This window comes from Pseudonocardia kujensis (assembly GCF_021283305.1).
GTDB classification, from domain to species: domain Bacteria; phylum Actinomycetota; class Actinomycetes; order Mycobacteriales; family Pseudonocardiaceae; genus Pseudonocardia; species Pseudonocardia kujensis.
In genome coordinates, this window is sequence record NZ_JAJSOK010000060.1 from 1 (window position 1) to 48,468 (window position 48,468).

A 48,468-nucleotide genomic window follows, 5' to 3' on the forward strand; every position below is an offset into this window, starting at 1 on the left:
TCCCCCTCGCTGCCGACCACCTCGTCCGGCGTGGTCCGGGCGGGTCGCGGCGTGCCCAGGAGCACCCCGCCGACGATGACGACGGCGGCGACCAGCTCGGTCGCGCCGGGCCGCTCCCCCAGCACCGCGGCGGCGAGCGCGATCCCCACGACGGGCACCAGCAGCGAGTACGGCGCGACGACCCCGGCCGGGTACCGCCGCATCAGCCAGGTCCAGATCCCCGACCCGACGACCGTCGCCATCAGCGACAGGTAGACCACGGCGGCGAGCCCGGGCAGTCCGTCGACCGTGAAGGCCGCGCCGAGCGCCGACCAGCCGGCCCCAGGTCCTTCGGTCAGCACGGACGCGGCGAACAGCGGGATCGGCGGGATCACGCACATCCACAGCGTCAGGTGCATCGGCTTCGGCGGGGCGGCGAGCCGGCTGCAGAGGTTGCCGAACGCCCAGCCCAGGGCTCCGCACAGCGTGAGCAGCACGGGGACCAGCGCCGCCGACTGGGCCCGCGACACCGCGATCGCCGCCAGCCCCAGCACCGCCAGCCCGATCCCGACGGCCTGCCGCGCCGAGAGCCGTTCGCGCAGGAACAGCGCGCCGAGCAGCACCGTGAACGGCGCCGAGGCCTGCAGCACGAGCGACGCGAGCCCGGTCGGCATCCCGACGTCCATCGCCACGAACAGGAAGAGGAACTGGATCGTGCCGAACCCGAGGCCGTAGCCCACCAGCCAGCGCAGCGGGACCTGCGGGCGCGGCACGAACAGCACCGCCGGCACCGCGATGACGAGCATCCGGAGGCCCGCCAGGAACAGCGGCGGGAAGTGGTCGAGACCGACGTGGATCGCCAGGAAGTTCCCGCCCCACAGGGCGGCGACGAGGACGGCGAGCAGGCGGTGTCGTGCGGTCACGGTTCGAGCCTGCGCTCCGGGGAACCGAAAGACCAGCGACATGTTCTGAAGGGACCTTGTAGCGTGGCTTCATGGACGTGCAGCGGCTCCGGGTGCTGCGCGAGCTCGCCGACCGGGGCTCGGTCACGGCCGTCGCCCAGGCGCTGCGGTTCACCCCGTCGGCCATCTCGCAGCAGCTCAAGGCGCTGGCCGACGAGGTCGGCGTCCCGCTGACCGAACCCGCGGGGCGGGGGCTGCGGCTCACGGCGGCCGGGAACGCGCTGGTGGCCGAGGCCGAGAACGTCCTCGCCGCGCTCGCCCGCGCCGAGGCCGCGGTGGCGGCGCTGCGCGCCACACCGCACGGCGTGGTCCGGATGGCGATGTTCCCCTCCGGGGCGCGGATGATGCTGGCCGGGCTGCTGCGCCGGGTCGCGGGCACCGGCATCGACCTGCAGGTCCGGGACCTCGACATGACCCCGCCCGAGGTGCCCGTCCTCGCCGCGGACCACGATCTCGTCGTCGCGCACCGGGACGAGCACGCCGACCCGCTGGCCAGCGTCCGGCACCGCGTGGTGCCGCTGGTCCGCGAGCCCCTCGACGTCGTGCTGCCCCCGGGGCACCCGCTCGGGCGACACCGCCGGCTCCGGCTCGAGCAGCTGGCCGGCGAGCCGTGGATCAGCGTCAACATCGGCTGGCCGCTCGACGACGTGCTGCGTTCGCTCACCACCCGCACCGGCACCCGGCCCCGGGTCGTCCAGCGGATCAACGACTTCGCCGTGACCGAGGAGCTCGTCGCGGCCGGCGTCGGGGTCGCCCTGCTCCCCCGCTGGTCGACCGACGACCGGGGCGGCCGGCGGTTCCTGCGCCGTCCGCTCGCCGGGGTGCGCGCGGCCCGGCTGGTGGAGGTCGTGATGCGGGAGAGCGTGGCCGAGCGCCCGGCCGTGCGGGCCGTGGTCGACGCGCTGCACGCCACGATCGCCGAGACCACGGGCGCGGGGAGACCCTAGGGCCGTTTGCTCCTCGGCAGCCTGGCAACGATCGCGTCGTACGACTCGTCCACCAGCTCACGGAGCTCCGCGGCCGGGACGGTGCCGTCGAGGGCGAAGATCTTGCCGCCGACCTCCGCCACGAGATCGCCCTCCCACGGCTCGTCGGCCACCGCGCCGGGCTTGCCGAGCGCGTAGGCCGCGATCTCGTCGTGGTTCACGCGGGGCGGACCTCCGCGGGGCGGCGCGCGTAGTACCGCCAGGCGACGGCGAGCAGAGCGATCGCGACGATCACGTACGTGGCCCCGACGAGCTGCTGCCCGGCGTTCCACCCCAGCTCGATCTGGTTGTTGCCGGGCAGCCAGCGGAACGGGGCGAGGTAGAAGGTCAGCAGGAGCACGAACTCCACGGCGATCCAGCCGGGCCGCCGGCTGCGCACGGCGTGCGCCCCGACCGCGACGACGGCCGGTGCGACCCACACCCAGTGGTGCGACCAGGAGGTCGGGGAGACCAGCAGCATGAAGGCGGCCATGGCGGACATCGCGATCGCCGGATCGGCCCGCCGCACGGTCGGGACCAGCAGGACGAGGAGGACCAGCGAGACGACGACCCAGATGCCGGTCAGCAGGGGCCCGTCGACGCCCCAGCGCGCGACGACCGCCTGGACGGTCTCGTTGGTGTAGAACACCGAGCCGCTGACGCCGGCCGCGGGGCCGCCGAACCAGTAGGCGGCCGAGGCGTGCGCGTCGACCAGGAAGCCCAGCGCGGTCGCCGCAGCGGCGGTGACCACCGTGACGACGCCCGCCCGCACGTCCCGGCGCAGCAGGAAGAACAGCACGAACGCGGCCGGCGTGAGCTTGATCGCCGCGGCCAGGCCGACGAGCAGGCCGCGGGGCCAGGGGGTGCGCGGGGCCAGGCAGTCGATCGCCACCAGCGCCATCAGGATGATGTTGACCTGGCCGAACTCGAAGGTCTGCAGCACCGGCTCGATCCACAGCAGCGCCGGCAGCGCGAGGAACGCGACCGACACGGCGCCGCTCGGGCCGCCCGCGGGCCACGCGCGCCGCGCCGCCACGTACAGCGTGACCGCCAGCGAGGCCAGCGAGAGCACGAACAGCAGCACCCAGGCCGCCGTCCACGGCAGCAGCGCGAACGGGGTGAGCACCATGGCCGCGAAGACCGGGTAGATGAACGGCAGTGCCAGCCCGGAGATCGTGGGCGGGAGCGGGCCGTACATGTCGCCGCCGTGCAGCCAGGTGTCCACGCCGAGCCGGTAGACCTCGAGGTCGATGTGGTAGCCGTGCGTGTGCAGCAGCAGGGCCGCGACCGAGATCGCCAGCAGCGGGAGGCTGATCACCAGCGAGCGCCGCGACGCGACCCGGAGGCGGACCCGCCGGACCATCTCGGCGGCGCCCGGGCGGGTGCTGGAGAGGGTCACGCGGTCCTCCGGCTCGTGCGTCGAAAACGGCGCCCACCGTAGCAACGCGCCCGGCCACGGCAGTACGCGCCGGGGTCAGCTGATCCCGGCCGCGTCCATCCCCCGCAGCTCCTTCTTCAGGTCCTGGATCTCGTCCCGCAGCCGGGCGGCCAGCTCGAACTGCAGGTCGCGCGCCGCCGCGAGCATCTGGTCGTTCATCTGCTGGATGAGGTCGGCCAGCTCCGCGCGCGGCATCGCCTTCGTGTCGCGGCCCGCCACGATCCCCGAGCTGCCCCCGGACGCGCGGCCGGGCTCGCCCGCGGCCCGCTTGCCGCGGGAGGCGTTGCGGCCCGAGCCGCCGACCGGCACCTCGGAGTCCTCCGCCTCGCGGTACACCTGGTCGAGGATGTCGGCGATCTTCTTCCGCAGCGGCTGCGGGTCGATCCCCTTCTCCGTGTTGTAGGCGATCTGCTTGGCCCGGCGGCGCTCGGTCTCGTCGATGGCGTGCTGCATCGACTCGGTGATCGTGTCCGCGTACATGTGCACCTGGCCGGACACGTTGCGCGCCGCGCGGCCGATGGTCTGGATCAGCGACGTGCCGGACCGGAGGAAGCCTTCCTTGTCCGCGTCGAGGATCGCGACCAGCGACACCTCGGGCAGGTCCAGGCCCTCACGGAGCAGGTTGATGCCGACCAGCACGTCGTACTCCCCGAGCCGGAGCTGGCGCAGGAGCTCCACCCGACGCAGCGTGTCGACCTCCGAGTGCAGGTAGCGCACCCGGATGCCCAGCTCGAGCAGGTAGTCGGTGAGGTCCTCGGCCATCTTCTTGGTCAGCGTGGTGACCAGGACCCGCTCGTCCCGCTCGGCGCGCTCGCGGATCTCGCCCACCAGGTCGTCGATCTGGCCCTTGGTCGGCTTCACGACGATCTCGGGGTCGACCAGGCCCGTCGGACGGATGACCTGCTCGACGAACTCACCGCCGGTGCGCGAGAGCTCGTAGGGGCCCGGGGTGGCCGACAGGTACACCGTCTGCCCGATGCGGTCGGCGAACTCCTCCCAGGTCAGCGGCCGGTTGTCGACCGCGGACGGGAGCCGGAAGCCGAACTCCACCAGGTTCCGCTTGCGGGACATGTCGCCCTCGTACATGCCGCCGATCTGCGGCACGGTGACGTGCGACTCGTCGATGACGAGCAGGAAGTCGTCCGGGAAGTAGTCGATCAGCGTCGCCGGCGCCGTGCCCGGGCCGCGGCCGTCGATGTGCCGCGAGTAGTTCTCGATGCCGGAGCAGAACCCGACCTGCCGGATCATCTCCAGGTCGTACTGGGTGCGCATGCGCAGCCGCTGGGCCTCGAGCAGCTTGCCCTGGTTCTCCAGCTCGGCCAGCCGCTCCTCGAGCTCCTTCTCGATGTCCCGGACCGCGCGCTCCATCCGCTCGGGACCCGCGACGTAGTGCGTGGCCGGGAAGATCCGCACCGTGTCGACCTGCCTGATCACGTCCCCGGTCAGCGGGTGCAGGTAGTACAGCGCCTCGATCTCGTCGCCGAAGAACTCGATCCGGATCGCGAGCTCCTCGTACGCCGGGATGATCTCCACGGTGTCGCCGCGCACCCGGAAGGTGCCCCGGGCGAAGCTCACGTCGTTGCGCGTGTACTGCACGTCGACCAGGAGGCGCAGGAACGCGTCCCGGTCGATCTCGCCGCCGACGTCGAGCTTCACCGAGCGGTCGAGGTAGGACTGGGGGGTACCGAGACCGTAGATGCAGGAGACCGACGCGACGACCACGACGTCCCTGCGCGACAACAGGTTCTGCGTCGCGGAGTGCCGCAGGCGCTCGACGTCGTCGTTGATCGAGGAGTCCTTCTCGATGTACGTGTCCGTCTGCGCGATGTACGCCTCGGGCTGGTAGTAGTCGTAGTACGAGACGAAGTACTCGACCGCGTTGTTCGGGAGCATCTCGCGCAGCTCGTTGGCCAGCTGGGCCGCGAGCGTCTTGTTCGGGGCCATCACCAGGGTGGGCCGCTGCAGGCGCTCGATCAGCCACGCGGTGGTGGCGGACTTCCCCGTTCCGGTGGCGCCGAGGAGCACCACGTCCTGCTCGCCGCGCTTGAGCCGCTTCTCCAGCTCATCGATGGCGGCGGGCTGGTCGCCCGCGGGCTCGTAGTCGCTGACGACCTCGAAGTGCCCGCCGGTGCGCTCGATCTCGCCCACGGGGCGGTACTCCGAGTGCGCGAGCGGGACCTCCGCCTCGCCGCCCTCGCGTGCGCTGCTGTCACGAGCGCTGCCGGGAACCTCTGTCGCGAATGCCACGATCCCAGGGTACGAGCGACCCCCGACAGTTTCCTGCCGCCGAACCCCCCGCGCGGACCGTTCGTCGGGCAGGATCGGCCGCGTGCACCCGCCGAAGATCCAGACCTTCGACGTGCCCGCCGGGGTCAACCTCGACACCAAGGGCGTCCGGCGCGAGGTGACCGAGTACCGCCGCACCCCGTTCGGGCTCTACATGAGCAGGCCGGTGGTGGGCCGGGCGTCGGCGTACTGGATCGAGTCGTGGCTGCTGCCCGAGCTCGGGCTCGTCGTGACCGACTGGCAGTGGAACCCGGGGCACGAACGCGAGCAGGACTTCTACCTCGACGTCGCCCGCATCGAGCCGGGCGAGACCACGTGGCGGGCCACCGACCTCTACCTGGACCTGGTGGTCAAGCGGGACCGGTGGACCGAGGTGCTCGACGTCGACGAGTTCGTCGAGGCCGTGGCGGGCGGGCTGATCGACGCGCCGACGGCGGAGTGGGCACTGCACCGCTGCCACGAGACCGTGGCCGCCCTGGCGGCCCACGGCCACGACCTCGACGCCTGGCTCGCCGAGCGGGGCATCGCCCTGACCTGGCAGGGGCCGGGCGAGGAGGTCCGGCCCGCGGGGTGAGGCCGCGCGGGCGCGCTCAGGCGATCAGCGCGGCCAGCAGGCTCTGCCGCTCCGCCGAGGTGGAGGTCGGCGTCGTCGTCCCCGGGGTGGTGGTCGTGCTGGTCGGGGACGCCGTGGCCGTGGTCGTGGACGTCGGGTCCGGGTCGCCCTCCTCGGTCGGGGTGGGCTTCGTGGTCGTCGGCCGCGTCCTCGTGGTCGTCGGCGTGGGCGTGGGGGTGACCGGGGGCGGGTCGACGACGGGCGGCGGCGCGGGGGCGACCGGCTTCGGCTGCGTGGTCGTGGTGCGGGCGCGCTGGGTGACGCGCTTCTTCGACGTGGTGGGGTCCGGCTCCGCGGCCGCGACGGGCGGGGCGACGGCCGGCGGCGGGGCCACGGTGGTGGTGAGCGGCGGCGACGTGGTGGGCACCTGCGCCACCGGCGCCACGACGACCGGTGTCGGCGCGGCGGCGGCCGTCCCGATCGCGGTGACCCCGCCGAGGGCGCCGACGGTCAGCACCGCGGCCGCGGCGGCGCCGCTCGCGCGGTTGGCCGCACCGGCCCGCCGGATCACGTCGTCGACGGCGGGCAGGGAGACGCCCGCGGCCAGTTCGTCGTCCAGCCTGCGGAGCTCGTCCGCACCGCGGCCCTCCGGGCGGGTGCCGTACTGCACCGGGTTGGTCACCGGGTCTCCTCCTGGTCCGTGCCCTCGCTCGTGCTCGTGCCCTCGGTCGTGCTCGTGCCCTCGGTCGTGCTCGTGCCCTCGGTCGTGCTCGTGCGCGTGGTGTCGTCCCGTACCGCGCCGGCGGGGCGCTCCTCGCCGGCCTCGCGGTCCCCGGCCGTCCTCGGCCCGGCGACCACGGACCCGACGGACCCGACCGACCCGACGGACTCCGCCCGCTCGACGGGTTCGTCCGCCAGCAGCGCGACGCCCCCCAGCCCGGCGACGCCCTCCTCGATCAGGCTCCCGACCCGGTTGAGCCGCGCCTGCACGGTCCCCGGCGAGACGCGCTCCAGGGCGGCGACGTCGCGCACGCCCATGCCGGCCATGTGCACCAGGACTGCCGTGCGCCGCTCCTCGACCGGGATCCGGGCGAGGGTGCGCAGTACGGCCGCCGTGCGCGGGTCGAGGCCCGCCTGCTCCTGCACCGGCCCGCCGCGCAGCCCGAGGCGCGCGGCCACGCGCCGCCAGGTGCTCGCCGACGACCGCACCGCGACCCGCCGGACCCACGCCTCGGCGTCGCCCGTGCGGATCTCCGACCACCGGCGCCAGGCCCGCGAGTACGCGTCCTGCACGAGATCGTGCGCGGCCCCGGAGTCGAGGGTGATGGCGAAGAGCTGGCCGACCAGCCGCGGGTAGTGCGCCTCGAGGTGAGCGCCGAAGTCCGCGCGCAGCCCGCTCGGCGCGGCGGCACCGGCGGTGAGGTCCCGCTCGACGACGGAGCCGTCGGTGGAGCCGTCGGGGGACGTGCCCACCGCGGCGTCCTCCGGCTCGGCCGGAGCGGGCTCCTGGTCGACCTGTGCGCTCACCCTCCGCCCCTTCGTCGCCCGGCTTCCTCCCGGCCGGGCCCGTCGGGTCCGGCCACGTGCTCCGTCCGCGGGCGTCACCCGCCGTCACGGTCCTGTCCGCGTATCGCGCGGCTCCGGTCCCCCGTTACAGCGAACCCCGGTGCGAAATACGCCCGATCAGCCTAGTACGGCGCGGACCATCCGGTGGACGCGGCCCACTGCTCGGCCCGGGGCAGGGCGGCGTCGAACCACGACTCCTTGCGCCCGACGTACCGCGCCGCGTCCGGGTCACCGGCGAACTCGGCCGCGGCCGCCCGCTTGACCTGCAGGTACTCCGCGCGTGCCGGCTCGTCGGCGCGCAGCCAGTCCCGGAACAGCAGGGCGTAGCACCATCCGGGCGAGCCGTGCACGCGCACGTGCAGGTGCACCCGCTGCTCCGGGTCGGCGCCGGCGAAGTACCGCTTCCGCCAGTGCGCCGGATCGGGGTCGGCGGGCTTCGGGCTGTCCTGGGTGATCTCCGGGATGCGGATCAGCCCGATCGCGCGCAGGGGCTCGTCGAGGGCGTCGGCGTCGTCGAGCGACGCGACCGCGAGCTGCAGGTCCGTGACGTCCTTGGCGGGCAGCCCGGGCACGGCGGTGGAGCCGATGTGCTCCGCGCCCCGGCCGCGCTCCCCCGCCGCCCGGGCGACCCGTGCGGCGAGCCGCGCACCCCGGCCGGCCCAGCCCGGCTCGGGGTCGGTCAGGACCGGGGCTCCCCCGCGAACCGGGTGCCCGCGCCGCAGGTTCTCCTCGAGGGGGACGAGCCGGTCGTGCCATAGCCGGTCGACGCGGGCCCGCAGGTCCTCCTCGGTCCCGTCGTTGTCCAGGACCGCGTCGGCCACGGCCAGCCGCTCGGCGTCGGACGACTGCTTCGCGATCCGCGCCCGGGCGTCCTCCTCGCTCATCCCGCGGCTCTCCACGAGCCGGCGCACCCGCACCTCCGCGTCCGTGTGCACGACCACGACCAGCGGGAACCGGCTCGCGTTGCCCATCTCGACCAGCAGGGCCGCGTCGTGGACCACGACGGCCTCCGGACCGGCCGCCGCGACCAGCTCGGCCTGCCGGCGGGCGATGAGAGGGTGGGTGATGCCGTTGAGCACGGCCAGCTTCGCGTCGTCGCCGAACACGAGGGAGGCGACCCGCGGCCGGTCCATCTCGCCGTCCGGCCCCACCACCTCGGGCCCGAACGCCTCGGCGATGCGCGCCAGCCCCTCGGAGCCCTTCGCGACGACCTCGCGGGCGATGAGGTCGGCGTCGACCAGCACCGCCCCCAGCTCCACCAGCCGCCGCGAGACCGTCGACTTGCCCGCCCCGATCCCGCCCGTCAGCCCGATCTGCAGCACGCGGTCAACGTACGCGAAGGACGATCACCGGGCGGCGGCCACCGGCGGCACGGACCTCGGGGCCGTGGTGGTCGACGGCGCGCTCGCCGGCGCCGGCGGCGCGCTCGTCTCCGGCGGGGCCGGCTGGGTGGCGCCGTCCTTCGGCAGGACGCGCAGCGCGAGGTCGACGAGCCGGTCGACGGGCGCACCCGGCGCCCGGGCGGACGCCGGGAGCACGAAGGTCAACTTGTCCACCCCGTAGACGACGGCGAGCACGGTCTCGGTCGGGCGTTCGACCGCGACCGCCGGCGCCGCTCCGATCGAGAGGTCGCGGGACTGCCCGTCGGACCGCTCGGCGTTGGTGTTGAGCTGCCACTGCCGCTTGGCCGCCGCGGGGTCGCCGTAGCGCCCGATGTTGATGTCCAGCAACGTGTTCCCGCCGCCCGGGCCGCTGGCCGAGTACCGGCAGCCGACGCGCTCGGTGCGGCCGACCGACGGCTCCGGGACGCCGCGGATGGTGCGCAGTGCGGTGGAACCGAGGGGGCGTGCGAAGAGCGCACCGAGGTCGTCCGGCGAGAGCAGCGAGGTGCAGTCGTCCGGCAGGGCGATCTTCGTCGGAGCCGCCCCGGACCCCGCCGCCGCCGACTCGCTGAAGGTCGGGACGGGCAGCGCCTCCTGCCCGGTCGCCGTCGAACAGGCGGTCAGCACGCCCAGCCCGACGGCCAGCATCCCCACCACACGCCCCCCGACACGCATGGATCAAACTTAGATCCCCCTGCATGATCGACACACGTGGCGCGCCCGGGCCGTCACGGAACGCAGCCCGATCGTGATCCGCGCGACACCCGGTGGAGTACCCCCGGACGCCGAACGGCCCCGGTCCGCGAGGACCGGGGCCGTTCGTTCGACCGAGCGTCAGGCGCTCAGCCAGGGATCACGCACCGCCGGAGAGCTTCTCCCGCAGGGCCGCGAGCTGCTGGTCGCTGGCCAGCGACCCGCCGCTCTGCGCCTCCTGCGGGGCAGCGCCACCGGACGAGTAGTTGGCGGCGCCGGTGTCGGCACTCGCCTCCTCCTCGGCCTCGGCGGCCTTGCGGATCTGCGCCATGTGCTGCTCGTAGCGCTCGTGGGCCTCGGCGTACTGCTTCTCCCAGGTGGCCCGGGCCTCGTCGTAGCCTTCCTTCCACTCGCCCGTGTCGACGTCGAAGCCCTCGGGGTAGATGTAGTTCCCCTGGTCGTCGTACTCCGCCGCCATGCCGTAGCGGGTGGGGTCGAACTCGGTGTCGACCGTGATGCCCTCGTTGGCCTGCTTGAGCGAGAGCGAGATCCGGCGCCGGTCGAGGTCGATGTCGATGACCTTGACCATCGCGTCGTCGCCCACCTGGACGACCTGCTCCGGGACCTCCACGTGGCGCTCGGCCAGCTCGGAGATGTGGACCAGGCCCTCGATGCCCTCCTCGACGCGGACGAACGCGCCGAACGGCACCAGCTTGGTGACCTTGCCCGGGACGATCTGGCCGATCGCGTGGGTCCGGGCGTACAGGCGCCACGGGTCCTCCTGCGTCGCCTTCAGCGACAGGGAGACGCGCTCGCGGTCCAGGTCGACGTCGAGGACCTCGACCGTGACCTCCTGGCCCACCTCGACGACCTCGGACGGGTGGTCGATGTGCTTCCAGGACAGCTCGGACACGTGCACCAGACCGTCGACCCCGCCGAGGTCGACGAACGCACCGAAGTTGACCACCGAGGAGACGACGCCCTTGCGCACCTGGCCGCGGGCCAGCTGGTTGAGGAACTCGCTGCGGACCTCGGACTGGGTCTGCTCCAGCCAGGCACGGCGGGACAGGACCACGTTGTTGCGGTTCTTGTCCAGCTCGATGATCTTGGCCTCGATCTTGCGGCCGACGTACGGCTGCAGATCGCGGACGCGGCGCATCTCGACCAGCGAGGCCGGGAGGAAGCCGCGGAGCCCGATGTCCAGGATCAGGCCGCCCTTGACGACCTCGATGACGGTGCCCTCGACGGGCTCGTCCGCCTCCTTGAGGGCCTCGATCGTGCCCCAGGCGCGCTCGTACTGGGCGCGCTTCTTGGAGAGGATCAGGCGACCCTCCTTGTCCTCCTTCTGGAGGACGAGGGCCTCGACGAACTCGCCGACCTCGACGACCTCTGCGGGGTCGACGTCGTGCTTGATCGACAGCTCCCGCGAGGGGATGACGCCCTCGGTCTTGTAGCCGATGTCGAGCAGGACCTCGTCACGGTCGACCTTGACGATGGTCCCCTCGACGATGTCGCCATCGTTGAAGTACTTGATCGTCTGGTCGATGGCGGCGAGGAAGTCCTCCTCCGACCCGATGTCGTTGACGGCGACCTGCGGGGTCGTGTGGGTCGGGGCGGCGGTGGTGTCGGTGGACATGTAGTGGGGTGCTCCGGTGGATGTCTTCGGTTGTGGCCGCGTCACGGGCGGCCGGTCGGTGGATGTAGCCGTGACTGGATGATGCGTGTAACAGTCACCTTCGATCGTCGATTCCCCGCGGGTGACCGAGCGCCGCGAGCCCCTCGTGCACCAGCTCGAGTCGGCCCCGCACACGTTGACCACGGGTACGGACAATGCTACGCGGCACCCGATCAGCGGGGCAATGCGGGTCCCCGGTGCGGAACTGGGACGATCCGGGGCGTGAGCTGCACGTGTGCGGGTGAATCGATCATGAGCGCGCGGACGTCCCGCCGGGACCGGCGATGAGCGCCGAGGAGGTGCTCGGAACGGCCGGGGTCGCCCGCCGGACGGTGGGTGCCGCGGAGTCCGAACGGGCCAGCCGGGCCTGGTGGGACGCCGACGCCGCGGACTACCTCGCCGAGCACGGCCCGGACATCGGCGAGGCCGAGTTCGTGTGGTGCCCGGAGGGGCTGCGCGAGGGCGAGGCCGGGCTGCTCGGCGAGGTCGCCGGGCGCCGCGTGCTCGAGGTCGGGTGCGGGTCGGCGCCGTGCGCGCGCTGGCTCCGCGCCCACGGCGCCGAGCCGGTCGCGCTGGACCTGTCGCGCGGGATGCTGCGCGCCGCCGCCGAGCTCAACGCCCGCACCGGGATCGACGTCCCCCTGGTCCAGGCGGGCGCCGAGCACCTCCCGTTCGCCGACGGCTCCTTCGACCTGGCCTGCTCGGCGTTCGGCGCGGTGCCGTTCGTGGCCGAGCCGGTGCAGGTGATGCGCGAGGTGCGCCGGGTGCTGCGGCCCGGCGGCCGCTGGGTGTTCGCGGTCAACCACCCCATGCGCTGGATGTTCTCCGACGACCCGGGGCCGGACGGGCTCACGGTTACCCAGTCGTACTTCGACCGGACCCCCTACCTGGAGGTCGACGGCGAGGGCCGGGCGACCTACGTCGAGCACCACCGGACGCTCGGGGACCGGGTGCGTGACGTGGTCGCGGCCGGCCTGGTGCTCGACGACCTCGTCGAGCCGGAGTGGCCCGACGGCTTCGACCGCGTCTGGGGGCAGTGGTCGCCGCTGCGGGGCGAGCTCTTCCCGGGCACCGCGATCTTCGTGACCCACCGGCCCGCCTGACCGCCCTGGGTGGCGGACCGGATCCGAGCGTTGATCGGCTCTCGTGGACGCACGCAGTCGGATCTCGACCGCCCGCGTCCACGACCGGTGACCAGCGCCCGGCGTCGTGCACGTCGCTCGACGTGGCCGGGTTAAGGTCCGTCAGGTGCCGATCGACGCCTCCCAGCTCCGCTCCCTGCACGCCCCCGCCACCGCCGGCCAGCTGAACGACCGGATGGGCATCGAGATCCTCTCCGCGTCGCTCGAGGAGGTGCGCGGCCGGATGCCGGTGGAGGGCAACCGGCAGCCCTACGGCCTGCTGCACGGCGGGGCGAGCGGGGTGCTGGCCGAGACGCTGGGCTCGGTGCTCGCCGCGATGCACGCCCTCCGGTCGCGGGTCCGGGGCGGGCTCGAGCTCGCGTGCACCCACCACCGGGCGGCCACCGAGGGCTACGTGACGGGCGTGGCCCGGCCCCTGCACGTCGGCCGCAGCACCTCGACCCACGAGATCGTGCTGACCGACGAGCAGGGCAGGCGCACCTGCACGGCCAAGCTCACCTGCCTCCACCGGGACACCGAGCCGAAGGTCTGAGCGGCGCGAACGGCAGCCCCCGTGCCGGGGGCACCGTGCGTGCCGGGCTGCTCAGGTGCCGACGTTCTCGCCGAGGTACGCCTCCTGCACCCGCGGGTCGGCGAGGAGCTCGGCCCCGGTGCCGGACAGCGTGGTGCGGCCGAGGTCGATCACGTAGGCCTTGTCGGACAGGGCGAGCGCCACCAGCGCGTTCTGCTCGACCAGGAGCACGGTGGTGCCCTCGTCGCGCAGCTCCTTGACGGTGTCGAAGATGCGCTGGGTCATGATCGGCGAGAGTCCCATGGAGGGCTCGTCGAGCATGAGCAGCTTCGGCCGGGACATCAGCGCGCGGCCGATGGCCAGCATCTGCTGCTCGCCGCCGGAGAACAGGCCGGCCTTGTTGGTGCGCCGCTCCCCCAGCACCGGGAACAGGTCGTACACGCGCTGCATGTCCTGCGCGATGCCGGCCTCGTCCTTGCGGGTGTAGGCGCCGAGCCGCAGGTTCTCCTCGACCGACATGCGGGCGAACAGCCGGCGGCCCTCCGGGCTGTGCGCCACGCCCCGGGAGAGGATCTCGTGCGCCGGCATCTTCTGGATCGGCGTGCCGTCGAACTCGATCGTCCCGGAGACCGGCCGGAGCAGCCCGGACAGCGTGCGGAGCGTGGTCGTCTTGCCGGCACCGTTCGAGCCGATCAGGGAGACGATCTGGCCCTGCTCGACGTCGAACGTCACGCCGCGGACGGCCTGGATGGCGCCGTAGGCGACCACCAGGTCGCGGACGGACAGGAACGCCATTACTCGGACTTCCCCTCTGCCGTGCCGGCCCCGTCCACCGCACCGCCGGTCTGCAGCTGCGCCGAGACCTCCTCGGGCGGGGCGCCCAGGTAGGCCTCCACCACCCGGGGATCGCCGCGCACCTCGTCCGGCGAGCCCTCGACCAGCAGCTCGCCCTGGACCAGCACCAGCACCCGGTCGCACAGCGTGAAGATGAACTTGGTGTCGTGCTCGATCACGACCACCGACACGCCCAGGTCGCGGATCGCGAAGATCAGCTGCCGGGTGGCCTCGGTCTCCTGCGCGTTCATGCCCGCCGTGGGCTCGTCGAGCAGCAGTACCGACGGGTCGGTGGCGAGCGCGCGGGCGATCTCGAGCCGCCGCTGGTCGCCGTAGGGCAGGTTGCGCGCCAGCTCCTCGGAGAACCGGGTCAGCCCGACGAACGCGAGCAGCTTCTCCGCCCGCTCCGCCGCCTCCGCCTCGCTGCGCCGGAACCGCGGCCCGTGCAGCAGCGACGAGATCGGCCCCTGCTTCATCCGCACGTGCCGCCCGACCAGGACGTTCTCCGTGGCGGTCATGGACGGGAAGAGCCGGATGTTCTGGAAGGTGCGGGCGACGCCCGCCTCCGTGACCCGGGCCGGGTCCTGCGGCATCGGCTTGCCACGGAGCACGACCTGGCCCGATGTCGGCGTGTAGAGCCCCGTGAGGCAGTTGAAGAAGGTCGTCTTCCCCGCCCCGTTGGGCCCGATCAGACCGATGATCTCGCCCTCGTGCAGCGACAGGTTCACGTCGTTGAGCGCGCGCAGGCCGCCGAACTGCATGGTCACGCCGGAGGACACCAGGATCGGCTCCCGGGTGCCGGTGGCGATGTGCATGTCCTCGGCGAGCTCGGCGGTGACCTCCTCCGGCGGGGCCTCGGCCTCCACCACGACCTCCGCCGCGGAGGTGGTGGTGGCGCCGTCGGTGGTCTCGGGGTTCTCGCTCACGGCTCCACCCTCGTCGGCAGGGGCCCGGGGCCCTCCTTGGCGACGTCCTCGACGTCCGGGTCGGTCAGCTCCGCCTTGCGGTGCCGGTCCGGCACGATGCCCTGCGGCCGGAACCGCATGATCAGCACCAGGGCCAGGCCGAACAGCAGGAGCCGGTAGTCGGAGAACTCGCGCAGCTTCTCCGGCAGCACGAACAGGATCGACGCGCCGAGCACGGCGCCGGGGATCGTGCCCATGCCGCCGAGGATGACCGCGGCGAGCAGGGTGACCGACTCGAGGAACCGGAAGGAGTCGTAGGCGACGACGGCCGTCTTGTGCGCGAAGAACGCGCCCGCGAGGCCGGCGAGCATCGCGCCGATGAGGAAGGCCAGGATCTTGATCGGGCCGGTCCTGATGCCCATGGCGCTGGCGGCGTCCTCGTCCTCGCGGATCGCGATCCACGCCCGGCCGAGCCGGGAGTACTTGAGGTGCGCGAACACCAGCATCACGGCCGCGACCAGCAGCACGATCAGGAAGTAGTACAGGACGCCCGAGGGCAGCCGCAGGCTCCCGATCACGATCGAGTCCGAGAACTTGAAGTCCCCGACACCCATCGCCGGGATGTTCGGGATGGCGTTGGCGCCCCCGGTCAGCCCGCCGATGTTGTTCTGCGCGCTGCGCACGAAGATCTCACCGAAGGCCAGCGTGACGATCGCCAGGTAGTCGCCGCGCACCCGCAGGGTCGGCGAGCCGACGATCGCGCCAAACATCCCGGCCACCACGGACGAGATGATCATGACCAGCACGAACGGCAGGTGGATGCCGATGTGCGAGGCCGCCGCCCCGGACAGGTTCGCCGCCACGAAGGCGCCGATGCCCAGGAACGCGACGTACCCGAGGTCGAGCAGGCCGGCGAGGCCGACCACGATGTTGAGCCCGATCGCCGTGGCCGCGTAGACGCCGATGTTCGACGCCACCGTCATCCAGTACTCGGTGCCGGCGCTGGTCAGCGGCAGCAGCAGGGCGACGATCAGCAGCACGATCACGCTGAACGTGCGGTGCCGCTCGGAGACCACCGAGACCCAGGTGAGCAGGCCGGACGCGTTGAGGGCGGCGAAGGCGCCGCCCAGGGCCGCCAACAGCGACAGGAAGACGACGCCGGCGTACGGGTTCACGACCCCGCCCTGGCCGCCGCTCGTGAGCACCGCCGCGACCAGCAGCAGCACGATCACGAACAGGACGACGAGCAGGATCCACTCCGCCCACCAGGGCAGCTTCCAGGTCCACACCGGCTTGCGCTCGAGGCCGCCCGCGCTCGCGCCGAGCACGGTGACCAGCCCGCCGAGCAGCGCGGCGATCGAGCCGAACGCGATCGACCCCTCGGACGCGGTGATCGCGCCGAGCCCGCCGCCCTCGACCGTGATCCACAGGCCGTTGATCAGGGCGACGACGGTGGCGCCGATCCCGAGCCCGCGCACGATGCGGTGGCGTGCCGGGATCCGCCGCAGGGCCGCCACCACGATCGCGGCCAGCCCCAGGATCACCAGGTGCAGCCGGAAGCCGGTGACGCCGAACGGGTCGACGAAGAAGTTGAGGGTGGCCTTCTCCGGGTAGGGCCCCTCGTTGAGCACGAAGGTGGCCCACGGCAGGTAGCCGCCCACGAGCGTGAGCACCCCGCCGACGATCATGAGGACGGTGGAGCGGGGCGCGGCCGCGTCGAGCAGCCGGGCGAACCGGCCGGTGTGCCGCGGGGCCGGCGCGGGGGTGGCCGGCGTCTCGGGGGTCGCGGTGGCGGTCATGCGCGCACCCGCTCGGACTCGCCGAAGAAGCCCTGCGGCCGGAACACCAGCACCGCGATCAGGACGACGAAGATCCAGACGTAGTCGTAGGCCGTGCCCCCCGGCAGGTACTGCCCGGCGAGGGCCTTGACCAGCCCGATCACCAGGCCGCCGACCACGGCGCCGCGGATGTTGCCGATGCCGCCGAGCACCGCCGCGGTGAAGGCGAAGATGCCGTTCTGGAAGCCCATGTCGATGTTGATGTTGTTCAGGTAGCTGCCGTACAGCACGCCCGCGACGCCGGCCAGGGCGCCGCCGATGGCGAAGGTCAGCACGATGACCCGGTCGGGGTCGATGCCCATCAGCCGCGCGACGTCCCGGTCCTGCGAGGTGGCGCGCATGGCGCGGCCGAGCCGGGTCCGCTCGACGAACCGCTCGAGGCCGAAGGCCAGCACCAGCGACATGACGACCAGCAGGATGCCGACGTAGCGGATCACCACGCCGTCGCCGATCGGGATGACGACGGCGCCCTCGATGAACAGGTTCGGGAACGGGAGGGCCGCAGTGGCCCCCGGGTAGAAGACGCGCATCGCCTCCTGCAGCGCGACCGACACGCCGAGGGCGGTGATCAGCGGTGCGAGGCGTGGCGCGTTGCGCAGCGGCCGGTAGGCGAAGCGCTCCATGGCCACGGCGATCAACATCGCGACGAGCGCGCCGGCCACCAGGGCGATCGGCAGCGCGAAGTACCAGGTCGTGGCGATCGCGGTGGGCAGGATGTACGTCAGGGTGGCCAGGCCGCCGTAGGCGCCGACCATGAAGATCTCACCGTGCGCGAAGTTGATCAGCGTGATGATCCCGTAGACCATCGTGTAGCCGAGCGCGATCAGCGCGATCAGCGAACCGAGCACCAGCCCGTTCGCGATCTGGGACAGGAACGTGGACAACCGAGGGGTCTCCTCCACCGCGTGCACGAGCGGGGACGGGTGATGTCCCGTCCCCGCTCACGTGCGTCCTCGTCGCGCACCCCCGGGTCGGGGGACGCGCGTCAGCTGGCCGGGTAGGTGCCCGTCTCCAGCGGCTTGAACTCGCCACCCTGGACCGAGTAGACGGTCAGCACCTTGTTGGTGGTGTCGCCGTACTGGTCGAAGGAGATGGCGCCCGTCGCACCCTGCAGGTTGGTGGCCTGGACCGCGGAGACCAGGCCGTCCCGGGTGGCGTCGGAGAAGGTGCCGTTGCCGACCGCCTTCGCCAGGCCCTGGATGAGGACGTTCGCGGCGTCGTAGGTCAGCGCCCCGTAGGCGCTGAACGGCTCGGAGTAGCCGGCCGCGGCATAGGCGTCGATGAAGGCCTTCGCGCTGGGCAGCTGCTCCGGCGGGGCGCCGACGTTGGTGGCCAGGTCGCCCTCGCGACCCCCGAGGGAGACGTAGGTCTTGTCGACGATGCCGTCGCCGCCCATCAGCGGGATGTTGAGGCCCGCGTCGGCCAGCTGCTTCGACAGCGGGCCGGCGACCGGGTACTCGCCGCCGTAGTAGACCGCGTCGGGGTTCGCCGGGCGGATCTTGGCGATGACGCCGGAGAAGTCGGTGTCCTTCTCGCCGACCTTCTCGCGCGCGACCACGGTGGCGCCGAGCTTCTCGGCCTCGGTGGCGAACTGCGACGCGAGACCGGCGCCGTAGGTCTTGCCGTCGTCGATCACCGCGATGTTCTTCTTGCCGGCCTTCTGGACCATGTACTGCGCCGCGAACGGACCCTGGATGGCGTCCGTGGTCGCGGTGCGGAAGTACGTGGCGTTCGGCCGCGCCGGGGCGGTCTGATAGTTGTCGCCCTGGGTCAGCGCCGGGTTGGTGTTGGCCGGCGAGATCTCGACGATCTTCTTCTGGGCCAGGATCGGGGCCGCCGACTGGGCGGTCGAGGAGTTCAGGGTCCCGATGACGCCGACGACGTTCGGGTCCGAGGCCAGCTTGGTGGCGGCCTGGCCGGCGATCTGGGCGGTGGCCTGGTCGTCCTCGGCCTGCAGCGCGAGCCGGTACCCGGGCACCGTGCAGTTCTGGTTGGCCTGGTTGACCGCGAGGTCGGTGGAGTTCTTCATGCCGAGGCCCAGCGCCGAGAGGCTGCCGGACAGCGGGGCGATGAACCCGACGACGAGGGTCCCCTTGCTGGTGTCGCAGGAACCTCCGCCCCCGCCCGTCGCCTCTTCCCGGTTGGTGCTGCACGCGGTGAGGGCGAGCGCCCCCGCGAGCAGGGCGGCGGTCGCTGCGACCTTCCGCGTCCGACTCATGTTCTGTCCTTCCGTGCCAACCACGTCGACGGCGGTCCCCCGAGCGCCCGCCAGGCCCCCGGACAGACGCCGGAAGCGCCGCGGACGTTAGGTCACCGGCGGGTGCGGCGTCATCCCGAGCGGCGGCAGCTTTACCAGACCGCAACCGGATATCGCGCAGTGTCACCGCAGCCTCACCCGCAGTGCTGAGTTATCAGATCGTTATCAAGCAGCAGCGCGCTGACCAGCACAGACACCGTTAGCACGTGGTGAAGCTCGCACTTCCCGCGGGGCCATTACCGCAGGGTAACGATCATGCGCGCGGGTCGGAGAACGCCGCGAGGCCGCCCCGGCGGTCTGCCGGGACGGCCTCACGACGACGTGCGGTGACGTGCGGGGGCGGGACGCTCAGCGCAGATGCTCGCTCCGCAAGCTCCGCTCAGCGCAGATGCTCGCTCCGCAAGCTCCGCTCAGCGCAGATGCTCGCTCCGCAAGCTCCGCTCAGCCCTTCGCGGGGGCGAGACCCTCGATGACGGCCTCGGCGACCGCCTTCATCGTGGTGCGCCGGTCCATCGCGGTGCGCTGGATCCAGCGGAAGGCCTCGGGCTCGGTCATGTTCTGCTTGGCCATCAGCAGACCCTTGGCGCGGTCGACGACCTTGCGGGTCTCGAAGCGCTCGTTGAGGGTGGCGACCTCGTCCTCGAGCGCGCGCTTCTCGGCGAAGCGGGACACGGCGAGCTCGATCGCGGGCACCAGCTCGTGGCGGGCGAACGGCTTGACCAGGTAGGCCATGGCGCCGGCGTCGCGCGCGCGCTCGATGAGGTCGCGCTGGCTGAAGGCGGTGAGCATGACGACGGGCGCGATCTTCTCCTCGACGATCGTGGCGGCCGCCTCGATGCCGTCCTTCTTCGGCATCTTGACGTCCATGATCACGAGGTCGGGCTTGAGGTCGCGGGCCATCTCGATGGCCGCCTCACCGTCGGGGGCCTCGCCCGCGATCTGGTATCCCTCTTCCCCGAGCATCTCGGTCAGGTCGAGGCGGATCAGCGCCTCGTCCTCCACCACGAGGACACGCCAGCCGACGGCGGGTCCGTCGTCGGTCGTCTTGTCCTCGGACACTGGCTGGCTCACGGGTGGGTTCTCCTTAGGCGTGCGGGTCGAACGCAAGGCTCCAGGGTAGCGGCGATAAGGTTGCGCCCAGGTTGCCCTGCCCTGTGATCCCGTACGACGCGAGCGAGAACACAGTCGGCGACCTGCCGGCCCCCGTAGCCCAATCGGCAGAGGCAGCGGACTCAAAATCCGCCCAGTGTGAGTTCGAGTCTCACCGGGGGCACCACCGGCCGGTAGGGTCGGGAAATATCCGGCCCCGCCGGGGCGCTATGCCAATGGCGTCCGTGTGCCGGGTGCCCAAGCCGTTCGCCCCGCGGTCGCGGGACGCAGGCCCGAGGATGGTCACCGATCGGTGCACGGGCCGGACCGTCGGTCGCGGGAGCCGCGTCGCGCTGCTCGCGGCGCCCACCCGGCCACCGCGTCGTGCGCGGCACGGCTGCACCACGCCCTCCCGGGCGACTCAGGAGGAGGAGTACTTGGCTCGACGAGGCAGGCCCCAGACCAGGGCTCGCCGCCCCGCTCAGCGCGACCGCCGGTCCGGCGGTCCCGGCGCGCACGGCGGCGAGGACGTCCTGTCGGTCCTCGCGCGCTCCGTGCGCGAGGTCGAGTCCGCCCTGCGGCACGGCCGGGTTTCGCCCGCGACGCGCACGAAGTTCCAGGCGGTCGCGCTGCTGCTGCGCGAGGAGCGCGCCCGGGTGCGGGGGGACGAGAAGAGCACCGAGCGGCGCCGGACCGAGCAGCTCAAGCGGCTCGACGGCGTCGCGAAGGCCCTCGCCATGAGCGCCGTCCGGGAGCCGACCCTCCTCGCGCTCCTCGACGAGGACGCCGTCGTCACCGACGAGGCCCGGTCCCTCACCCGCACGGTGCTGCAGCGGGCGGGTATCGAACCCGCGCCCGAGCCGGAGCCGGAGGTTCCTGCCGCCGAGGAGCCGGCCGCGCCCGTCAAGCCCCGCGTGGTGCCGCAGTCCGTCGTGTCGCGGCAGCTGGCGAACCCCTTCCTCGCTCCGGACTTCTCCGCAGCCCGGCCGAGCGGGCCGCGGCCCACGCCGTTGGCCGGCTGGGAGCTGCTCGGCCCGCTGCTGCGGTCGTTCGAGCGCGCGAGCAACGGCGCCACGGCCTGCATGGAGCTGCCGGCACCGGCGTCGCGCAAGGCACCGGGCGGTCGCGAGCTCATGCCGCACCAGGCCCGGCTGGTCGCCGCGGCCGCGGCGGGCCACCGGACCTTCCTGCTCGCCGACGAGCCCGGCCTGGGCAAGACCGCGCAGGCGCTGCTGGCCGCAGAGGCGGCCGACGCCTTCCCGCTGCTCGTCGTCGTGCCGAACGTCGTCAAGACGAACTGGGTCCGCGAGGCCGGTCTGTGGACGCCTCGCCACCCCGCGACCGCCGTCCAGGGCAACGGCGACTCGGTCGACGGCTTCGCCGACATCGTCGTGGTCAACTACGAGGTGCTCGACCGGCACGCGGGCTGGCTCGGCGAGTTCGGCTTCCGCGGCATGGTCGTGGACGAGGCGCACTTCATCAAGAACAAGTCCTCCCAGCGCTCGCAGCACGTCCTGGAGATCGCGGACCGGATCCGCGCGCGCACCCCGCGCCCGCTGATGATGGCCCTCACCGGCACGCCGCTGATCAACGACATCGAGGACTTCCTCGCCATCTGGCAGTTCCTCGGCTGGATCGACGACGCGAAGCCGCGCGCCGAGCTGATGGACGCCCTCACCGCCACCGGCCTCACCCCCGCCGACCCGGGCTTCTACCCGGCCGCGCGGCGGGCCGTGGTGGACCGCGGGATCGTCCGGCGCCGCAAGGTCGACGTGGCCGCCGACATCCCGGCGCGGCGCATCGCCGACCTGCCCGTCGAGCTCGACGGGGCCGCGGGCCGCTCGATCCGGGCCGCGGAGCGCGACCTCGCCCGTCGCCTGGTGGCCCGCTACGAGGACGCTCTGGCCACCCGTCGGTCCGGCGCCGTCGTCTCCTCTCCCGACGGCATCGACCACGAGCTGGTCGGCCAGGTGGCGCGGTGGGAGCAGAAGGACGCCGCCGAGGCGAAGTCCGGCGACAACGTCTTCACCATGATGCGACGCATCGGACAGGCCAAGGCCACGCTCGCCGCGGACTACGCGGCCCAGCTCGCCCGCAGCGCGGGCAAGGTGGTCTTCTTCGCCAAGCACGTCGACGTCATGGACGCCGCCGAGGAGACCTTCGCCCGGCAGGGCGTGCGGTTCTCCTCGATCCGCGGCGACCAGACGCCGAGCGTGCGGCAGCGCAACATCGACGCCTTCGTCGAGGACCCGGGGGTGGCCGTCGCGGTCTGTTCGCTGACGGCGGCGGGGGTCGGCCTCAACCTGCAGGTCGCGTCCAACATCGTGCTGGCCGAGCTGTCCTGGACCGCCGCCGAGCAGACCCAGGCGATCGACCGCAGCCACCGCATCGGCCAGACCGAGCCCGTCACGGCATGGCGGATCATCGCCGCCCAGACCGTCGACGCCCGGATCGCCGAGCTGATCGACGGCAAGGCCGGTCTCGCCGCCCAGGCCCTCGACGGCTCGGACGAGGAGGTCGGCTCCTCGGCCGACGTGCAGCACGCGGCCCTCGTCGCACTCCTGACCGAGGCCCTGTCGTCGGCCCCGGCCGACCTCCAGAGCGCGGGCAGCCTGACCTGAGAAAGGCGGCCGCGGGCTTGCCCCGCGGCCGCCCGGATCAGCGCACCAGGCGGTAGAAGCGGAAGAAGTCGTCCTCGATGCCGAGGATCTCCAGGTCCGCGAACCCCGCCTCGCGCGCGTAGCCGCGCAGGGTGTCCGGCCGCATCACGGTGCCGGTGCCGGCCGAGTGCTCGTGGGCCAGCCCGTCGGCCAGGCAGCAGAGCAGGCTGTAGCCGTACATCAGCCGTTCGATCTCGCCGCCGGGCGCGGCGAAGGTCTCGGCCACCCGCTCGTCCATCACGACGACGGTCCCGCCGAGCCCGTGCATCGCGCGCAGCACCGCGACGGGGTCGGGCAGGTCGTGGATGCACTCGAAGGCGAACACGACGTCGTAGGTGCCCTCGGCCGTCCCCGCGTCGGCCGGGTGGAACCGGACCCGGTCGGCCACACCGGCCTCGCGGGCGTTGCGCCGGGCGGCCTCGATCGACGGCATGTCGAGGTCGAAGCCGTCGACCGTCACCTCGGGGTAGGCCAGGGCGATCCCGACGGCCGACCAGCCGTGCCCGCAGCCGACGTCGGCGACCCGGGCCCCGGCGCGCAGCGCGGCGTCCACGTCGGGGACCGAGGGCAGGTACTCCCGGGCGAGCGGGCCGAGGAACATCGGCCGGTTCGCGGCGGCCTGGGCCTCGCGCACGTCCGCGCCGTGCTGCCCCCACGACACCCCGCCTCCGGTGCGGAAGGCCTCCGCGAGCAGGTCGCTCTGCGTGATGCAGCCCATCACGAACCGGGCGAGCGGGACGACGTGGTCGAGGGACAGGACCTCGACCAGCGCGGCCCGGTGCTCCCCCGGCAACGCGTAGCGGCGGGCGGTCCCGTCGGACTCGGCGTCGGCGGTCAGGATCCCGGTCACGGCCTGCTGCTCGCACCACTCGCGGGTGTAGCGCTCGGCGGTGCCGGTGCGCCCGGCCAGCTCGGCCGGGGTGAGCGGAGCCCCGTCGGCCAGGGCGCGGTAGTAGCCGAGCCGGTCGCCCACCGACACGGCGTGCAGGTCCATCGTGGCGAGCACGGCCCCGAAGAGCCGGTCGGTGAGCGACTCGGTGGTGACGGCGGTGGCGGCGGTGGTGACGGCGCTGGTCATGGGTCCTCCCCTTGTCTCGCTGCCGACGGTGGACGGGCGCGCTGTCGCCCCCCTGTCTGTCCGCTGTCGGCACCTCGCGCGGAGTTCCGGCGAAGGGGACGAAAGGCACTGCCGCCGCCCGTGCGGGTCCGCCACGATGCCGCGATGGCGGTCCTCCGGGTGCTCGGGCCGCTCGCCCTCGGCGACGGCACGGTCGCGGTGGGGTCGGCGCGGCAGCGCCGGCTGCTCGCCGCCCTGGCGTTGCGCCTCGACGAGCCCGTGCCCGTGGACCTGCTCGCCGAGCTGGTCTGGGGCGCGACCCCGCCGGCGGACCCGGTCGGTGCCGTGCAGACCAACGTGGCGCGGCTGCGCCGGTTGCTGCCGCCCGCGCTCGCCGTCGAGACGACCCCGCGCGGCTACCGGCTGCGCGCGGACCGGACCGCGGTCGACGCCGCCGCCTTCACCGACCTCCTCGACCGACTCGCCGCACCCGGGGACACGGCCGCGAACAGGGTCGGGACGACGGACGGCGACGGCCCGCCGGCCAGGCTCGCCGTGCTCGACGCCGCCCTGGCCCTGTGGCGCGGCCGCCCCTTCGTCGACCTCGACCACCCGGCCGTCGAGCCCGAGGTGGCGCGGCTCGACGAGCTGCACCGGCACGCTGTCGAGGAGCGGGCGGCGGCGCTGCTCGACGCGGGCCGGCCCGCCGACGCCGTCGCCGCCCTGGAACCGCTGGTGCGCGCCGAGCCGCTGCGCGAGCGGGCGGTCGGGGTGCTGATGCGGGCGCTCGTGGCCGCGGGACGCCAGGCCGAGGCCCTGGACGCCTACGCCGCCCTGCGCACCCGGCTGGCCGAGGAGCTCGGCCTGGACCCGTCGCCCGAGCTGCGCGAGCTGGAGGGACGCGTCCTGCGGCAGGAGCTGTCACCTCCCCCGGCGCCGGTCCCGCGTGCCGCGCCCGGCCGGGTCGCCCCTCCCCCACCCGCCAACTCGTTCGTCGGCCGGGGTCCCGAGCTCGCCCTGGCCGTCGCGCTGCTCGGCAAGTCCCGGCTGGTCACGCTGACCGGGCCCGGCGGCGTCGGCAAGACGCGGCTGGCCCGGCACGTGGCCGCGGAGGTCGCCACGCGGTACCCCGACGGTGTCCTGCTCGCGGAGCTCGGCGACGGCGGTCCGGGCGACGTCGAGCCCGCCCTGGCCGGGCGGCTGCGGATCACCGATGCCGAGCCGGGCGCGCTGCGGGAGCGGATCGTGGAGGTGCTGGCGCCGCAGCGGCTGCTGCTGGTGCTCGACAACTGCGAGCACGTCGTGGAGCGGACCGCGACCCTGGCGGAGGCCGTGGTGGCCGGCGCGCCCGGGGTGGACGTGCTGGCCACCGGCCGGGAGGCCCTGCGGATCGACGCCGAGCAGTGCCTTCCGGTGGCGCCGCTCGGCCCGGCCGACGCCGCGCGGCTCCTGGCCGACCGCATCCGCGCCGGGGACCCCGCCGCGCCGCTCGACGGGGTCGACGGGGCGCTCGTCGACGAGGTCTGCGCCCGGCTGGACGGGCTGCCCCTCGCCCTGGAGCTCGCCGCCGCGCGCGCCCTGCCGCTGGGGCTGGCCGGGCTCGTGGAGGCCCTCGCCTGGCCGCTCGACGTGCTGCGGGGCGGCCGGCGGACGGCCGCCGCCCGGCACCGGTCGCTGCGCGACGTCGTCGCCTGGTCCCACGGCCTGCTCGACGAGCGGCAGCGCACCCTCTTCGACCGGATGGCCGTGTTCGCCGGGCCGGTCGAGCCCGCGGCGGTCGCGGCCGTGTGCGGGGACGCGGCGGCGCTGCCGGACCTCGTGGAGCGCTCGCTCGTCGTCCGGCGGGGGTCGCGGTTCACGATGCTGGACACTCTGCGCGCCTTCGGCCGCAGCCGGATCGCCGAGCGAGGCGAGGGGCCCGTGCTGCGGGCCCGGCACGCCGCCTGGGCCGCCGGCCTGGCGGCGGAGCTGAGCCGCGCACGGCGCGGGCGCGGCGAGCCCGCCGCGGTGCGCCGCTTCGACGCCCACCTCGCCGACCTGCGGCGCGCGCACGCCTGGCTCCTGGAGAACGGGCCCCACGACGACCTGCTGCGCCTCGCCGGACTGTTCGCCGAGCTCGGCTACCTGCGGTGCCGGGTCGATCTGGTGGAGCCGGCGGAGGAGGCGCTGCGCACGGCGGAAGTCGTCGGCGCGGACGGCCGGGTCGCCGTCCGACGGCTCTCCCCCGCGGCCGCCCGCACCCTCTACTTCCTGGCGTCCGTGTGCTGGCAGCGCGCCGACCTCGACCTCGCCGCCGCCCGCGCCGACGCGCTGGTCGCGCTCGGTTTCCCCGCCTACGGCCACGACGTGCGGTCCAACGTCCACCTCTTCGCCGGCCGGATCGCCGCGGCCGGCGCGGCGGCCGAGGCGGCCAGGGACGCGTTGCTCGGGGGACCTGCCGAGGGCCGCGACGACGAGGTGCTGGTCGCGGCATTGATCGACCGGCTGTTCTGCCTCACCTACGCCGGTGACACGACCACCGACACGGTGGCCCGGGAGGCCGAGATCGTCGAGGTCGCCGAGCGTGCCGGTTCCTCGACCGTGCGCGCCTGGGCCGAGTACGCCCGGGGCGAGCACCGGACCGAGCGCGGCGACCCCGACGCGGCAGCGCACCTGCGCGCCGCCGTGGCGCTGGCCGAGGAGGCCGACTCCGCCTTCGTCGCCGGGATCGCCCGGCACACCCTGCTGACCTCGGCGGTGCGGCACGGCGGCGCGCCGCTCGCGGAGCTGCGGCCGCTGCTGGAGCACTGGCACCGCTCGGGATCCTGGAACCACACCTGGGTGGCGGTCCGCGCGCTGGTCGAGGCGCTCTCCGGGCTCGGCCGGCACGGCGAGGCCGCCACCCTGCTCGGGGCGCTGCGGGCCAGCCCGCGGGCCACTCCCGCGTTCGGCCCGGACCTGGAGCGGGAGCAGCGGGTGGAGATCGCGGCCCGCGCCGCGCTCGGGCCCCGCCTCGACGCGGCGCTCGCCGAGGGCGCCGGGCTCGGCGACGCCGCCGCGTTCGCCCTGGCACTGCGGCTCACGGCGGTCCCCGCCGCGAGCCCCTCGCTCAGGACTTAAGTCCCTAGAACCCGTTCCAGGTCTGGGCCAGGCTCGGTGACCGCGGCGGTGGGAGGGGGACGCCCGGCCGGTGATCGGATCGAAGTCGGGACCCGACCCCGGACCGGTGCCGCGTGGGCTCGGCCGGAGGGCACGCCGGCCGAGCCCACTCATGTCGGCACCGTCCCGACCGAACCCGTGGCCCGCGGGCCGGAGGCCTCCGTGATGGCTACGGTCCGATCATGACCAGCATCGTCGAGAAGGCCACCACGCTGCGCCGACTGCACGAGGCGCCCGAGCTCCTGCTCCTCGTCAACGTGTGGGACGCGATCACCGCCGAGGTCGTGGCGCACACTCCCGGCACCAAGGCCCTGGCCACCGCCAGCCACGGCATCGCCGCCTCCCGCGGCTACGAGGACGGCGAGAACATCCCGCGCGACGAGATGATCGCCGCGGTCGGGCTGATCGCCCGGGTCGCGGGCGACCTCCCGGTGACCGCCGACCTCGAGGCCGGCTACGGCGACCCGGGCGGCACGATCGCCCGCGCGATCGACGTGGGCATCGTGGGCGCGAACCTCGAGGACCAGATGAAGCCGCTCGCGGACGCGGTCGAGGCGGTCGAGGCCGCGGTCGCCGCCGGCGAGAAGGCCGGCGTGCCGTTCGTCCTCAACGCCCGCACGGACGCGTTCCTCAAGGCCGGCGACCGGGACCCGGAGGAGGTCCTGGCCGACACGATCGAGCGCGGCCGCGCCTACCTCGACGCCGGGGCGACCACCTTCTTCGTGCCGGGCAAGCTCGACGAGACCGCCGTCGGCCGCCTGGTCGAGGCGCTCGGCGAGCGCAAGGTCAACCTCATCGGCATGCCCGGCTCGATCCCCCTCGCCACCGCGCAGGAGCTCGGCGTCGCGCGGGTCTCCTACGGCCCGTGGAGCCAGAACGCCGCGCTGACCGCGCTGGCGAAGCTGGCCGAGGACGTCTACGCCGGCGGCGGCCTGCCCGCCGACACCCGCCGGCTCAACTGAGTCCGGGTCCGGGCGGCCGGACGGGGATGACTCCTCCCGTCGCGGGTAGCACCCGCCGTGGCCGGCCGAGCCCCCCGACCGGGGGCGGGAGAGACGCTGCCGGCCGGCAGAGGAGGCGGCGATGCGCGCGATGGTCTACCGGGGGCCCTACAAGATCCGGGTGGAGGAGAAGGACAGACCGCGGATCGAGCACCCGAACGACGCGATCGTGCGGGTGACCCGGGCGGCGATCTGCGGCTCGGACCTGCACCTCTACCACGGGCTCATGCCGGACACGCGGATCGGCCACACCTTCGGCCACGAGTTCGTGGGCGTCGTCGACGAGGTCGGCCCGACCGTGCAGAACGTGCAGGTCGGCGACCGGGTCATGGTGCCGTTCAACATCTTCTGCGGCTCCTGCTGGTACTGCGCGCGCGGGCTGTACTCCAACTGCCACAACGTGAACCCGAACGCCACCGCGGTCGGCGGGATCTACGGCTACTCGCACACCTGCGGTGGTTACGACGGCGGGCAGGCCGAGTTCGTGCGGGTGCCGCTGGCGGACGTCGGGCCGGCGAAGATCCCCGACTGGATGGACGACGACGACGCCGTCCTGCTCACCGACGCGCTGGCCACCGGCTACTTCGGCGCGCAGCTCGGGGACATCGCCGAGGGCGATGTGGTGGTCGTGTTCGGGGCCGGCCCGGTCGGGCTCTACGCCGCGCTGTCCTCCTGGCTGATGGGCGCGGGGCGGGTCATCGTGGTCGACCACCTCGACTACCGGCTGGAGAAGGCCCGCACCTTCGCCCACGCCGAGACGCTCAACTTCACCGAGGTCGGCGACGTCGTGCTGCACCTCAAGCGCGACACCGGGTTCCTCGGCGCGGACGTGGTCGTCGACGCCGTGGGGGCGGAGGCCGACGGCAACTTCCTGCAGCACGTCACGACGGCCAAGCTCAAGCTGCAGGGCGGCTCGCCCGTGGCCCTGAACTGGGCCATCGACTCGGTGCGCAAGGGCGGCACGATCTCGGTCGTGGGCGCCTACGGGCCGCTGTTCAGCGCGGTCAAGTTCGGCGACGCCATGAACAAGGGCCTCACGCTGCGGATGAACCAGTGCCCGGTGAAGCGGCAGTGGCCCCGGCTGTTCGAGCACGTCCGGCAGGGCTACATCAAGCCCGCCGACATCGTCACCCACCGGGTGCCGCTCGAGCACATCGCGGAGGCCTACCACATGTTCTCGACGAAGCTCGACGACTGCATCAAGACCCTGGTCCTGCCGAGCGCGGCCTGAGGGAGGAGACCCCGATGACCTACACACCGGACAAGCCGCCGCTGAAGGAGTCCCTCGACGAGCTGCGGGCCCGCATCCCGGGTTGGGGCGCCGACCTCGACCCGAAGGACCGGCCCTCGGATCCCAAGCTGGAGTTCCGCACGGACCTGAGCGGCGCGCACTGGCGCTTCCCCGACCGGCAGCCCGACGACGACCGCCGCGAGCGGTCCGTCGAGCACCAGTTCCTCACGCCCGTCTACGGGACCACCTGCCCGCGCCGCGGGCTCTCGGGGGCCGTACGGGGCCTGGCCTACCGCTACAGCGAGGGCCGGGCGGCGCACTGGCTGCTGCTGATGCTCGGCGACCGGATCGACGCGGGGGAGAACCACGTGCGCTCCTTCGCCACCCTGCGCCCGGACAACCCGGTGACCGAGACGGGCGTGCTCGGCGAGTTCTCCCGGCACCCCGTCCGCTCGCGGTTCGGCCGCGGCCGCGCCGACCTCGCGCACCAGTGGCTCGATCCCGTGGTGGTCGCGGGGCCCTGGGTGGCCGCGGGCGCGCTGGCGGTGAAGGGCGGGCGGAGTCTCGTCCGCAACCGGGCGGCCCTCGCCGCGGCAGGCGCCGGTGCGGCCCGGGCCGTGGGCCGGCTCGCGGGTCGGGTCCGGCGCCGGACGAGCATCTCCGGCGAGATCCGCGCCGGCAGCAGGTAGAGGGCGAGGACCGGCCAGGGCCCGTCGACCGTCAGCCACGTCCGGGCGCCGTTCCCCGCGGCTCGACGCCGTGGTCGAGGGACAGCCCGATCGGCCCGAAGCGGACGTCCCCGGCCCAGGAGCCGGCATCGGGTCGGGCGGCGGGCGTGCCGCCCGGCCCCGGCTCGTCGGGTTCGTGGGCCTCGGTGACGGTGAACGGCACGGCGAGCCCGCCGGGCCCCGATCCCGTGCGGCGGGAGTCAGTGTTGTCCGCGGCGGATCTCCCAGAAGCTCGGCCCGACGGGGTCGGGGAAGTCGCCGCGGGCGACGAGGAACCCGTCGGCGTCGACGGTGATCGGCAACTGCGGCAGGCGCCGAGCGGCGGGACCGAAGATCGGGCGGGCCCCTTCGGTGATCTTGAACTCGGACTGGTGACAGGGGCAGAGGAAGATCTGCTGCTGGCTGTCGTACAGGGAGGCCGGGCAGCCGAGGTGCGTGCAGATCTTGGAGAAGGCGTAGTAGTCGCCGTGGTGGAGGTCCTCCCGCCCCGGCGGGTTCGCGACCGGCGTGCCCGGCGGCAGCCGGACGAGCATCACCGGGTTGTCCGGCGCCATCTCGGCGTCGTGCACCTTCTCGGGGTCGTCGCGCTCGCTCTCCCGGAACGGCACCACGGTGATCATGCCGTCCGGCTCCAGGTCCTCGGGCCGGACCTTCGTGATGTCCTTCGGGTCCCCGGTGGCGATGCGCAGGAAGACCGGCTCGTCGCCCACCGGCTTCCAGCCCGTCGTCCACAACGGTGCGTCGCCGCGCTGCCGCCACGGGTTGCGGACCAGCCCGCCGATCGCCACCAGGCCGCCGAGGATCCCGACCGCCCCGAGCCCGGTCAGCCCGAGCCGACGGATCATGGTGCGCCGGCCGAACCCGGTGTGCTCCCCGGCCTCCGCCAGGGTCGCGCCCGCGGTGAACCGGTCGCGCTCGGCCGAGGGGCCCTTCTCGAGGTGCTGCACGGCGACCTCGTCCGGGTAGAAGCTCCGCACGTAGAGGATCATCGCCGCGCCCAGGGCGCCCACCGCGCCGAAGAAGGTCACCCCGAGCAGCGGGGTGTAGAGCAGGTTGGCGGTGTGCCCCGGCGCCCCCGGCGGGACGTAGCCGGTGGGCCAGAACAGGTAGGCCCAGGCGAAGGCCGCCGCACACAGCAGCGAGAGCACCAGCAGCAGGGTGACGCGGCGCCGGGCGCGCCGCTCGCCGCGGACGTCGCCCGGCCGCCGGGGCGGCTCCTGGGCCACGATTCGCACGCTGTCGAGCTCGTGGCCGAGGTCGACCAGCGCGCCCCGGCTCATCCGCTCCAGCTCCGGGCCGGTGGGCTCGCGCGGGCCGCTCACGAGCGGGCCCCGATCCACGCCGCGACCCCGATCAGCGCGACCAGGCCGACGACGAACGCCACCAGCCCCTCGGTGGTCGGACCGAGCTCGCCGAGCGTGAACCCGCCGGGAGCCTGGTTCCGGCCGCGGACCGACAGCACGTACGCGATGATGTCCTTCTTCTCCTCGGGCGTGAGCTGCTTGTCGCCGAACACCGGCATGGCCATGGGGCCGCTCAGCATCGCGGTGTACATCTGCTCCGGGGTCGCGACGTCGAGCCGGGGTGGGTAGCGGCCGGCGCCGAGGATGCCGCCGCGCCCGGTGAACTGGTGGCAGGAGGCGCAGTTGAGCCGGTAGAGCTCGCCGCCGTGTGCCACGTCGGAGCCGATCAGCTCGGGCCCGGTCTCGGCGGGGACCTCCGGCCCGCCGCCGGTGGCCTCGATGTAGGCGCCCAGCGCGGCCAGGTTCGCCCGGCCCTGGTCGGTGTCGGGATCGAACTCGGGCGCGGGGACCTTGCGGTAGCCGCGGTCCTCGGCGCGCGCCAGCGGCATCCGCCCGGTGGAGACCTGGAAGTAGACGGCGGCGTCGCCGACCCCGACGAGTCCCGGCCCCCGCCCCGGCGCGCCCTGCAGGTTCGCGCCGTGGCAGCTGATGCAGGCCCGCTCGTACAGCGCCCGGCCCTGGTCGATCTGCGCCTGCCCGGGCTGCGCGCCGGCCGTCTGCGGGGCGGGGACGAGCAGGGCGTACGCCCCGCCGAGGGCGACCAGGGCCGCAAGGACGAGCAGCCCGTGCCGGAGACGACGGGTCATCGCGGCTCCTCCCCGACGGGCTCCGGCGAGGTGGCGGGCCGGTGGTCCACCCGGGCTCCGCCGTACTCCAGCGGGATCGGCCTGCCCTGCCGGTCCGCCCCGCCGGGGGGCCGGCGGACCTCGACGTAGACGCCGTCGGGCCGCGCCTGCAGGACGCCGGTGCGGACCCCGCGCTCGAGGACGTCCCGGTCCGCGCGCTGCAGGCCCACGCAGATCCGCCGGACCACCACGTAGGCCAGCGGCGGCAGCACCAGCAGTCCGATCCGGCCGGCCCACACCAGCAGCTCGAACGGGACGTCGAAGGACGCGGCCAGCACGTCGGTCGCGCCGGAGAGGAAGAGGATCCCCCAGAAGACCAGGCCCATCGCCCCGATACCGGTGCGGGTCGGGTTGTCCCGCGGCCGTTGGAGCACCTGGTGCGCGGCCCGGTCGCCGGTGGAGAACCGTTCCAGGAAGGGGTAGGCGGCGAGCAGGGCGAACATGACCAGCGGGAGGACGAGGCCGACCCAGAACGGCGCCGGCACGGTGTAGGCGCCCAGGTGGATCTCCCACCGCGGCCACAACCGCAGGCCGCCGATGAGGAAGCCGGCGTAGAAGTCGGGCTGGATGTAGGTCGAGACCTGCGACGGGACGTACGGGCCCCACAGGAACACCGGGTTGATCTGGAAGATCCCGGCCATCAGCCCCAGCACCGCCAACACGCACACCCCGTTGGCGACGGTGTTGCTGGCGAACCCGGGCATCGCCCGCTCCCCCACCACGGTGTCCTCGCGGGCGCCCGGCCCCGGGAACTGGGTGTGCTTCTGGAACCAGACCAGCCCGACGTGCATCCCGATCAGCGCGATCAGCAGCCCGGGGACCAGGAAGACGTGCGCGACGAAGAAGCGGGAGATCCAGATGTCGCCGAAGAACTCGCCGCCGAACACCAGCCAGTGGAGCCAGGTGCCCACGAGCGGCACGGACAGCAGCAGGCCGGAGAAGATCCGCACACCCAGCCCGGAGAGCAGGTCGTCGAGCATGGAGTAGCCGAGGTAGCCCTCGAAGATCCCCAGCGCCAGCAGCGCCACCCCGCCGAGCCAGGTCAGCTCCCGCGGCCGGCGGAACGCCCCGGTGAAGTAGTTCCGGGCCATGTGCAGGATCATCGCCGCGACGAAGACCAGCGCGGCCCAGTGGTGCAGCTGCCGGACGAACAACCCGGCCCGGACCTCGAACGACAGGGCGAGCACGGACTCGTAGGCCCGCGACATGTACAGCCCCTGCGCGGGCTCGAACGGTCCGCGGTAGACGACCTCGGTGGTGTCCGGCACGAAGAACAACGCCAGGTACACGCCGGACAGCACCAGCACCGCGAACGAGTAGAGCGCGAACTCGCCCCAGAAGAACGAGTGGTGCTTCGGGAACACGTGCGAGGCCTGCCGCCGGACCGCTCCGGCGGCCTTGAACCGCCGGTCGAAGGCGTTCGCGGTCCCGCGCGCCAGGCTCCGCGCCACCAGCCCCACCCGCCGCCTCCCGCCCGTCGACCCCGCCCGCAACCGGCCGCGTCAGCCGCCCGTACCCGGGGCCCCCGGTCCAAACGCACCCCGTGGTCCCGCCGGGGAAGCGTGGGGCGCGCCCGGCCGCCTCGCGACCGGAGGACGTGGATCGCAAGCTCGGCGCAAGGTGATCGGCAGGTCGCCGGGGGCGAATCTTCCGGTCACCTTGCGAACGCGGATCCCGGCGCGCCGGACCGCCGGACCCCGGGTAGACCTTCGCCACGACGGCGGTGATCCCCGGGAGGCGGATCGGCCGGGAACGGCCTGTTTGGACGCGGAGGTGTCGGGTACCAGCGCGGCGGCGCGACGGGTCGGGGAACGGACGCGACGACGGGAGTGGCGCTCGGTGGACTACCGCGGAGTGTTCGACCAGGTCTTCGGGCTGCAGGTGTGGATCGCCGCCGGGGTCTTCGTGCTGGTGACGGGCCTGCTGCTCGGTGCCCTGGTGCTCAACCGCGCCCGGCGGCGGGACAAGCTGCCCTTCGCCGCCGCCGAGCACAACCCCCTCGAGATCACCTTCGCGGTGTTCCTGGGCGGGGCGGCCGCGTTCCTGGTGTGGCTGAGCCTGTCGAACAACCACAGGCTCGACTACGGCGACACCCTCGCGGTGGCCCACCAGACCGGCCTGGCGCCGGGACGACAGCCGGTGCGCGTCGACGTCACGGCCTTCCAGTGGTGCTGGAGCGCGGCCTACCCGGGCTCCACCACGACCGTCAGCGGCTCCTGCGCCACGCCGGCCGCCCGCCCGGTGATCGTCGTGCCGCAGGGCGTGCCGGTCGAGTTCGCGCTGACCTCCCGCGACGTCGTCCACGCCTTCTGGGTCCCCGACCTGGCGGTGAAGCGCGACGCCTACCCCGACCACGTCAACACCCTGCTGATGACCTTCCCCGAGACCGGACAGTGGCTCGGCCGCTGCTCGGAGTACTGCGGCACCTACCACAAGGACATGGACTTCTACGTCCGCGCGGTCCCGCCCGCCCAGTACCAGGCCTTCGTGCAGACCGGGGCGCTGCCGGCCGGAGCGGCCACGTGACCGCCACCGAGCCCCGGGCCACCGTCGAGGAGCCCCGGCCGGCGCCGCACCGGGCCCGCACCACCGTCCTGGCGTGGGTCACGAGCACCGACCACAAGCGGATCGGGCTGCTGACCCTGGGCACCGCGGTGGTGCTGATGATCTCCATCGGCGGGCTCGCGCTGACGATGCGCGCCCAGCTCGCCCAGCCGCAGCTGGACGTGCTGTCCCCGGACCGCTACAACCAGTTCTTCACGATGCACGGCTCGGGGATGATCTACCTGGTCATGACCCCGTTCGCGATCGGACTGGGCCTCTACCTCGTACCGCTGCAGATCGGCGCGCCGAACGTCGCCGCCCCGCGCACCACGATGCTGGGCTACTGGCTCTACCTCGGCGGCGCCGTCACCATGCTCTCCGGGTTCGCCACCTCGAGCGGGGCGGCCGACCACGGCTGGTACGCCTACCCGCCGCTCGCCGGCACCCGCTTCACACCGGGGCCGGGGGTGGACCTGTGGATCGCCGGCGTGGCGCTCGCCGGGACGGGCATGCTGCTGATGGCCGCGACGGTGCTGTGGACGGCCCTGGTCAAGCGCACCCGGGGGATGACGCTGCTGCGCATGCCGGTGTTCTCCTGGTCGGTCGTCGCCACCAACCTCATGGTGATCGGGGCGTTCCCGTCGCTGCTGGTGGCGATGGGCATCCTCGCGGCGGGCCGGGTCAACCCGGCGATCTTCAGCGACAACACCTGGAACATCGGCTACCAGCACGTCTTCTGGTTCTTCGGGCACCCCGTCGTCTACGTGATGTTCTTCCCGTTCGTCGGCGCGGTGGCCGAGGTGCTCGCCGTGTTCGGGGGCCGCCGGTACTTCGGCTACAAGATCACGGTCGTGTCACTGCTGGCCTTCGCGGCGCTGTCGATGAGCGTGTGGGGCCACCACATGTTCAGCACCGGCCAGGCGGAGAACGACTACTACTCGCTGACCTCGATCCTGCTGCTCGTCCCGGCCGGGCTCGAGTACTTCGGCTTCCTCGCCACGCTGCTCGGCGGGCGCCTGCGCTTCCCCACCCCGATGCTGTTCGCCGTGGCCTTCGTGCCGCAGTTCCTGATCGGCGGCCTCACTGGCATCATGATCGCCACGCCGGCGGTGGACTACCAGGTCACGGACTCGTACTTCATCGTGGGGCACTGGCACTACACGCTCGCCGCCGGCAGCCTCTTCGGCTTCTTCGCCGGGTTCTACTACTGGTTCCCCAAGGCCACCGGCCTGCTGCTGCGCGAACGGATCGCCAAGGCGCACTTCTGGTTCTGGCTGGTCGGCACGAACGCCACCTTCCTGCCGATGTTCTGGCTGGGGCTGCACGGCATGCCCCGCCGCATCGCGAGCTACCTGCCGCAGGACGGCTTCGGGACCGCCAACCTGATCGCCACCCTCGGCTCCGGGCTGCTCGCGATCGGCACCGTGCTGTTCGTGGTCGACGTCGTCGTGTCGATCGTCCGGCCGCGACGGGCGCCCGACGACCCGTGGGGCGGCTTCACGCTGGAATGGGCCACCTCGTCGCCGCCGCCCCCGCAGAACTTCGACCCGGCGCACCCCGTGCCGCCGATCCACAGCTACGCGCCCCTGCTCGACCTCCGTGCCGGGGAGGGCAGGGCATGACGGGCACCCCGCACACCACACCGCCCGCCCCGGCGACCGGTCCGGCCCCGCCCGACCCGGTGCAGCGGGCCGTGCTGCCGCCCGCACACCTCGGCGAGCTGCGCACGGGCCATCTCGTCGTCGGTGCCTGGGTCGCCGGCAACGGCGTCCTCGCCGGACTCATGCTCGGGTTCCGGCCCCAGCCGATCTCGATGCTGCTCTGGCTGTTCGACCTGCTGCTGGTCTCGGGGTTCGGGCTCGCGGTCGTGCTCGCCCTGCGCGCCCGCCGGGGCGTGGGCACCACCGTCCGGATGCCGGTGCGCAGCACGGCCGCGGTGCTCACGGCCCTCGGGCTCACCCTCGCCGGCCTCGCGCTGGCCTACGGCCGGCTCTGGTTGCTCGTCGCGCTCTACCCGCTGGTGGCGGCGGCGATCCTCGTGCGCGGCGAGCGCGTTCCCGCCGGCACCCGGCCGGAGCCGGCCGCGCTCGACGGCATGCCGCCCGCCCCGGACCCCCGCCCGCAGCGGTACGACGGCACCACCACGGGTGAGGCCGTCCCGGTCCCGGCCGGCCACCCCGCGCGTGCCCTCCCCGACGACTCCGATCCCGCGCCGCCGGTCGCGCCCCGGCGGCGCCGCAGCCGGGCGCTGGTGCTCCTCACGACGGTTCCGGCCGCCGGACGGGTGCTCGTCGACGTGCTCCGCCGGAGGCCGCGATGACCCCCCTCGCGCACGTGGCGCAGATGGCCACGGACGGGCTGCTGGTCTCCGTGCTCGCCCCGCTGCTGCTCCTGTTGCTGCGCGCCTTGGGCGTCGAGCCGCCCACGCTCCCCGCACCCGTCGCGGCACCGGCGTTCGTGCTGCTCCACGCCGCGGTGACCCTGCTGCCCGCGCTCACCGGGATCGCCCCGATCCTGCTGCTGGCCGGCGGGGTGCTCTTCTGGGCGCCCGTCCTCGGCCACCGGCGGCTCTCGCCGGCCGGCCGCATCGTCTACCTCTTCGCGACCATGCCCGCGCTCGATCTGCCCGGCGTCTGGCTCGTCGCCCGCGGCGACGGGCCGGGCGGGATCGCGATGGTCGTCGGGATGCTGCCGATCGGCCTGACCGCCCTCGCCCTCGCCGTCGGCTGGGCCCGGGCGGAGGAGGCCGCGGCGTGCGGCGAACAAGGAAGCCGGACGGGCGCCGCGGGCACACCCGCGACCGCATCAGGGGAAGGAGTCGGCCGTGCCCACTCGTGAGCAGGTCCGCGCCCTGGTCGAGCAGGGCCTCGACTACGAGACGATCGGGACGCGGCTCGGCGTTCCCGCCGGCCAGGCCTATCTGATCGGGACGGGCATGCCGGCCGACGGCGGCGAGACCTACACCGAGGAGGAGCGGAAACGGCCCGGCGTGCTGCCCACCGCGCAGCACCTGCTCGGGATCCGGGCGGAGAACCCGACCACGAAACGGTCCGTCCTCGACTGGATCAAGGCCCGGACCGCCGCCGACCCGCAGATGCAGGAGGCGGCGCGGCGGCGCACCGCCGAACCCCCCGAGATCGACGACTCCAGCGGCGACCACGACGTGCTCGTCGTTCTCACCCGGGACCACAACCAGGTCAAGTACCTGCAGGAGCAGCTGGCGGCGCTCCCCGGTCGCACCAGCGGTGGTGACCGGGCCCACCAGGAGCAGCGCAGGTCGATCGTGGACATGATCACGCTCCGGCTCTCGCAGCACGAGGCGGTCGAGGAGGAGTACTTCTGGCCCGCCGTGCGCAAGGCGCTCCCGGGCGGGGACCGCTGGGCGGACGACGCGCTCGAGCAGGAGCAGGAGGGCAAGGACACGCTGGCCGCGCTGGGCCGACTCGACCCCGGGACGGACGAGTTCGACGGCACGGTGGAGAAGCTGGTCCTGCTGCTGCGCAAGCACGTGGCCTACGAGGAGAGGCTCTTCCTCGTCCTGGAGGACGCGATGTCCGACGAACAACGCCGCGAGCTCGGGGAGAAGATCCTCGCCGCGAAGAATCTCGCGCCCACCCGTCCGGACGACCCGACCGCACAGGACGTCGACGACCCCGACCGAGGAGGCCTGGGATGGGTGTGAAGACCTGGATCGAGGGATGGCCGGTCTACCGGCAGCTCACCGGCGGCGACCCGCTGGGGCGCGCGGCGGCCGTCAAGAGCCGCCGCAGCGACACCCTCGCCCCCCGCTCGGCCACGGCGGACAAGGTGGTCAAGTCCATCTGCCCGTTCTGCGCCGTGGGTTGCGGGCAGAACGTGTTCGTCAAGGCCGACGAGGTCGTGCAGGTCGAGGGCGACCCCGACTCCCCGATCAGCCGCGGCCGGCTCTGCCCGCGCGGGTCCTCCACGCTGCAGCTGGTGACCGGCTCCGCCCGCGAGTACAAGGTCCTCCACCGGCGCCCGCACGGCACCGACTGGGAGGAGCTCGACCTCGACACCGCGATGGACATGATCGCCGACCGGGTGATCGCCACGCGGCGCGAGGGCTGGCAGTGGGAGGAGGACGACGCCCGCGTCCGGCGCACCATGGGGTTGGCCTCCCTCGGCGGCGCGACGATGGACAACGAGGAGAACTACCTTCTCAAGAAGCTGTTCACGGCCCTGGGCGCGATCCAGATCGAGAACCAGGCCCGCATTTGACACTCCGCCACCGTCCCCAGTCTGGGGACCAGCTTCGGCCGCGGCGGCGCCACGGACTACCTGCAGGACCTGCAGAACTCGGACTGCATCGTGCTCGAGGGCTCGAACATGGCCGAGTGCCACCCCGTCGGGTTCCAGTGGGTGATGGAGGCCAAGGCCCGCGGTGCGACGGTGATCCACGTCGACCCGCGGTTCACCCGGACCAGCGCACTGGCGGACATCCACGTCCCGTTGCGGGCCGGCACGGACATCGCCTTCCTCGGCGGGATCATCAACTATGTCCTGCAGCACGAGAAGGACTTCCGCGAGTACGTCGTCGCGTACACGAACGCGGCCACGATCCTGACCGAGGACTACCAGGACACCGAGGACCTCGACGGCGTCTTCTCCGGGCTGGACCCCGAGGAGCGCACCTACGACTTCCACACCTGGCAGTACGAGGGCATGGAGGTCCAGGCGGCCTCGGGCCAGCGCGACCAGGAGTACGCGGACCAGCCGGGCGGTAGGAAGCGCAGCACCAAGAGCGTGCGCCAGGCCGGGCGCGGTGAGGCGCACGGGTCCGGCGGGGCCGCGATCTCGGGACAGCCGCAGGTCGACCCCACGCTGCAGCACCCGCGCTGCGTCTATCAGGTCCTCAAGCGGCACTACGCCCGCTACACCCCGGAGATCGTCGAGCAGATCTGCGGGGTGCCGCAGGACACCTTCCGGCGGGTCTGCGAGCACCTCACGGACAACTCCGGCCGGGACCGGACCAGCGCGTTCGTCTACTCGGTCGGCTGGACCCAGCACACCGTCGGGGTGCAGTACATCCGCTCGGCGGCGGTGCTGCAGCAGCTGCTCGGGAACATGGGGCGTCCGGGCGGCGGCATCGTGGCGCTGCGCGGGCACGCGTCGATCCAGGGCAGCACGGACATCCCGACGTTGTTCAACCTGCTGCCCGGCTACATCCCGATGCCGCACGCGCACGCGCACCTGGACCTGGACTCGTTCATCCAGGGCGAGTCCCCCCGCAAGGGCTACTGGGCGGAGATGCGGGCCTACATGGTCAGCCTGCTCAAGGCGTGGTGGGGCCCGGCCGCGACGCCGGAGAACGACTTCTGCTTCGACTACCTGCCACGGCTGACCGGCAGCCATTCCACCTACGAGACCGTCATGGCCCAGCTCGCGGGGGACTGCAAGGGCTACTTCCTGATGGGCGAGAACCCGGCCGTGGGCTCGGCCAACGCCAAGATGCAACGGCTGGGCATGGCCAACCTCGAGTGGCTGGTTGTGCGGGACTTCTCGCTCATCGAGTCCGCCACCTGGTGGAAGGACGGGCCGGAGATCGAGACCGGTGAGCTCCGGACGGAGGACATCGGCACCGAGATCTTCTTCCTCCCGGCCGCCGCCCACACCGAGAAGGACGGGAGCTTCACCAACACCCAGCGGCTGCTGCAGTGGCACCACCAGGCCGTCGAACCGTCCGGTGACGCCCGCAGCGACCTGTGGTTCGTCTACCACCTCGGCCGGAAGATCCGGGAGAAGCTGGCCGGCAGCGTCGACCGGGCGGACCGGCCGATCCTCGACCTGACCTGGGACTACCCGACCAGGCCGATGCCCTCGCACCCGGGCGACGCGGAGCCCGACGCGGAGGCCGTCCTGGCCGAGATCAACGGCTGGGACGCCGAGGGCGGGCCGTTGAGCTCCTACGAGCAGCTCAACGACGACGGCTCGACCGCCTGCGGCTGCTGGATCTACTGCGGTGTCTACTCCGACGGGGTCAACCAGGCGTCCCGGCGCAAGCCGTCGACGGAGCAGGACTACACGGCGCTGGAGTGGGGCTGGGCGTGGCCGGCGAACCGGCGCGTCCTCTACAACCGCGCGTCCGCCGACCCGGACGGCAGGCCCTGGAGCCGGCGCAAGGCGTTGATCTGGTGGGACGGGGAGAAGGCGCTGTGGACAGGCCATGACATCGCCGACTTCACCGCCGCCAAGTCGCCCTGGTACCGGCCGCCCACGGACGCGACCGGGGCCGAGGCCCTGTCCGGCGTGGACCCGTTCGTCATGCAGGCCGACGGCAAGTCGTGGCTGTTCGTGCCGGCGGGGCTCATCGACGGGCCGCTGCCGGCGCACTACGAGCCACAGGAGTCGCCGGTGCCCAACCTGCTGTACTCCCAGCAGCGCAACCCGGTGCGGCAGATCGTGTCGATGGTCCACCCGAACGACCGGTTCCAGCCCAGCGGCGGCCAGCCCGGCGCGGAGGTGTTCCCGTACACCATGAGCACCTACCGGATCGCCGAGCACCACACGGCCGGCGGGATGAGCCGCTACCAGCCGTACCTGTCCGAGCTGGCGCCGGAGATGTTCTGCGAGGTCTCCCCCGAGCTCGCGGCCGAACGCGGGCTCGAGCACGCGGGGTGGGCCACGATCGTCACGGCGCGCAACGCCATCGAGGCGCGGGTGCTGGTCACCGAACGCATGACGCCGCTGACGATCGACGGCAGGGTCCTGCACCACGTCGGGCTGCCCTACCACTGGGGGCACGGCGGCCTCGCGCCGGGCGACGCGGTCAACGACCTCACCCACCTCTCGCTCGACCCGAACTCCCACATCCAGGAGGTCAAGGTCGGGCAGTGCGACATCCGGCCCGGCCGCCGCCCGCGCGGGCCGGCGCGCGTGGAGCTGGTGAAGGAGTACCAGCGCCGGGCGGGCATCACCGAGAAGACCGGGACGGAGATCTGACATGGCCCCCGTCGACATCGTGATCGGCCGCAAGCCGGACCTGACCGGCGCCATGCTGGGCGACACCGACCCCGCCCACCAGGGCGGCTACGTCGACCATCCCCCGCGGATGGGCTTCTTCACCGACACCTCGGTGTGCATCGGCTGCAAGGCCTGCGAGGTCGCGTGCAAGGAGTGGAACGCCATCCCCGAGGACGGGCTGGTGTTCACCGGCATGTCCATGGACAACACCCAGGGGCTCGGCGCCGACACGTGGCGCCACGTGGCCTTCGTCGAGCAGCGCAAACCCCTGGCCGTCCAGGACCCCGGGGTGCTGCACGACGGGGTCGACGTCCTCGCCCTGGCCGCGCAGGGCTCCGGGACCCCGCCGGACCGGGCCGGGATGACCCCGACCACACCCGGGGACCCGGGCGACCTGCGCTGGCTGATGGCGTCGGACGTCTGCAAGCACTGCACCCACGCCGCCTGCCTCGACGTCTGCCCCACCGGTTCGCTGTTCCGTACCGAGTTCGGCACCGTCGTGGTGCAGGAGGACATCTGCAACGGTTGTGGCTACTGCATCCCGGCCTGCCCCTACGGGGTCATCGACCAGCGCAAGGACGACGGGCGTGCCTGGAAGTGCACGCTGTGCTACGACCGGCTGACCGTCGGGCAGGAACCGGCCTGCGCGAAGAACTGCCCCACCAACTCCATCCAGTTCGGGCCGCTCGACGAGCTGCGCGAGCGCGCCGACGCCCGGCTGGCCCGGCTGCAGGAGGCCGGGGTGTCGGACGCGCGACTGTACGGGCGCGACCCGCACGACGGCGTCGGCGGGGACGGCGCGTTCTTCCTGCTGCTCGACGAGCCCGAGGTCTACGGGCTGCCGCCGGACCCGGTGGTGACGACGCGGGACCTGCCGGCCATGTGGCGCCGGGTGGGAGCCGCCGCGCTGGTGCTCGTCGGCACCGCCGTCGCGGCCTTCGCCGCGGGAAGGAGGGTCTGATGCCCGGAAGCGACGACCGGAACGGGCCGGTCGAGCAGGCGCGGCAGGGGCCGGGCACGCCCGGGGGCGACGTCACGCGCGACGGCCTGCGCAACGTCCGTCCGGACCGCGACGCCGTCACCGGGGTGGTCGCCGGGCGGCCGCGCCGCGGCCGGCGCGGCCACGGTGGCGGTGGCGAGACCCAGCAGGTGCCCGACGCCACCTTCACCTCGTACTACGACAAGCCGATCCTCAACGCCCCGGTCTGGGAGGCGCCGGACATCGCCGGGTATCTCTTCCTCGGAGGTCTCGCGGGTGCCGCATCGCTGCTCGGGGCGGGTGCCCAGGCCACCGGGCGGCCGGGCCTCGAGCGCTCGGCGAAGGTCGGTGCCGCGGTCGCCGGATTCCTGTCGCTGGTCGGGCTGGTCCACGACCTCGGCAAACCCCAGCGGTTCCTGAACATGCTGCGGGTGTTCAAGGTGACCTCGCCGATGAGCGTCGGCTCCTGGCTGCTCGCGGGGTACGTCCCGCTCGCCGGGGCCGCCGCCGCGACGGCCGTGACCGGACGGCTGCCCCGAATCGGCGCGGCCGCCACGGCCGGTGCGGCGACGCTCGGTCCGGCCGTCGCCTCTTACACCGCCGCGCTGATCACCGACACCGCCGTCCCCGCGTGGCACGACGGGTACCCGGAGATGCCGTTCGTGTTCGTGGGCTCCGGCGCCACCGCGGCGGGCGGGCTTGGCCTGCTCGCGGCCCCGGTCGCCGAGACCGGGCCCGCGCGGGCCATGGCCCTCGCGGGCGTCGGACTGGAGCTGGCCACCTTCGAGCGGATGGAACGCCGGCTCGGGCTGGTCGGCGAGCCCTACTCCCAGGGCCGGAGCGGCGCGTACGTGAGGGTCGGGAAGATCCTTTCCGTGACGGGCGCCGTCGGGGCGGTGCTGGGCCGAGGCAGCCGGATCGCCTCCGCCGTCTCCGGCGCGGCGCTCGTCGCCGCCTCCGTCGCCACCCGCGGGGGCATCTTCCACGCGGGCCTGCAGTCCGCGAACGACCCGAAGTACACCGTCGTCCCGCAGCGGCAGCGGCTCGAGGAGGGGCGCCCGGCCACCGGGACCTCCACCACGACGCGCCCGGTCACGGCCGCGACGGGGGAACGCTGAGGAACACTGAGGAACGAGGAACACTGACCGGCCCGACGGCACCCGGGCACGGCAGGGCTGGACCGCTCCGCCCCGCCGGGTCAGGGCCGCGCCACCGCCGACGCCTCGTCGCGCACCCGGCCCACCGTGTCGCTCACCTCGTCCCGGACCCGGCGCGCCTCGGCCAGCCCCGCCGCGGCGAGCGCACCCGCGGCGCCGCCGTACAGGCCGGTCACCACCGCCGCCGACGCGGCGCGCGGCAGGACGCCGTCGAGCAGCCGCATCAGCAGCGCCGCCGACGACCCGGTCGCCAGCAGCCCGAGCAGTCCCGCCCCGCCGAGCAGCAGGCTCGCGGTGCGCGCCCGCCCGAGCTCGCCGAGCAGGTCGTCGCGCATCGCCCGGACCTCGGTGCGCACGAGCGCGCGCACGTCCTCGGTCAGGGCCCGTAGCGGCTCCTCGCGACGCGCGTTCCCCTCGGTCATCCCGGTCCCCTTCCCCGTGTCCCTCTGCGTGTCGCTCCGCCTGTCATTCCGCGGCCTGCTGGGCCGCCGAGTACGCCAGCTGCAGGAAGTCCGCGCCGGCCAGGGCGGTGAAGGTGCCCAGGACCAGCCGCGTCGACCGGGGCGCGAAGACCAGCCCGAGCGCGAAGCCCGTGGCGATCCACAGGTCGAGGCAGAACGGGCAGGTGAGCAGCTCGCCGACGCCGTGCCGAAGCGAGGAGTCCTTGCGCGGTTCCTCCATCACCTCCGCTGGCCCGGCCGTGTCCGCGTACTGCGCGAAGGGTGCGCGGAGCGGGCTGGTCACCGCATCCTTGGTGATCGTGCGGGAGAGCTTGTGGGTGGCCACGGTGAGCAGCACCAGGTCCTTCACCGACAGCGTGGGCACCGTCCGGCGGGTCGCCGCCACGATCCCCGCGACGGCGCTGACGACCGCGCCGAAGATCGCCATCACCACGACGTAGCCCCCGAGGGGGCGGTCCTGGCCCTGCCGGTACTGCTCGGCCTCCGACCGTGCGCGGTCGTCGGCGATCGCCGCGACCCTCCGTGCCGTCTCCGCCATCCGGTCCTCCCGGTCTCGCCGTCTCGTACGGTTCGCGCCTACCCGCTGACGCGCTCGTCACCCCTGCGCGACCGCTGCAGCAGCTCGATCGCGGCCGACGTCGCCGCCCGGCGCAGCAGGCCCGTCACCCCGTGCGCGCCCAGCGCCGCCCGCGCCGCGAACCAGCCGCAGGCGCCGTGCACCCCGCCGCCCGGGTGGGCCGACGAGCTGCCGAGGTAGAGGCCCGCGACCGGTGTCTCGGGCCGGCCGAGCCCGGGGACCGGCCGGAAGACCAGCTGCTGGAAGAGTTGGGCGGTGCCCCCGTTGATCGTGCCGTGCACCAGGTTCGGGTCCGCGTCCTGCAGGTCCGACGGCCGCTGCACGACCCGGTGCCGCACCCGCGCGCCGAAGCCCGGGGCGAACCGCTCCAGCACGCGCTCGGCGCGGCGGGCCAGCTCGTCGGCCGAGCCGGCGTCGTCGACCCCGCGGGGCAGGTGGGTGTAGGCCCAGGCGCTCTCCGTGCCGGCCGGGGACCGGCTCGGGTCCGCGGTGGTCATCTGCCCGACCAGCAGGAAGGGCGAGGCCGGCAGCGAGCGCGACTCGAGCTCCGCGCTCCACCGCACCAGCCCGTCCTCGCCCTGGCCGACGTGGACGGTCCCGGCCCGCCCGACCTCGGGTGCCCGCCACGGGATGGGCCCGTCGATGGCCCAGTCGAGCTTCACCACCGGGGTGTCCCACACGAACCGGTCGAGGTCGCGGTGCACCCGGGTGGGCACGGCGTCGGCCGGCAGCAGGTCCCGGTAGAGCGTCGGCGCGGCGACGTCGGCCACGACGGCGCGCCGGACGCGGACCGTGGTGCCCGCGGCGGTGTGCACCGCGCGGACCCGCCCCCCGGAGACCGCGACGTGCTCGACGCGCTCCCCCGTGCGCAACACCGCACCGGCCGCCTCCGCCCGCCGCGCCAGGGCGGACGCCAGCTGCCCGGCGCCGCCGACCGGCACCGGGAAGCCGTAGTGCTGGCCGAGCATCGCCAGCAGCCAGCCGTAGGCGCCGCTGACCGGCGACGTCGTCGGGATGTCGGCGTGCACCGCGTTGCCCGCGAGCAGCAGCCGGGCCCCCTCCCCGCCGAAGAGTTCCTCCCCCATCCGCTTCGCCGGCAGCAGCAGGAACCGGGCCAGCCGCAGCGCCTCGGCGGTCCCGAGGCGCCGCACCAGCTGCACGGGTCCGCGGACGGGCGGGAAGGTGGTGAAGAGGGTGCGCAGGAACGGCTCGCGCAGCACGTCCCAGCGGCGGCACAGATCCAGCCACGCCTCGCCGTCGCCACGGTGCTGCGCGTCGAGACCCGCCGCGGTGTCGGCCCGGTCCCGGCACAGGACGGCCGCCTCCGCCCCGTCGGGACCGAGCGGATGCGCGAGCACGGCCGGCGCCTCGGACCAGCGCAGTCCGTGCTCCTCCAGGTCGAGCGACTGCAGAACCGGGGAGGCCCGCGACAGCGGGTAGAAGGCGCTGAACAGGTCCGTCACGTACCCCGGGTGCAGCTCCGCGGAGCGCACCGCTCCGCCGAGGTGGTCCGTCGCCTCGAGCAGGCAGACGTCCCAGCCGGCGTCCGCGAGCACGGCGGCGGCCACCAGCCCGTGGTGGCCCCCGCCGACCACCGCCGCGTCGACCTCCAGGTCGGTCATCGCGTGCGGGGGTTCCGGTTCGGTGTCTGGCCGGCAACCCCGTGCCGCAACGGCTGGTTGGTGTCTGCCGTGTCGACGGGGTCGGCCGCGCCGGTGTCGGGGACCGGCGGGACCTCGGGCTGCCGCGCGGCCGGGTCGCCGCCGGAAGGCTCCGCCTCGCCGCGGGCCAGCGCGTCGCGCCGATGGGTCAGGGCCTCCAGCACCGCCGGCCGGTCCGCGTGCCCGCGCTCGTACTCGATCAGGGTGTCCAGGCCCCGCTCGTCGAGGGCGCGGACGCGGTGGACGAGGCTGCCCTCGGGCAGCTGGTCGTAGTCCGGGATCGGCAGCTCGCTCCGGTCGGTCATGGGCCGCGGGTACCGCGGATCGCGCGACCCATGCACGTCGAGCGCCGGAGGGCGCGGTGCCCGGCGCCGGGTCGTCGGGCGGCTCGGGGCGGACGCTCGAGCGCGGTGGTGTCAGCCGGTCGAGGGTGTCGCCATATGGACGTCGCGCACGTTCCACGACCACGGACTGCGGTCGGTGCGGTCGATCGCGCGCCCCGCCCACCCGGCCGGGCGCGCCTCGATCGGCCTCGAACCGGACGACGTGGGCCGGGTCCCGACGAGCGGGACCCGGCCCGACCTCAGAACCAGACCGTGCGCCCGCCCACGGGACGGCCGGTGCGGCCCAGCACCAGGAAGATCACGCCCAGGATCAGCAGGATCGCGCCGATGTAGTAGAGCAGCGACAACCCGGTGAGGAAGCCGACCACGAGAAGTATCAGTCCGAGGATGATCACGGCGTCTCCTTCGACGGCCGGGCACCCTGTGCGCCCGGTGGTGATCGCTTGTACCCGAACAGGTGATCATCCATGCGCCGGAAGGTCACGATCCGGAGACGGTGCGCGGCGTGTGCGTCCGCGCACGCCGGGGTAGTCGCAGGCACCCGAGCAGTGGAGGTACCCCCGTGAAGGTCCTCGCCGTCCTCTACCCGGACGACCACCCCGAGGAGCACCCCGACGTCCTGGCCAGCGCCGCCCGCGGCCTCGACCTCGGCGACCGACTGCGCGAGGCCGGGCACGAGCTCGTCACCACCAGCGAGACCGGCGAGGCGCTCGACGCGGAGCTCTCCGACGCCGAGGTGCTGGTCACCACCCCCTTCTGGCCCGTCTACCTCGACCGCGCACGGATCGAGAAGGCGACGGAGCTGAAGCTGGTGATCACCGCCGGCGTCGGATCCGACCACGTGGAGTCCGACGCCGCGACCGGGCACGGGATCACCGTCGCCGAGGTGACCGGCAGCAACGTGGTCAGCGTGGCCGAGCACAACGTGCTGCAGATCCTCGCGCTGGTGCGCAACTTCGTGCCCGCGCACGAGCAGGTCGGCCAGGGCCGCTGGGACGTCGCCGAGGCCGCGCAGGAGGCGCACGACCTGGAGGGCAAGACCGTCGGGATCGTCGGCCTCGGTGCCATCGGGGCCCGCACGGCGTTGCGGCTCAAAGGCTTCGACGTGCGGATGCGCTACTACGCCCGGCACCGCCGCAGCCCCGCCGAGGAGGAGATCCTCGGGGTCCGTTACGCCCGGCTCGACGACCTGGTCCGCGAGTCCGACGTGGTCTGCGCGGCTCTGCCGCTGCAGCAGGGCAGCCAGGCCCTGTTCGACGCCGACCGGATCGCGCAGATGAAGCCGGGCGCCTGGCTGGTCAACACCGCCCGGGGCGCCCTCGTGGACACCGACGCCCTGCGGGAGGCGGTGGCGACCGGACGGCTCGGCGGCTACGCCGGCGACGTCTGGTACCCGCAGCCCGCGCCCGAGGACCACCCCTGGCGGACCATGCCGCGCAACGCCATGACCATCCACTACTCCGGGATGACGATCGAGGCGCAGCGGCGGATCGCGGCCGGCGTCCGGGAGATCCTCGACGCCCACCTGGCCGGTGACCCGCCGCCGGAGGACTACGTCGTCGCCGCGCCCGGCGACTGAGGACGCACCAGGGAACCATAATGAGCCTTTCTCAGTAGCGGCGCGGTGGTGGCGGGGCGACACGCCGACGACGGTGAGTTGACCCGGAACGGGCGCAGGACCCCGGTAGAGAAGTTGGTCCTTCCACAGATCAACACTCACACCGA

The 48,468-nt window shown here is 73.5% G+C and carries 43 protein-coding genes and 1 tRNA gene; 19 read left to right on the top strand and 25 right to left on the bottom strand.

Annotation, left to right across the window (positions count from 1 at the left end):
- A partial coding sequence (locus LWC35_RS29885) for an EamA family transporter (RefSeq protein WP_232873626.1) occupies nt 1-902 on the bottom strand: 902 nt, incomplete at its 3' end.
- Nucleotides 903-973: 71 nt separating this feature from the next.
- Between LWC35_RS29885 and LWC35_RS29890 the strand changes: the two genes are divergently transcribed.
- Nucleotides 974-1,888, top strand: a complete 915-nt coding sequence (locus LWC35_RS29890) for a LysR family transcriptional regulator (RefSeq protein ID WP_232873627.1) — start codon at nt 974-976, stop codon at nt 1,886-1,888.
- On the opposite strand, the gene LWC35_RS29895 is transcribed toward LWC35_RS29890, so the two are convergent.
- The 3 genes from LWC35_RS29895 to uvrB form a co-directional block, all read right to left on the bottom strand.
- Nucleotides 1,885-2,088, bottom strand: coding sequence for an MmcQ/YjbR family DNA-binding protein (locus tag LWC35_RS29895; RefSeq protein ID WP_232873628.1), 204 nt, complete (start codon nt 2,086-2,088; stop codon nt 1,885-1,887). The two genes, LWC35_RS29890 and LWC35_RS29895, sit on opposite strands and share 4 nt — an antisense overlap.
- Entirely contained in the window at nt 2,085-3,305 is a 1,221-nt protein-coding gene (locus tag LWC35_RS29900; RefSeq protein ID WP_232873629.1) for a glycosyltransferase 87 family protein, read from the bottom strand. The genes LWC35_RS29895 and LWC35_RS29900 overlap by 4 nt, the downstream gene beginning before the upstream one ends.
- A 75-nt stretch (nt 3,306-3,380) precedes the next feature.
- Nucleotides 3,381-5,591, bottom strand: a complete 2,211-nt coding sequence (gene uvrB / locus LWC35_RS29905; RefSeq protein ID WP_372463127.1) for an excinuclease ABC subunit UvrB — start codon at nt 5,589-5,591, stop codon at nt 3,381-3,383.
- An 82-nt stretch (nt 5,592-5,673) separates the two neighbouring features.
- Between uvrB and LWC35_RS29910 the strand changes: the two genes are divergently transcribed.
- The gene (locus tag LWC35_RS29910) at nt 5,674-6,204 is read left to right on the top strand and encodes a ribonuclease FAU-1 family protein (RefSeq protein WP_372463128.1); all 531 of its coding nucleotides are present in this window, start codon (nt 5,674-5,676) and stop codon (nt 6,202-6,204) included.
- A gap of 16 nt (nt 6,205-6,220) precedes the next feature.
- On the opposite strand, the gene LWC35_RS29915 is transcribed toward LWC35_RS29910, so the two are convergent.
- The 5 genes from LWC35_RS29915 to rpsA all read right to left on the bottom strand — a co-directional run bounded on the left by LWC35_RS29915 (nt 6,221) and on the right by rpsA (nt 11,460).
- Nucleotides 6,221-6,865 (bottom strand): hypothetical protein, encoded by a 645-nt coding sequence (locus LWC35_RS29915; protein ID WP_232873631.1) that lies wholly within the window; start codon nt 6,863-6,865, stop codon nt 6,221-6,223.
- Nucleotides 6,862-7,710 (bottom strand): RNA polymerase sigma factor, encoded by an 849-nt coding sequence (locus LWC35_RS29920; RefSeq protein WP_232873632.1) that lies wholly within the window; start codon nt 7,708-7,710, stop codon nt 6,862-6,864. Before LWC35_RS29920 ends, LWC35_RS29915 begins: the two co-directional genes overlap by 4 nt.
- Nucleotides 7,711-7,871: 161 nt before the next feature.
- Nucleotides 7,872-9,071 (bottom strand): dephospho-CoA kinase, encoded by a 1,200-nt coding sequence (gene coaE / locus LWC35_RS29925; protein ID WP_232873633.1) that lies wholly within the window; start codon nt 9,069-9,071, stop codon nt 7,872-7,874.
- A gap of 24 nt (nt 9,072-9,095) precedes the next feature.
- Entirely contained in the window at nt 9,096-9,806 is a 711-nt protein-coding gene (locus tag LWC35_RS29930) for a hypothetical protein (protein ID WP_232873634.1), read from the bottom strand.
- A 178-nt stretch (nt 9,807-9,984) separates the two neighbouring features.
- A complete protein-coding gene (gene rpsA / locus LWC35_RS29935; RefSeq protein WP_232873635.1) occupies nt 9,985-11,460 on the bottom strand; it encodes a 30S ribosomal protein S1 in 1,476 nt (491 codons plus the stop codon).
- A gap of 323 nt (nt 11,461-11,783) precedes the next feature.
- Between rpsA and LWC35_RS29940 the strand changes: the two genes are divergently transcribed.
- Together LWC35_RS29940 and LWC35_RS29945 are read left to right on the top strand one after the other, a co-directional pair.
- Nucleotides 11,784-12,602 (top strand): class I SAM-dependent methyltransferase, encoded by an 819-nt coding sequence (locus LWC35_RS29940; protein WP_232873636.1) that lies wholly within the window; start codon nt 11,784-11,786, stop codon nt 12,600-12,602.
- Between the two features lie 145 nt (nt 12,603-12,747).
- Complete coding sequence (locus LWC35_RS29945; RefSeq protein ID WP_232873637.1) at nt 12,748-13,173, top strand: hotdog fold thioesterase; 426 nt, start codon at nt 12,748-12,750, stop codon at nt 13,171-13,173.
- Between the two features lie 51 nt (nt 13,174-13,224).
- On the opposite strand, the gene LWC35_RS29950 is transcribed toward LWC35_RS29945, so the two are convergent.
- From LWC35_RS29950 to LWC35_RS29975, 6 genes are all read right to left on the bottom strand, one after another.
- On the bottom strand, nt 13,225-13,947 hold the full coding sequence (locus LWC35_RS29950; RefSeq protein ID WP_232873638.1) for an ABC transporter ATP-binding protein: 723 nt from the start codon (nt 13,945-13,947) through the stop codon (nt 13,225-13,227).
- Nucleotides 13,947-14,912, bottom strand: coding sequence for an ABC transporter ATP-binding protein (locus LWC35_RS29955; RefSeq protein WP_232873639.1), 966 nt, complete (start codon nt 14,910-14,912; stop codon nt 13,947-13,949). Before LWC35_RS29955 ends, LWC35_RS29950 begins: the two co-directional genes overlap by 1 nt.
- Nucleotides 14,909-16,690 carry a branched-chain amino acid ABC transporter permease gene (locus LWC35_RS29960; RefSeq protein WP_232873640.1) on the bottom strand — a complete coding sequence of 594 codons (1,782 nt, stop codon included), beginning with the start codon at nt 16,688-16,690 and terminating at the stop codon, nt 14,909-14,911. Before LWC35_RS29960 ends, LWC35_RS29955 begins: the two co-directional genes overlap by 4 nt.
- On the bottom strand, nt 16,687-17,613 hold the full coding sequence (locus LWC35_RS29965; RefSeq protein ID WP_232873641.1) for a branched-chain amino acid ABC transporter permease: 927 nt from the start codon (nt 17,611-17,613) through the stop codon (nt 16,687-16,689). Before LWC35_RS29965 ends, LWC35_RS29960 begins: the two co-directional genes overlap by 4 nt.
- 101 nt (nt 17,614-17,714) lie before the next feature.
- Nucleotides 17,715-18,947: a branched-chain amino acid ABC transporter substrate-binding protein gene (locus LWC35_RS29970; protein ID WP_232873642.1), complete on the bottom strand. Its 1,233-nt coding sequence runs from the start codon at nt 18,945-18,947 to the stop codon at nt 17,715-17,717.
- A gap of 480 nt (nt 18,948-19,427) precedes the next feature.
- The gene (locus LWC35_RS29975; protein ID WP_232873643.1) at nt 19,428-20,057 is read right to left on the bottom strand and encodes an ANTAR domain-containing response regulator; all 630 of its coding nucleotides are present in this window, start codon (nt 20,055-20,057) and stop codon (nt 19,428-19,430) included.
- Nucleotides 20,058-20,185: 128 nt separating this feature from the next.
- On the opposite strand from LWC35_RS29975, the gene LWC35_RS29980 reads away from it, so the two are divergent.
- Together LWC35_RS29980 and LWC35_RS29985 are read left to right on the top strand one after the other, a co-directional pair.
- A tRNA-Leu gene (locus LWC35_RS29980) sits at nt 20,186-20,262 on the top strand.
- Between the two features lie 250 nt (nt 20,263-20,512).
- Nucleotides 20,513-22,696: a DEAD/DEAH box helicase gene (locus tag LWC35_RS29985; RefSeq protein WP_232873644.1), complete on the top strand. Its 2,184-nt coding sequence runs from the start codon at nt 20,513-20,515 to the stop codon at nt 22,694-22,696.
- A gap of 37 nt (nt 22,697-22,733) precedes the next feature.
- Here LWC35_RS29985 and LWC35_RS29990 read toward each other — a convergent pair whose 3' ends face one another.
- Complete coding sequence (locus tag LWC35_RS29990; RefSeq protein ID WP_232873645.1) at nt 22,734-23,813, bottom strand: class I SAM-dependent methyltransferase; 1,080 nt, start codon at nt 23,811-23,813, stop codon at nt 22,734-22,736.
- 144 nt (nt 23,814-23,957) lie between these two features.
- Here LWC35_RS29990 and LWC35_RS29995 point away from each other — a divergent pair, with 144 nt between their 5' ends.
- The 4 genes from LWC35_RS29995 to LWC35_RS30010 all read left to right on the top strand — a co-directional run bounded on the left by LWC35_RS29995 (nt 23,958) and on the right by LWC35_RS30010 (nt 29,851).
- Complete coding sequence (locus tag LWC35_RS29995; protein ID WP_232873646.1) at nt 23,958-26,891, top strand: AfsR/SARP family transcriptional regulator; 2,934 nt, start codon at nt 23,958-23,960, stop codon at nt 26,889-26,891.
- Nucleotides 26,892-27,112: 221 nt separating this feature from the next.
- Entirely contained in the window at nt 27,113-27,892 is a 780-nt protein-coding gene (locus LWC35_RS30000) for an isocitrate lyase/PEP mutase family protein (RefSeq protein ID WP_232873647.1), read from the top strand.
- 121 nt (nt 27,893-28,013) lie between these two features.
- The gene (locus LWC35_RS30005) at nt 28,014-29,162 is read left to right on the top strand and encodes a zinc-dependent alcohol dehydrogenase (protein WP_232873648.1); all 1,149 of its coding nucleotides are present in this window, start codon (nt 28,014-28,016) and stop codon (nt 29,160-29,162) included.
- A gap of 14 nt (nt 29,163-29,176) precedes the next feature.
- Nucleotides 29,177-29,851 carry a hypothetical protein gene (locus LWC35_RS30010; protein ID WP_232873649.1) on the top strand — a complete coding sequence of 225 codons (675 nt, stop codon included), beginning with the start codon at nt 29,177-29,179 and terminating at the stop codon, nt 29,849-29,851.
- A 31-nt stretch (nt 29,852-29,882) separates the two neighbouring features.
- On the opposite strand, the gene LWC35_RS30015 is transcribed toward LWC35_RS30010, so the two are convergent.
- The 4 genes from LWC35_RS30015 to qcrB are packed head-to-tail and all read right to left on the bottom strand — an operon-like array spanning nt 29,883 to nt 33,490.
- On the bottom strand, nt 29,883-30,053 hold the full coding sequence (locus LWC35_RS30015) for a hypothetical protein (RefSeq protein ID WP_232873650.1): 171 nt from the start codon (nt 30,051-30,053) through the stop codon (nt 29,883-29,885).
- A 37-nt stretch (nt 30,054-30,090) separates the two neighbouring features.
- The gene (qcrA, locus tag LWC35_RS40555; RefSeq protein WP_232873651.1) at nt 30,091-31,212 is read right to left on the bottom strand and encodes a cytochrome bc1 complex Rieske iron-sulfur subunit; all 1,122 of its coding nucleotides are present in this window, start codon (nt 31,210-31,212) and stop codon (nt 30,091-30,093) included.
- The gene (gene qcrC, locus LWC35_RS30025; protein WP_232873652.1) at nt 31,209-32,000 is read right to left on the bottom strand and encodes a cytochrome bc1 complex diheme cytochrome c subunit; all 792 of its coding nucleotides are present in this window, start codon (nt 31,998-32,000) and stop codon (nt 31,209-31,211) included. The genes qcrA and qcrC overlap by 4 nt, the downstream gene beginning before the upstream one ends.
- On the bottom strand, nt 31,997-33,490 hold the full coding sequence (gene qcrB, locus LWC35_RS30030; RefSeq protein WP_232873653.1) for a cytochrome bc1 complex cytochrome b subunit: 1,494 nt from the start codon (nt 33,488-33,490) through the stop codon (nt 31,997-31,999). Before qcrB ends, qcrC begins: the two co-directional genes overlap by 4 nt.
- 388 nt (nt 33,491-33,878) lie before the next feature.
- On the opposite strand from qcrB, the gene LWC35_RS30035 reads away from it, so the two are divergent.
- Genes LWC35_RS30035 through nrfD form a run of 8 tightly spaced genes read left to right on the top strand, consistent with a single transcriptional unit; the run spans nt 33,879 to nt 43,661 of the window.
- The gene (locus tag LWC35_RS30035; RefSeq protein ID WP_232873654.1) at nt 33,879-34,565 is read left to right on the top strand and encodes a cytochrome c oxidase subunit II; all 687 of its coding nucleotides are present in this window, start codon (nt 33,879-33,881) and stop codon (nt 34,563-34,565) included.
- On the top strand, nt 34,562-36,205 hold the full coding sequence (locus LWC35_RS30040) for a cytochrome c oxidase subunit I (RefSeq protein WP_232873655.1): 1,644 nt from the start codon (nt 34,562-34,564) through the stop codon (nt 36,203-36,205). The genes LWC35_RS30035 and LWC35_RS30040 overlap by 4 nt, the downstream gene beginning before the upstream one ends.
- The gene (locus LWC35_RS30045) at nt 36,202-36,903 is read left to right on the top strand and encodes a hypothetical protein (protein WP_232873656.1); all 702 of its coding nucleotides are present in this window, start codon (nt 36,202-36,204) and stop codon (nt 36,901-36,903) included. The genes LWC35_RS30040 and LWC35_RS30045 overlap by 4 nt, the downstream gene beginning before the upstream one ends.
- On the top strand, nt 36,900-37,421 hold the full coding sequence (locus tag LWC35_RS30050; RefSeq protein ID WP_232873657.1) for a cytochrome c oxidase assembly protein: 522 nt from the start codon (nt 36,900-36,902) through the stop codon (nt 37,419-37,421). Before LWC35_RS30045 ends, LWC35_RS30050 begins: the two co-directional genes overlap by 4 nt.
- A complete protein-coding gene (locus tag LWC35_RS30055) occupies nt 37,408-38,265 on the top strand; it encodes a hemerythrin domain-containing protein (RefSeq protein WP_232873658.1) in 858 nt (285 codons plus the stop codon). Before LWC35_RS30050 ends, LWC35_RS30055 begins: the two co-directional genes overlap by 14 nt.
- The gene (fdh, locus tag LWC35_RS30060) at nt 38,256-41,543 is read left to right on the top strand and encodes a formate dehydrogenase (protein WP_232873659.1); all 3,288 of its coding nucleotides are present in this window, start codon (nt 38,256-38,258) and stop codon (nt 41,541-41,543) included. The genes LWC35_RS30055 and fdh overlap by 10 nt, the downstream gene beginning before the upstream one ends.
- Nucleotides 41,544-41,595: 52 nt before the next feature.
- Nucleotides 41,596-42,525 carry a 4Fe-4S dicluster domain-containing protein gene (locus LWC35_RS30065; RefSeq protein ID WP_232873668.1) on the top strand — a complete coding sequence of 310 codons (930 nt, stop codon included), beginning with the start codon at nt 41,596-41,598 and terminating at the stop codon, nt 42,523-42,525.
- A complete protein-coding gene (gene nrfD / locus LWC35_RS30070) occupies nt 42,525-43,661 on the top strand; it encodes an NrfD/PsrC family molybdoenzyme membrane anchor subunit (RefSeq protein WP_232873660.1) in 1,137 nt (378 codons plus the stop codon). Before LWC35_RS30065 ends, nrfD begins: the two co-directional genes overlap by 1 nt.
- An 80-nt stretch (nt 43,662-43,741) precedes the next feature.
- Here the strand turns inward: nrfD and LWC35_RS30075 are convergent, their stop codons facing one another.
- The 5 genes from LWC35_RS30075 to LWC35_RS30095 form a co-directional block, all read right to left on the bottom strand.
- A complete protein-coding gene (locus LWC35_RS30075) occupies nt 43,742-44,122 on the bottom strand; it encodes a phage holin family protein (protein WP_232873661.1) in 381 nt (126 codons plus the stop codon).
- Nucleotides 44,123-44,165: 43 nt separating this feature from the next.
- Nucleotides 44,166-44,699, bottom strand: coding sequence for a DUF1360 domain-containing protein (locus LWC35_RS30080; RefSeq protein WP_232873662.1), 534 nt, complete (start codon nt 44,697-44,699; stop codon nt 44,166-44,168).
- Between the two features lie 38 nt (nt 44,700-44,737).
- Complete coding sequence (locus LWC35_RS30085) at nt 44,738-46,360, bottom strand: phytoene desaturase family protein (protein WP_232873663.1); 1,623 nt, start codon at nt 46,358-46,360, stop codon at nt 44,738-44,740.
- The gene (locus tag LWC35_RS30090) at nt 46,357-46,704 is read right to left on the bottom strand and encodes a DUF8129 domain-containing protein (RefSeq protein WP_232873664.1); all 348 of its coding nucleotides are present in this window, start codon (nt 46,702-46,704) and stop codon (nt 46,357-46,359) included. Before LWC35_RS30090 ends, LWC35_RS30085 begins: the two co-directional genes overlap by 4 nt.
- Before the next feature lie 278 nt (nt 46,705-46,982).
- Nucleotides 46,983-47,138, bottom strand: a complete 156-nt coding sequence (locus LWC35_RS30095; RefSeq protein WP_232873665.1) for a hypothetical protein — start codon at nt 47,136-47,138, stop codon at nt 46,983-46,985.
- Nucleotides 47,139-47,305: 167 nt separating this feature from the next.
- Between LWC35_RS30095 and LWC35_RS30100 the strand changes: the two genes are divergently transcribed.
- Entirely contained in the window at nt 47,306-48,322 is a 1,017-nt protein-coding gene (locus tag LWC35_RS30100; protein ID WP_232873666.1) for an NAD-dependent formate dehydrogenase, read from the top strand.
- Nucleotides 48,323-48,468: the final 146 nt, after the last annotated feature.

Coding starts and splice junctions, on each gene's coding strand:
- LWC35_RS30005 (WP_232873648.1), top strand. CDS start 28,014: ATGCGCGCGATGGTCTACCGGGGGCCCTACAAGATCCGGGTGGAGGAG.
- qcrC (WP_232873652.1), bottom strand. CDS start 32,000: ATGACCCGTCGTCTCCGGCACGGGCTGCTCGTCCTTGCGGCCCTGGTC.
- LWC35_RS29890 (WP_232873627.1), top strand. CDS start 974: ATGGACGTGCAGCGGCTCCGGGTGCTGCGCGAGCTCGCCGACCGGGGC.
- LWC35_RS29970 (WP_232873642.1), bottom strand. CDS start 18,947: ATGAGTCGGACGCGGAAGGTCGCAGCGACCGCCGCCCTGCTCGCGGGG.
- LWC35_RS29940 (WP_232873636.1), top strand. CDS start 11,784: ATGAGCGCCGAGGAGGTGCTCGGAACGGCCGGGGTCGCCCGCCGGACG.
- LWC35_RS29995 (WP_232873646.1), top strand. CDS start 23,958: ATGGCGGTCCTCCGGGTGCTCGGGCCGCTCGCCCTCGGCGACGGCACG.
- LWC35_RS30065 (WP_232873668.1), top strand. CDS start 41,596: ATGCTGGGCGACACCGACCCCGCCCACCAGGGCGGCTACGTCGACCAT.
- LWC35_RS30080 (WP_232873662.1), bottom strand. CDS start 44,699: ATGGCGGAGACGGCACGGAGGGTCGCGGCGATCGCCGACGACCGCGCA.
- LWC35_RS30050 (WP_232873657.1), top strand. CDS start 36,900: ATGACCCCCCTCGCGCACGTGGCGCAGATGGCCACGGACGGGCTGCTG.
- LWC35_RS30000 (WP_232873647.1), top strand. CDS start 27,113: ATGACCAGCATCGTCGAGAAGGCCACCACGCTGCGCCGACTGCACGAG.
- LWC35_RS29990 (WP_232873645.1), bottom strand. CDS start 23,813: ATGACCAGCGCCGTCACCACCGCCGCCACCGCCGTCACCACCGAGTCG.
- LWC35_RS30085 (WP_232873663.1), bottom strand. CDS start 46,360: ATGACCGACCTGGAGGTCGACGCGGCGGTGGTCGGCGGGGGCCACCAC.
- LWC35_RS30090 (WP_232873664.1), bottom strand. CDS start 46,704: ATGACCGACCGGAGCGAGCTGCCGATCCCGGACTACGACCAGCTGCCC.
- LWC35_RS29930 (WP_232873634.1), bottom strand. CDS start 9,806: ATGCGTGTCGGGGGGCGTGTGGTGGGGATGCTGGCCGTCGGGCTGGGC.
- LWC35_RS29950 (WP_232873638.1), bottom strand. CDS start 13,947: ATGGCGTTCCTGTCCGTCCGCGACCTGGTGGTCGCCTACGGCGCCATC.
- nrfD (WP_232873660.1), top strand. CDS start 42,525: ATGCCCGGAAGCGACGACCGGAACGGGCCGGTCGAGCAGGCGCGGCAG.
- LWC35_RS30010 (WP_232873649.1), top strand. CDS start 29,177: ATGACCTACACACCGGACAAGCCGCCGCTGAAGGAGTCCCTCGACGAG.
- LWC35_RS29960 (WP_232873640.1), bottom strand. CDS start 16,690: ATGACCGCCACCGCGACCCCCGAGACGCCGGCCACCCCCGCGCCGGCC.
- LWC35_RS30045 (WP_232873656.1), top strand. CDS start 36,202: ATGACGGGCACCCCGCACACCACACCGCCCGCCCCGGCGACCGGTCCG.
- rpsA (WP_232873635.1), bottom strand. CDS start 11,460: ATGTCCACCGACACCACCGCCGCCCCGACCCACACGACCCCGCAGGTC.
- LWC35_RS30075 (WP_232873661.1), bottom strand. CDS start 44,122: ATGACCGAGGGGAACGCGCGTCGCGAGGAGCCGCTACGGGCCCTGACC.